This window comes from Pseudomonas sp. A6 (genome assembly GCF_052367875.1).
Lineage (GTDB): Bacteria > Pseudomonadota > Gammaproteobacteria > Pseudomonadales > Pseudomonadaceae > Pseudomonas > Pseudomonas citronellolis.
Window position 1 is genome coordinate 7,081,623 of sequence record NZ_CP198970.1, and the last position, 56,119, is coordinate 7,137,741.

At 66.6% G+C, this 56,119-nt stretch carries 44 protein-coding genes, 2 tRNA genes and 3 rRNA genes (1 of these 49 running past the window's edge); 16 read left to right on the plus strand and 33 right to left on the minus strand.

What is annotated here, in order from left to right:
• The 5 genes from phoR to ACTWJ5_RS31185 all read left to right on the plus strand — a co-directional run.
• A protein-coding gene (gene phoR / locus ACTWJ5_RS31165) for a phosphate regulon sensor histidine kinase PhoR (RefSeq protein ID WP_256513420.1) crosses the window boundary here: on the plus strand, positions 1-147 show its final stretch. 1,149 nt of this gene lie to the left of the window's left edge; only the last 147 of its 1,296 coding nucleotides appear in the window; its start codon lies beyond the left edge, outside the window; it ends in the stop codon at positions 145-147.
• 70 nt (positions 148-217) lie between these two features.
• Entirely contained in the window at positions 218-1,558 is a 1,341-nt protein-coding gene (locus ACTWJ5_RS31170; protein WP_253391951.1) for a hemolysin family protein, read from the plus strand.
• A gap of 654 nt (positions 1,559-2,212) precedes the next feature.
• Positions 2,213-3,526: a C4-dicarboxylate transporter DctA gene (locus ACTWJ5_RS31175; protein ID WP_444437177.1), complete on the plus strand. Its 1,314-nt coding sequence runs from the start codon at positions 2,213-2,215 to the stop codon at positions 3,524-3,526.
• A 65-nt stretch (positions 3,527-3,591) separates the two neighbouring features.
• A complete protein-coding gene (locus ACTWJ5_RS31180; protein ID WP_074983292.1) occupies positions 3,592-4,293 on the plus strand; it encodes a FadR/GntR family transcriptional regulator in 702 nt (233 codons plus the stop codon).
• Positions 4,290-4,994 carry a GntR family transcriptional regulator gene (locus ACTWJ5_RS31185; RefSeq protein ID WP_256513425.1) on the plus strand — a complete coding sequence of 235 codons (705 nt, stop codon included), beginning with the start codon at positions 4,290-4,292 and terminating at the stop codon, positions 4,992-4,994. Before ACTWJ5_RS31180 ends, ACTWJ5_RS31185 begins: the two co-directional genes overlap by 4 nt.
• On the opposite strand, the gene ACTWJ5_RS31190 is transcribed toward ACTWJ5_RS31185, so the two are convergent.
• The 4 genes from ACTWJ5_RS31190 to ACTWJ5_RS31205 all read right to left on the minus strand — a co-directional run bounded on the left by ACTWJ5_RS31190 (position 4,984) and on the right by ACTWJ5_RS31205 (position 9,478).
• The gene (locus ACTWJ5_RS31190; RefSeq protein WP_074983298.1) at positions 4,984-5,880 is read right to left on the minus strand and encodes a peptidoglycan DD-metalloendopeptidase family protein; all 897 of its coding nucleotides are present in this window, start codon (positions 5,878-5,880) and stop codon (positions 4,984-4,986) included. The genes ACTWJ5_RS31185 and ACTWJ5_RS31190 overlap by 11 nt on opposite strands.
• 92 nt (positions 5,881-5,972) lie before the next feature.
• The gene (locus tag ACTWJ5_RS31195) at positions 5,973-6,878 is read right to left on the minus strand and encodes a response regulator (protein ID WP_249918379.1); all 906 of its coding nucleotides are present in this window, start codon (positions 6,876-6,878) and stop codon (positions 5,973-5,975) included.
• An 89-nt stretch (positions 6,879-6,967) separates the two neighbouring features.
• On the minus strand, positions 6,968-8,278 hold the full coding sequence (locus ACTWJ5_RS31200; RefSeq protein WP_043314989.1) for an MFS transporter: 1,311 nt from the start codon (positions 8,276-8,278) through the stop codon (positions 6,968-6,970).
• A gap of 24 nt (positions 8,279-8,302) precedes the next feature.
• Positions 8,303-9,478, minus strand: coding sequence for a M20 aminoacylase family protein (locus tag ACTWJ5_RS31205; protein ID WP_444437178.1), 1,176 nt, complete (start codon positions 9,476-9,478; stop codon positions 8,303-8,305).
• A gap of 156 nt (positions 9,479-9,634) precedes the next feature.
• Between ACTWJ5_RS31205 and ACTWJ5_RS31210 the strand changes: the two genes are divergently transcribed.
• The gene (locus tag ACTWJ5_RS31210) at positions 9,635-10,585 is read left to right on the plus strand and encodes a LysR family transcriptional regulator (RefSeq protein WP_444437179.1); all 951 of its coding nucleotides are present in this window, start codon (positions 9,635-9,637) and stop codon (positions 10,583-10,585) included.
• Positions 10,586-10,887: 302 nt separating this feature from the next.
• Here ACTWJ5_RS31210 and phoU read toward each other — a convergent pair whose 3' ends face one another.
• The 10 genes from phoU to ACTWJ5_RS31260 form a co-directional block, all read right to left on the minus strand.
• Positions 10,888-11,616, minus strand: a complete 729-nt coding sequence (gene phoU / locus ACTWJ5_RS31215; RefSeq protein ID WP_009614205.1) for a phosphate signaling complex protein PhoU — start codon at positions 11,614-11,616, stop codon at positions 10,888-10,890.
• A 74-nt stretch (positions 11,617-11,690) separates the two neighbouring features.
• Entirely contained in the window at positions 11,691-12,527 is an 837-nt protein-coding gene (gene pstB, locus ACTWJ5_RS31220) for a phosphate ABC transporter ATP-binding protein PstB (RefSeq protein ID WP_009614208.1), read from the minus strand.
• Positions 12,528-12,582: 55 nt separating this feature from the next.
• The gene (gene pstA / locus ACTWJ5_RS31225) at positions 12,583-14,259 is read right to left on the minus strand and encodes a phosphate ABC transporter permease PstA (RefSeq protein WP_444437180.1); all 1,677 of its coding nucleotides are present in this window, start codon (positions 14,257-14,259) and stop codon (positions 12,583-12,585) included.
• 26 nt (positions 14,260-14,285) lie between these two features.
• Complete coding sequence (locus ACTWJ5_RS31230; protein ID WP_444439692.1) at positions 14,286-16,262, minus strand: ABC transporter permease subunit; 1,977 nt, start codon at positions 16,260-16,262, stop codon at positions 14,286-14,288.
• A gap of 439 nt (positions 16,263-16,701) precedes the next feature.
• Positions 16,702-17,673, minus strand: a complete 972-nt coding sequence (locus tag ACTWJ5_RS31235; RefSeq protein ID WP_444437181.1) for a phosphate ABC transporter substrate-binding protein PstS — start codon at positions 17,671-17,673, stop codon at positions 16,702-16,704.
• Between the two features lie 578 nt (positions 17,674-18,251).
• Positions 18,252-18,367, minus strand: a 5S ribosomal RNA gene (gene rrf, locus ACTWJ5_RS31240).
• A 134-nt stretch (positions 18,368-18,501) separates the two neighbouring features.
• Positions 18,502-21,392: ribosomal RNA gene (locus ACTWJ5_RS31245) — 23S ribosomal RNA — on the minus strand.
• Between the two features lie 234 nt (positions 21,393-21,626).
• A tRNA-Ala gene (locus ACTWJ5_RS31250) sits at positions 21,627-21,702 on the minus strand.
• 14 nt (positions 21,703-21,716) lie between these two features.
• Positions 21,717-21,793: transfer RNA gene (locus ACTWJ5_RS31255), tRNA-Ile, on the minus strand.
• A gap of 78 nt (positions 21,794-21,871) precedes the next feature.
• Positions 21,872-23,408 (minus strand): 16S ribosomal RNA (locus ACTWJ5_RS31260).
• Together the 16S, 23S and 5S rRNA genes with 2 tRNA genes alongside form the textbook arrangement of a ribosomal RNA operon.
• A 136-nt stretch (positions 23,409-23,544) precedes the next feature.
• Here ACTWJ5_RS31260 and ACTWJ5_RS31265 point away from each other — a divergent pair.
• Positions 23,545-23,817: a hypothetical protein gene (locus ACTWJ5_RS31265; RefSeq protein WP_444437182.1), complete on the plus strand. Its 273-nt coding sequence runs from the start codon at positions 23,545-23,547 to the stop codon at positions 23,815-23,817.
• Positions 23,818-23,963: 146 nt separating this feature from the next.
• On the opposite strand, the gene ACTWJ5_RS31270 is transcribed toward ACTWJ5_RS31265, so the two are convergent.
• The gene (locus tag ACTWJ5_RS31270; RefSeq protein ID WP_253412457.1) at positions 23,964-25,274 is read right to left on the minus strand and encodes an MFS transporter; all 1,311 of its coding nucleotides are present in this window, start codon (positions 25,272-25,274) and stop codon (positions 23,964-23,966) included.
• 263 nt (positions 25,275-25,537) lie between these two features.
• On the opposite strand from ACTWJ5_RS31270, the gene ACTWJ5_RS31275 reads away from it, so the two are divergent.
• A complete protein-coding gene (locus tag ACTWJ5_RS31275) occupies positions 25,538-25,942 on the plus strand; it encodes an acyl-CoA thioesterase (RefSeq protein WP_009614218.1) in 405 nt (134 codons plus the stop codon).
• 172 nt (positions 25,943-26,114) lie between these two features.
• Here ACTWJ5_RS31275 and betA read toward each other — a convergent pair whose 3' ends face one another.
• The 3 genes from betA to betI form a co-directional block, all read right to left on the minus strand.
• Positions 26,115-27,800, minus strand: coding sequence for a choline dehydrogenase (gene betA, locus ACTWJ5_RS31280; RefSeq protein ID WP_253392455.1), 1,686 nt, complete (start codon positions 27,798-27,800; stop codon positions 26,115-26,117).
• A gap of 117 nt (positions 27,801-27,917) precedes the next feature.
• Positions 27,918-29,390 (minus strand): betaine-aldehyde dehydrogenase, encoded by a 1,473-nt coding sequence (gene betB / locus ACTWJ5_RS31285; protein WP_444437183.1) that lies wholly within the window; start codon positions 29,388-29,390, stop codon positions 27,918-27,920.
• A 46-nt stretch (positions 29,391-29,436) separates the two neighbouring features.
• Positions 29,437-30,030: a transcriptional regulator BetI gene (betI, locus tag ACTWJ5_RS31290; RefSeq protein WP_043270284.1), complete on the minus strand. Its 594-nt coding sequence runs from the start codon at positions 30,028-30,030 to the stop codon at positions 29,437-29,439.
• 362 nt (positions 30,031-30,392) lie between these two features.
• On the opposite strand from betI, the gene ACTWJ5_RS31295 reads away from it, so the two are divergent.
• The 3 genes from ACTWJ5_RS31295 (at position 30,393) to ACTWJ5_RS31305 (ending at position 32,890) form a co-directional block, all read left to right on the plus strand.
• Positions 30,393-31,931: a BCCT family transporter gene (locus ACTWJ5_RS31295; RefSeq protein ID WP_074986090.1), complete on the plus strand. Its 1,539-nt coding sequence runs from the start codon at positions 30,393-30,395 to the stop codon at positions 31,929-31,931.
• Between the two features lie 229 nt (positions 31,932-32,160).
• The gene (locus tag ACTWJ5_RS31300) at positions 32,161-32,721 is read left to right on the plus strand and encodes an HdeD family acid-resistance protein (RefSeq protein WP_074986091.1); all 561 of its coding nucleotides are present in this window, start codon (positions 32,161-32,163) and stop codon (positions 32,719-32,721) included.
• Complete coding sequence (locus tag ACTWJ5_RS31305; protein ID WP_444437184.1) at positions 32,714-32,890, plus strand: hypothetical protein; 177 nt, start codon at positions 32,714-32,716, stop codon at positions 32,888-32,890. The genes ACTWJ5_RS31300 and ACTWJ5_RS31305 overlap by 8 nt, the downstream gene beginning before the upstream one ends.
• A gap of 75 nt (positions 32,891-32,965) precedes the next feature.
• Here the strand turns inward: ACTWJ5_RS31305 and pdxR are convergent, their stop codons facing one another.
• Positions 32,966-34,432 carry a MocR-like pyridoxine biosynthesis transcription factor PdxR gene (gene pdxR / locus ACTWJ5_RS31310; protein WP_444437185.1) on the minus strand — a complete coding sequence of 489 codons (1,467 nt, stop codon included), beginning with the start codon at positions 34,430-34,432 and terminating at the stop codon, positions 32,966-32,968.
• Positions 34,433-34,537: 105 nt separating this feature from the next.
• On the opposite strand from pdxR, the gene ACTWJ5_RS31315 reads away from it, so the two are divergent.
• The 3 genes from ACTWJ5_RS31315 (at position 34,538) to ACTWJ5_RS31325 (ending at position 36,679) form a co-directional block, all read left to right on the plus strand.
• Positions 34,538-34,987, plus strand: coding sequence for a GNAT family N-acetyltransferase (locus ACTWJ5_RS31315; protein WP_444437186.1), 450 nt, complete (start codon positions 34,538-34,540; stop codon positions 34,985-34,987).
• Positions 34,988-35,000: 13 nt separating this feature from the next.
• Positions 35,001-35,684: a GNAT family N-acetyltransferase gene (locus ACTWJ5_RS31320; RefSeq protein WP_444437187.1), complete on the plus strand. Its 684-nt coding sequence runs from the start codon at positions 35,001-35,003 to the stop codon at positions 35,682-35,684.
• 83 nt (positions 35,685-35,767) lie between these two features.
• Positions 35,768-36,679 (plus strand): D-hexose-6-phosphate mutarotase, encoded by a 912-nt coding sequence (locus ACTWJ5_RS31325; protein WP_444437188.1) that lies wholly within the window; start codon positions 35,768-35,770, stop codon positions 36,677-36,679.
• A gap of 406 nt (positions 36,680-37,085) precedes the next feature.
• On the opposite strand, the gene ACTWJ5_RS31330 is transcribed toward ACTWJ5_RS31325, so the two are convergent.
• The 4 genes from ACTWJ5_RS31330 to purE form a co-directional block, all read right to left on the minus strand.
• Positions 37,086-37,628, minus strand: a complete 543-nt coding sequence (locus tag ACTWJ5_RS31330; RefSeq protein ID WP_074986096.1) for a DUF3299 domain-containing protein — start codon at positions 37,626-37,628, stop codon at positions 37,086-37,088.
• Positions 37,629-37,784: 156 nt separating this feature from the next.
• Positions 37,785-38,030: a GlsB/YeaQ/YmgE family stress response membrane protein gene (locus ACTWJ5_RS31335; RefSeq protein WP_074986098.1), complete on the minus strand. Its 246-nt coding sequence runs from the start codon at positions 38,028-38,030 to the stop codon at positions 37,785-37,787.
• A 112-nt stretch (positions 38,031-38,142) separates the two neighbouring features.
• Positions 38,143-39,228 carry a 5-(carboxyamino)imidazole ribonucleotide synthase gene (locus tag ACTWJ5_RS31340; protein ID WP_444437189.1) on the minus strand — a complete coding sequence of 362 codons (1,086 nt, stop codon included), beginning with the start codon at positions 39,226-39,228 and terminating at the stop codon, positions 38,143-38,145.
• A gap of 8 nt (positions 39,229-39,236) precedes the next feature.
• Entirely contained in the window at positions 39,237-39,728 is a 492-nt protein-coding gene (gene purE / locus ACTWJ5_RS31345; protein ID WP_009614245.1) for a 5-(carboxyamino)imidazole ribonucleotide mutase, read from the minus strand.
• Positions 39,729-40,038: 310 nt separating this feature from the next.
• Between purE and adhP the strand changes: the two genes are divergently transcribed.
• Positions 40,039-41,073: an alcohol dehydrogenase AdhP gene (gene adhP / locus ACTWJ5_RS31350; RefSeq protein ID WP_009614247.1), complete on the plus strand. Its 1,035-nt coding sequence runs from the start codon at positions 40,039-40,041 to the stop codon at positions 41,071-41,073.
• Between the two features lie 316 nt (positions 41,074-41,389).
• On the opposite strand, the gene ACTWJ5_RS31355 is transcribed toward adhP, so the two are convergent.
• From ACTWJ5_RS31355 to ACTWJ5_RS31370, 4 genes are all read right to left on the minus strand, one after another.
• Positions 41,390-43,807 (minus strand): TonB-dependent siderophore receptor, encoded by a 2,418-nt coding sequence (locus tag ACTWJ5_RS31355; protein ID WP_444437190.1) that lies wholly within the window; start codon positions 43,805-43,807, stop codon positions 41,390-41,392.
• A 114-nt stretch (positions 43,808-43,921) separates the two neighbouring features.
• Positions 43,922-44,917 carry a FecR family protein gene (locus ACTWJ5_RS31360; protein WP_253392472.1) on the minus strand — a complete coding sequence of 332 codons (996 nt, stop codon included), beginning with the start codon at positions 44,915-44,917 and terminating at the stop codon, positions 43,922-43,924.
• Complete coding sequence (locus ACTWJ5_RS31365) at positions 44,907-45,500, minus strand: RNA polymerase sigma factor (protein WP_074986107.1); 594 nt, start codon at positions 45,498-45,500, stop codon at positions 44,907-44,909. The genes ACTWJ5_RS31360 and ACTWJ5_RS31365 overlap by 11 nt, the downstream gene beginning before the upstream one ends.
• A gap of 122 nt (positions 45,501-45,622) precedes the next feature.
• The gene (locus ACTWJ5_RS31370; protein WP_064584908.1) at positions 45,623-46,537 is read right to left on the minus strand and encodes a LysR substrate-binding domain-containing protein; all 915 of its coding nucleotides are present in this window, start codon (positions 46,535-46,537) and stop codon (positions 45,623-45,625) included.
• Positions 46,538-46,759: 222 nt separating this feature from the next.
• Between ACTWJ5_RS31370 and ACTWJ5_RS31375 the strand changes: the two genes are divergently transcribed.
• Positions 46,760-48,184: an aspartate ammonia-lyase gene (locus ACTWJ5_RS31375; protein WP_256513452.1), complete on the plus strand. Its 1,425-nt coding sequence runs from the start codon at positions 46,760-46,762 to the stop codon at positions 48,182-48,184.
• A gap of 481 nt (positions 48,185-48,665) precedes the next feature.
• On the opposite strand, the gene ACTWJ5_RS31380 is transcribed toward ACTWJ5_RS31375, so the two are convergent.
• The 6 genes from ACTWJ5_RS31380 to dgcA form a co-directional block, all read right to left on the minus strand.
• The gene (locus tag ACTWJ5_RS31380; protein ID WP_253412438.1) at positions 48,666-48,965 is read right to left on the minus strand and encodes a cell division protein ZapA; all 300 of its coding nucleotides are present in this window, start codon (positions 48,963-48,965) and stop codon (positions 48,666-48,668) included.
• Positions 48,962-49,192 carry a hypothetical protein gene (locus ACTWJ5_RS31385; protein WP_009614252.1) on the minus strand — a complete coding sequence of 77 codons (231 nt, stop codon included), beginning with the start codon at positions 49,190-49,192 and terminating at the stop codon, positions 48,962-48,964. Before ACTWJ5_RS31385 ends, ACTWJ5_RS31380 begins: the two co-directional genes overlap by 4 nt.
• 261 nt (positions 49,193-49,453) lie before the next feature.
• Entirely contained in the window at positions 49,454-50,227 is a 774-nt protein-coding gene (gene etfB / locus ACTWJ5_RS31390; protein ID WP_444437191.1) for an electron transfer flavoprotein subunit beta, read from the minus strand.
• A gap of 159 nt (positions 50,228-50,386) precedes the next feature.
• The gene (etfA, locus tag ACTWJ5_RS31395) at positions 50,387-51,619 is read right to left on the minus strand and encodes an electron transfer flavoprotein subunit alpha (RefSeq protein ID WP_444437192.1); all 1,233 of its coding nucleotides are present in this window, start codon (positions 51,617-51,619) and stop codon (positions 50,387-50,389) included.
• A 307-nt stretch (positions 51,620-51,926) separates the two neighbouring features.
• Positions 51,927-53,894 (minus strand): dimethylglycine demethylation protein DgcB, encoded by a 1,968-nt coding sequence (gene dgcB, locus ACTWJ5_RS31400; RefSeq protein ID WP_249918361.1) that lies wholly within the window; start codon positions 53,892-53,894, stop codon positions 51,927-51,929.
• 107 nt (positions 53,895-54,001) lie between these two features.
• On the minus strand, positions 54,002-56,062 hold the full coding sequence (dgcA, locus tag ACTWJ5_RS31405; RefSeq protein ID WP_116425774.1) for a dimethylglycine demethylation protein DgcA: 2,061 nt from the start codon (positions 56,060-56,062) through the stop codon (positions 54,002-54,004).
• Positions 56,063-56,119 lie beyond the last annotated feature (57 nt).

Here is a 56,119-nt window from a genome sequence, read left to right on the forward strand (position 1 = left end):
CGCAACGCCAACACCGGCGGCACCGGCCTGGGCCTGGCCATCGTCAAGCACGTGCTGATCCGCCACCGCGCCACCCTGGACATCAGCAGCGTGCTGGGCAAGGGCAGCAGCTTCGTCTGCCACTTCCCGCGGCAGCAGGTCGCCTGAACCAACGTCGTCTTGCCACGGCCGCACGCTGCCGCCATGCTTACTCGCTCATTCATCAGCCAACAGAACCATGGACCCTTCCCCCAGTAGCGAATTGCTGACCTATTTCGCCGATTTCGGCCTCGTACTCTTCGCCCTCCTCCTCGTCCTGCTCAACGGCTTCTTCGTTGCCGCCGAGTTCGCCATGGTCAAGCTGCGCGCCACCCGCGTGGAGACCATCGCCAAGCAGCACGGCTGGCGCGGCAGCATCCTGCGCAAGGTGCACAACCAGCTCGACGCCTACCTCTCCGCCTGCCAGTTGGGCATCACCCTGGCCTCCCTGGGCCTGGGCTGGGTCGGCGAGCCGGCCTTCGCCGAGCTGCTGGAGCCGCTGCTGGCCGCGGTGGGCGTGCACTCCGAGGAAGTCATCCGCGGCGTGTCCTTCTTCAGCGCCTTCTTCATCATCTCCTACCTGCACATCGTGGTCGGCGAGCTGGCGCCCAAGAGCTGGGCGATCCGCAAGCCGGAGCTGCTGTCGCTGTGGACCGCGGTGCCGCTGTACCTGTTCTACTGGGCGATGTACCCGGCCATCTGGCTGCTCAACGCCAGCGCCAACGCCATCCTCAAGATCGCCGGCCAGGGCGAGCCGGGGCCGCACCACGAGCACCACTACAGCCGCGAGGAGCTCAAGCTGATCCTGCACTCCAGCCGCGGCCAGGACCCCAGCGACCAGGGCATGCGCGTGCTGGCCTCGGCGGTGGAGCTGGGCGAGCTGGAAGTGGTGGACTGGGCCAACTCCCGCGAAGACCTGGTCTACCTGGAGCGCCACGCGCCGCTGGCCGACGTGCTGGCGACCATCCGCCGGCACAAGTACAGCCGCTACCCGGTGTTCGACGCCGAGAAGGGCGAGTTCACCGGCCTGCTGCACATCAAGGACCTGCTGCTGGAACTGGCGACCACCGACAGCCAGCCGGAAACCATCGACCTGGACGAGCTGGCCCACCCGCTGGAACTGGTGACCAAGCACATGCCGCTGTCGCGCCTGCTGGAGCAGTTCCGCCAGGGCGGCGCGCACTTCGCCCTGGTGGAGGAGGCCGACCACAAGGTGATCGGCTACCTGACCATGGAAGACGTGCTGGAAGTGCTGGTCGGCGACATCCAGGACGAGCACCGCAAGACCGAGCGCGGCATCCTCGCCTACCAGCCGGGCAAGCTGCTGGTGCGCGGCGACACCCCGCTGTTCAAGGTGGAGCGCCTGCTGGGCATCGACCTCGACCACATCGAGGCGGACACCCTCGCCGGCCTGGTCTACGAGACCTTGAAGCGCGTGCCGGAAGAGGAAGAAGTGCTGGAAGCCGAAGGCCTGCGCATCATCGTGAAGAAGATGAAGGGCCCGAAGATCGTCCTGGCCAAGGTGGTCAAGCTGGATTGACGCGGCTGCAAGCTGCGCCGAGGCGCTTTTCGTAGGAGCGAGCTTGCTCGCGAACCGCATGGCACCGCGTTTGTTCGCGAGCAAGCTCGCTCCTACACCGCCTCCCGGTCTGACCAGTCATGTAGGGCGGATAACGCCTGCGGCGTTATCCGCCAATCGCGGACGGAGTCCGCTCCTACGGTCCCTGGAAAGCACGGTGTAGGAACAACCGTCTTGTCCACTGCACCGGGGCGCTTTTCGTAGGATGGGTTGAGCTTGCGAAACCCATGCGGTCATTGGTGATGGGTATCGCTTCGCTCAACCCATCCTACGGGTGTTGTGTTTGCCGGAAGATGTAGGAGCGGACTCCGTCCGCGATTGGGATACCCAACGCACCGGCCTGACCAGTTGCGTTCCACCCACAGGCCCTCCCCCATCGCCCGCTAAAAAATCCCCACCCCCAGCACCTCATTGGAAGCACCGCCCTAGAGCCTCCAATCCCCACTCCGCCGCCACTCCCCAAAACCACTCGTCGTCCCATCCCCGCATTCGCTCTTGCCAGCGGAGCCACATGGGCATAAGTTGCACTGGTCTGACCGGTAATACCAGAACAATAACTGCGCGCCTCAGCCCTCCCCCGTGGATGCGGACGGGCGCAGACAACGGAGACCCCCAATGCTCATCCACCGCTGTTCCCGCTCGATCTTCCTGCAAGTGGTGCTCGGCCTGGCCCTCGGCGTGCTGTTCGGTGTCGGCCTTCCGGAGCTTTCGTCCCAGCTCAAGCCCCTGGGCGACGGCTTCATCAAGCTGATCAAGATGCTCATCGCGCTCATCGTGTTCTTCGTGGTGGTCAACGGCATCTCCGGCGCCGGCGACCTGAAGAAGGTCGGGCGCATCGGCCTGAAGTCGGTGGTCTACTTCGAGATCCTCACCACCCTCGCCCTCCTCCTCGGCCTGCTGGTGGCCTACGGCAGCGGCCTGGGCAGCGGCGCCAACATCGACCTGAACGGCCTCTCCGCCGGCGATGCCGCGACCTACACCGCGCACACCAAGGACATCCACGGGCCGGTGGACTTCATCATGGGGCTGATCCCCTCCTCGGTGTTCAGCGCCTTCGCCAACAACGACATCCTCCAGGTGCTGGTGTTCGCCGTGCTGTTCGGCAGCGCCCTGAACCTGGTGGGCGAACAGGCCAGCGGCGTGGCGCGGCTGATCAACGAGTTCAGCCACGTGGTCTTCCGCATCATGGGCATGATCGTGCGCCTGGCGCCGCTGGGCGTGTTCGGCGCCGTGGCCTTCACCACCAGCCGCTACGGCCTGGAGTCGCTGAGCCACCTGGGCGCGCTGGTGCTGGTGTTCTACCTCACCTGCATCCTCTTCGTGTGCCTGGTACTGGGCACCGTGCTGCGCCTGAGCGGCGTGCGCCTGCGGCCGTTCCTGCGCTACTTCCGCGAGGAACTGCTGATCGTCCTCGGCACCGCTTCTTCCGACGCCGTACTGCCGCAGGTGATGCGCAAGCTGGAAAACATGGGCATCCGCAGCTCCACCGTGGGCCTGGTGATCCCCACCGGCTACTCCTTCAACCTCGACGGCTTCTCCATCTACCTGACCCTGGCGGTGGTGTTCATCGCCCACGCCACCGGCACACCGCTGGCCATCAGCGACCTGCTGACCATCCTGCTGGTGTCGCTGGTGACCTCCAAGGGCGCCCACGGCATCCCCGGCTCGGCCCTGGTGATCCTCGCCGCCACCCTCGCCGCGGTGCCGGCCATCCCCGCCGCGGGCCTGGTGCTGGTGCTCTCGGTGGACTGGTTCATGGGCATCGGCCGGGCGCTGACCAACCTGATCGGCAACTGCATCGCCACCGTGGTCATCGCCCGCTGGGAAAACGACATCGACCTGCAACGCACACGTTCGGTACTCAACGGCGAACCCGGGGCGAACAAGACCCTGGTCGCCACGCCCGGCAAGGGCGAACTGCGCGGCTGATGACAGCCGCCGCGCGCGCCGCTCCAATAGGCGCGGCGCGCGCCTTAACTGCCTCAGGAGCAACCATGTTTTCCTCATCCAAACTGGTCAATTCAGTGGTTCAGAAACTGCTCGAGACCATAGAGCAAGGGCGCTGGGCGGCCGGCCAGATGCTGCCGGGCCAGCGCGAACTGGCCGAGCAGCTGGAGATCAGCCGGCCCAGCCTGCGCGAGGCCATCACCGTGCTGGAAACCCTCGGCGTGGTGCGCTCGCTGCCCGGCAAGGGCGTGATGGTGCTGGAGCGTGACGATAACGCCCTGCGCGAGATCCGCGCCCCGGCCACGGCCACCCTGGAAGACGTGCTGCAACTGCGCTACGCCCTGGAACCCTTCATCGCCGGGCTGGTGGCGCAGAGCATCGACGGCGATTCCCTCGGCCGCCTGCGCCTGCTGCTGCTGGACATGCGCGAAGCGGTGGAGGATGGCCGCGCCGCCGCCGTGGTCGAGGCCTACAACGGCTTCCACCGCAAGCTGGTGGCGCTGACCTCCAATCCGATCTTCCTCAGCGTCTCGCAGCAGATCGCCGGCGCCCTGGAGCAGAGCGACCACCTCATCCAGCGCAACGCCGCCCATGCCGAAGAACTGCTGGCCGAGCACGAGGCCATCGTCCGCGCCATCCGCCAGCACGACAGCGAAGGCGCCAGCCAGGCCATGCGCCAGCACATCCTCAACGAAGGCCTGCGCCTGAACCTGGCGCTGCGTGTGCCGGAAGCGGGGACGGGACGATGAACGCCGGCGACACCGGCCCGCGCCGCCGGGGCCAGGCCCAGCGGATCTACGAGGACCTGCACGCCGCCATCCTCGCGCGGCGCCTGCGGCCGGCCGCGCCGCTCAGCCAGGAAACCCTCGGGCGGATCTTCCACGCAGGCCCCAGCAGCGTGCGCCGCGCCCTGCAGCGCCTGGCCCGGGAAGGCGCGGTGGAACTGGCGCCACGGCGCATCGCCAGCGTCGCCCGCCCCGACCCGCAACGCCTGCGCCAACTGCTGGAGACCCGCCTGCTGCTGGAAAGCGACCTGCTCCGGCGCCTGGCCGGAAGGCTGGACGGGCAAAACCTGGCGGAACTGCGGGAAATGCTCGGCGCCCAGCGCCGCTGCCTGGCGGCGGGCGACGCGCTGGGCGCGCAGGAATGGGCCCAGGACCTGCACCTGCGCCTGGCCCAGCTGTCAGCCAACCCCCTGTTGCCCGACCTGCTGGGCCCGCTGCTGGAGCGCCTGGCCGTGAGCATCGCCCTGGGCCGCGGCCAGGCCCACACCGCGGACAGTTGCCGGCAACAGGCCGAGATGCTCGAAGCCCTGGGTGAGGGCGATGCGGAACGCGCCTGCGCCTGCCTGGAAAGTTACCTGCGCGGCGTGGGCGAACGCCTGCGCTTCGCCCCGCCGCCGACCACCGACCTGCGCGCGGCCTTCGCCGGGAAGCTGGCTATTCCTTGACCACCGCGAAGTTCGGCAGGGTGCCCACCGGCTGGGCGAAGTCGTAGGGGATGGATTCCAGCGCCAGGCCGACGTTGCGCTGCACCACGAAGTGCAGGTGCGGGCCGCTGCTGTTGCCGGTGTTGCCCGAGCGCGCCAGAGGCGTGCCGACGCCGACGCGCTGGCCCTCGCTGACCAGCACCGAGCCGCGCATCAGGTGCAGGTAGACGCCCATGGTGCCGTCGTCGTGGAGGATGCGCACGAAGTTGCCCGAGGGGTTGTTACCGCGCCCGCTCTGAGCGTTCTCCACCTTCACCACGGTGCCACCGCGTGCGGCCACGATGGGCGTGCCCTCGGGCATGGCGATGTCCAGCGCGTAGCGGCTCTTGGGGGTGAAGTGGCTGTACTTGCCGTTGGCGCCCTGGGTCAGGCGGAAGGGTCCGCCACGCCAGGGCAGCGGATAGTCGTAGGCCACCGGTTGCAGGCGCGGGTCGCCCAGGGCGTAGCGCAGCTTGGGCTTGTACTGCATCGGCCGCGACGCATCGCGCGGGCTCAGCGTGGCCAGGCGGATGGCGCTGCGCGGCGCCAGCACCCAGCGGATCGGCCGCTCCGGCACGCCCACGGCGTTCTGCGCGGCGCTCACGCTCAGCTCCACTTCCACCGGGGCGTAGAGGTCGTTGCGCACCTGCAGGGTCTCGAAGCCGTCGTGCCTGAGCGTCTGCAGCTTCACCTGCTGCTCCAGGTGCTCGACCATGCGGTCGCGGAAGACGAACACCTGCGCACCCGCCACGGCCTTGTCCGTGTAGGTGACCACGCCATTGGCGTCGACGTACTTGTAGATGGTCACGGCCGCAGCCGGCCCCGCAGCCATCCATAGACTGCAGAGGAAGAAAAAGCGCCCTAGCATGTCGACTCTGGTTATAGGTATTCGACGCCAGCAAGACTAGCAGCCGCGGCCGGCAGCGGCGAGCCGCCGGCCGTCGGGCTGTGAAGCAGGCCTCAGGCGCCGGGGACGTAGTGCTTCTGGGTGCTGCCGCGGGCGATCAGGCGCGACAGGTAGTCGAGCTTCTGCGGGTCGCGGTCGACGAAGCGCAGCAACAGCAGCAGCCACTCGCTGTCGGGCTTGGGTTCCAGCGCCGCCACCGAGTGCAGGTAGCCGTTCAGGCGTGCCACCTCGTTGTCTTCCTCCAGGTCGAGCACCGCGGTTTCCAGCACCTGCGGCAGCACCTGGCCGCGCTTCACCACCAACTGCGCCTCCTTCAGGCTGAGCCCGCGGATCACGCAGGGCAGGCTGGCATTGGGCAGGCGCAACTGCCCCTGGCCCTTGCCCTGGGCGCCACTGCGCGCAGGCGCGGGGGCCGGCGCGGCAGCGGGAGCAGGACGGGCGGGCGCCGGGGCCGCGGCTGGAGCGGCCCCGGCGCGCACCACCTCGGCCTTGCCGCCGGTGAGGGCGGCGAGGGAGTCGTTCGGCGGGCCGCTGGCCAGGCTGCGCTGCGGCGCCGAGGCCAGCAGCGCATCGAGCTTGCCGGCGCGGCTCAGGGCCTTGCGCACCTTGCTCACCAGTTGGTCATTGGAGAAGGGCTTGCCGATGTAGTCCGACACCCCGGCCTGGATGGCCTGGACCACGTTCTCCTTGTCGCCGCGGCTGGTCACCATGATGAAGGGAACGTCCTTCAGCGGCGCCTGGGCGCGGCACCAGCCGAGCAGTTCGATGCCGGACATCTCCGGCATCTCCCAGTCGCAGAGGATCAGGTCGACCGCGTGGCGGGCGAGGTGCTGCTGGGCCTTGCGGCCGTTCACCGCCTCCTCGATGCGCAACCCCGGAAAATGGTCGCGCAATCCCTTCTTCACCAGGTCGCGGATGAAAGGTGCATCATCCACCACCAGAACACTGACCTTGCTCATCGTCGACTCCCTGGAACGCCAAGGCGAAGGATAGCCTCGGGCACTGGCAGGATGCCATGCCGACGTGACCGGTCGGACACATCCGTCAATCAATCCAGCGTTCGCCCTACGGTTTCCGGAGCCATCCGCAACCCGGCCAGGCATAGCAGGATGGCGCCCACCAGGTACCAGGCCGGCGCGTTCGGGCTGCCGGTGAGGTCGATCAGCCCGGCGGCGAAGAACTGCGCGAAACCGCCGAACAGCGCGACGCCGACGCAGTAGGTGACCGACAGGCCGGTGGCGCGGATCGCCGCCGGGAACAGCTCTGGCAGGATCGCCAGGGACGCCACCATGCCGTACGTCAGCGGGATGTTGAGCAACCCCACGATCAGCAACAGCAGGCCGATGCTGGGCCATTGGTTGAGCAGCAGGAACGCCGGGTAGGTCGCCAGCAGCAGGATCGGCAGCGGCCAGAAGATCGAGCGGCGCCGGCCGATGCGGTCGCTCAGGCGCCCGGCGTGGGGCGCCAGCAGCAGCGACGGCAGGCTGCTCACCACCGCGGCCCAGGTGGCGACGCCCAGCGGCATGCCCAGCACGCTGATGGCGTGGTTGGCCAGGTAGAACTGGGTGATGTAGACCGGCACCGAAACGCCGATCACCAGCAGCACGCCGGTGACCAGCTGCCGCGGATGCCGGCACAGCAGCGCCAGGCCGCCTTCCCGCGCTTGCCGGCTGTCGCCCTGGGCGGCGGCCGGCAGGGTTTCCTCCAGGCGGTGGCGGATGTATTCGCTGACCGGGATGGCCAGGATGCCCACCGCGAAGACCGCCCGCCAGCCCCAGCTGTCCATGGCCTCGGGGCTCAGCAGGTTGCTCAGCGTCAACACCACCAGCGCGCCCATGATGGTGCCCAGGCTCTGGCTGAACACCTGCCAGCTGCAGTAGTAGGCCCGTGAGCCCGAGCCGGCGTATTCCATCAGGATGGTGGTGGCGGTGCCCACCTGCCCGCCGACGGCGAAGCCCTGCAGCAGGCGCGCGACTATGATCACCAGCGGCCCGACCAGCCCGGCCTGGGCATAGGTCGGCGCCACGGTGAACAGCAGCGCGCCCAGGGCCATCAGCCACAGCGTCAGGCGCATGGCCGCCTTGCGCCCGGCGCGGTCGGCGTACAGGCCGATCAGCAGGCCGCCGAGCGGGCGCATGATGAAGCCGGTGCCGAACACCGCGAAGGACAGCATCAGCGAAGTCAGCGGGTTTTCCCCGAAGGGGAAGAACAGCCGCGCCATCAGCGTGGCGAGCAGGCTGTAGACGAGGAAGTCGTAGAACTCCAGGGCGTTGCCCAGGCACACCGCGGCAATGGCGCGGGTGCGCCCGGCACGGGAAGGTTCGGCACTCGCAGCGAAGGATGTCGTTCTTGTTGTCATGCTGGGATTCCCCGCGGGAAGGATTCAGGCCAGGAAGCGCTGCGCCAGGCGGACCCAGAAGGTCGCGCCCAGCGGCAGGATGCGGTCGTTGAAGTCGTACCCGGGGTTGTGCACCGCGCAGCCGCCCTCGCCGTCGCCATTGCCGATCATCAGGTAGCAGCCGGGCGCCTGCTCCAGCCAGAAGGCGAAGTCCTCGCTGGCGTGGATGGGCCGCGGCTCGGGCTCCAGGCCCTCGTCGCCGAGCCAGTCGAGGACCAGCTCGCGGACCAGCCCCGCGCAGCCGGGGTCGTTGACCAGCACCGGGTAGCCGTCCGCCGCCACCAGGACTTCGGCGCGGGCGCCGAAGCTGGCGGCCAGCTGCTGCGCCAGTTCATGGATGCGCCGCAGCAGCAGCTCGCGTACCTGCGGGCTCAGCGCGCGCACGCTCAGGCGCAGTTCGGCGCTGTCGGGGATGACGTTGCTGGCGTCGCCGGCGAGGAAGGCGCCCACGGTCAGCACCGCCGCCTCGGACGGCGGCACGTTGCGCGACACCAGGCTCTGCAGGGCGCTGACCAGCGCGGCGCCGGCGAGGATCGGGTCCACCGTCTGCTCGGGCATGGCGCCGTGGCCGCCGCGGCCGTGGATGAGGATGGTCACGTCATCGGCCGAGGCCATGCACGGCCCAGGCATGACCATGAAGCGCCCCTCGGCCAGGCCGGGCAGGTTGTGCATGGCGAACAGGGCGTCGCAGGGGAAGCGTTGCAGCAGGCCCTCGTCGAGCATGCGCTTGGCCCCGGAGCCGCCATGGCCTTCCTCGGCGGGCTGGAAGAACAGGTGCAGGGTACCGCGCCAGCTGCGCTCGCGGGCCAGCTCGCAGGCCGCGGCCAGGAGCATGGCGGTGTGCCCGTCGTGGCCGCAGGCGTGCATCTTGCCGGGCACCCGGCTGCTCCAGGGCAACCCGCTCTGCTCATGGATCGGCAGCGCGTCCAGCTCGGCGCGCAGGCCCAGCACCGGGCCGGGGCCGTTGCGCAGCGTGGCGATCACCCCGGTACCGGCCATCTCGGCGATCTCGTAGCCCCAGGCGCGCAGCCGTTCGATGACCCGCTCGCGGGTGGAGTACTCTTCGAAGCCCAGCTCGGGTTCGGCGTGGATGGCCCGGCGCAGTTCGACCATTTCCGGGACGATGGCGGCTATGCCCGGCGCTATGCAGGCTCTGTTCATCGGCTCGCTCCTGTTTTTCTTGTGGGATTGGACTGGATCGATGCCCGTGACCGGCCGGTATGCTGGGCGTGGATTACCCTAGCGTCGGCGCCGCATGCGCATAAGCCAAAAAAATGTTGTCGTGACGATCTCCGGTGTTCGGAGGGGAGGCGAGCCTTGAAACTGCATCAGTTGCAGGCCCTGGTAGCGGTGGCCGACGGCGGCGGCATCCGCGCCGCGGCCCGTGGCCTGGGCCTCAGCCAGGCCGCGGTGACCCGCGCCCTGCGCGAGCTGGAGGAAGAACAGGGCCTGCCATTGCTGATGCGCCACGCCGGCGGCGCCCGGCTGACCACCGCCGGGCAGGTGCTGCTACCTCGCGCCCGACAGATCGCCACCCAGCTCGACAGCGCCCGCCAGGAACTGGCCGCCCTGCGCGGCGAAGGCGCGGCGACGCTGTGCGTCGGCGTCACCCCCTGGTTCGGCCAGACCTTGCTGGGCAACGCCCTGCAGGCCTTCCGCAGGGACATGCCGCAGGTCCACCTGGAGCTGTACGAGGGGCTGCAGGCGGTGATCCTGCCGCTGCTGCGCACGGGCCGCATGCAGTTCGCCCTAGGCCCGGCGGGCATCCTCCAGGGCGCGGAATTCGTGCATCAGCCGCTGGCGCACTACCGCATGCAGGTGGTGGCCCGCAACGGCCACCTGCTAGCCGCGGCGCGCTCGCTGAGGCAGTTGCTGGAGCACGACTGGACGATGAACTTCACCGCCGACCGCTACGCCGAGACCACCCATGAACTGTTCGGCCAGCATGGCCTGCAGATCGCCCGCGAACGCATCGTCTGCGCCCATTCCGCGGGCATGCTCAGCAGCCTGATCGTCGACGCCGGCCTGCTCGGCTACGCGCCGCAGCCGATGATGCTCTGCGAACCGCTGCGCAGCGGCGCACGGGCCCTGGCGCTGGAGGAACCATTGCCGGACGGGGACATCAGCATCATCCGCCTGCGCGACCAGGGGCTGGACGCGACCTCCCGGCACTTCATCCATTGCCTGCAGCAGGCGCTGAAAGACAACAGCCGCGCCCGCGATCCCGCGGGCCGACAGTTGGCGGAGATGGTGAGGTTGAATTTCTGAGGCGGCCAAGACCGCGGCGCTCCTACGCTATCCCCATACCTGTAGGAGCGGGCCCTGCCCGCGAATCGCGCGCAGGGCGCGCTCCTACAAGGGCCTACCACGATGGCGTTGGCGTTTCGGCGAGCACGGCTTTTTCGTAGGAGCGAGCTTGCTCGCGAATGAGCCCCGTTGCGGAGTCTGTTCGCGAGCAAGCTCGCTCCTACGAAGAGCACCCCGGCGCTGCCGGCAAGGCAGTTGCTCCGCGAGGTGATCCACCCATCCAGCGATGAGCACCTCGGCGCTGCCATGGGCCCAGGTGCGGCTCAGCTATCGGACTTGCCCTGCACCTCTTCCTTCATGCGCGTCAGGCCGATGTGGCGGACGTCGGTGCCGCGCACCAGGTAGATCACCAGTTCGGCGATGTTGCGCGCGTGGTCGCCGATGCGTTCCAGCGAGCGCAGGGCCCAGATGACGTTGAGCACCCGGGAGATCGCCCGCGGGTCTTCCATCATGTAGGTCACCAGCTCGCGCAGGGCGGTCTTGTACTCGCGGTCGACGGTCTTGTCGTACTGCGCCACCGACAGCGCCAGGTCGGCGTCGAAACGGGCGAAGGCGTCCAGCGCCTCCTGCACCATCTTGCGCACCTGGCCGCCGATGTGGCGCACCTCGACGTAGCCGCGCGGCGACTCGCCTTCCTCGCACAGCTGGATGGCGCGGCGGGCGATCTTCGAGGCTTCGTCGCCGATGCGCTCGAGGTCGATCACCGACTTGGAGATGCTGATGATCAGGCGCAGGTCGGAGGCCGCCGGCTGGCGGCGAGCGAGGATGCGCAGGCATTCCTCGTCGATGTTGCGCTCCATCTGGTTGATCTGGTCGTCGATCTCGCGCACCTGCTGGGCCAGGCCCGAGTCGGCGTCGATCAGCGCGGTGACCGCGTCGTTGACCTGTTTCTCCACCAGCCCGCCCATGGCCAGGAGGTGGCTGCGCACGTCTTCCAGCTCGGCGTTGAACTGCTGGGAGATGTGATGGCTGAGACTTTCTTTGTTGATCATGTGGTTTCGCTCCGCGAAAGCTGCAGGCTACGCGCCGAAGGTTGCAGATTTATGATGCGACCGCCGCCCGGCCCTTAGCCGTAGCGCCCGGTGATGTAGTCCTCGGTCTGCTTCTTCGCCGGGTTGGTGAAGAGCGTGTCGGTGTCGCCGAACTCGATCAGCTTGCCCATGTACATGAACGCCGTGTAATCGGAGACCCGCGCGGCCTGCTGCATGTTGTGGGTGACTATCACGATGGTGAACTTGGATTTCAGTTCGTAGATCAGCTCCTCGATCTTCAGCGTGGAGATCGGGTCCAGCGCCGAGCAGGGCTCGTCGAGCAGCAGCACTTCCGGCTCCACCGCGATGGTCCGGGCGATCACCAGGCGCTGCTGCTGGCCGCCGGACAGGCCCAGGGCCGACTCGTGCAGGCGGTCCTTCACCTCCTCCCACAGCGCGGCGCCCTTGAGCGCCCATTCCACCGCCTCGTCGAGGGTGCGCTTCTTGTTCACGCCCTGGATGCGCAGGCCGTAGACCACGTTCTCGTAGATGGTCTTGGGGAAGGGATTGGGCTTCTGGAACACCATGCCAACGCGGCGGCGCAGCTCGGCCACGTCCACGCCGCGGGCGAAGATGTCGTGGCCGTCGAGGCGGATCTCGCCTTCCACGCGGCAGTCGTCGACCAGGTCGTTCATGCGGTTGAAGCAGCGCAGCAGGGTCGACTTGCCGCAGCCGGACGGGCCGATGAAGGCGGTCACGCGCTGTTTGGGGATCTGCATGGCGACGTCGAACAGCGCCTGCTTCTGGCCGTAGAACAGGTTCAGGCCGGGCACTTCCAGGGCCACGGTTTCCTTGTCCAGGCGCATGCCCTCGCGGATCGGCCGGCCGAGGGCGGCGAGGTCGATGCCATGGCGATGGGGTTCTTGTTGCATCTCGTCTCTCCCGTTGGAGGCTCGGGCCGCCGCCTGCGCAGGCAGCGGCCGCGGATCAGTTTTCCAGCGCCTTGTACTTCTCGCGCAGGCGGTTGCGGATGGCGATGGCGGAGAAGTTCAGCAGGGCGATCACCAGCACCAACAGCAGCGCGGTGGCGTACACCAGCGGCCGCGCGGCCTCGACGTTGGGGCTCTGGAAGCCGACGTCGTAGATGTGGAAGCCCAGGTGCATGATCTTCTGGTCCAGGTGCACGTAGGGGTAGTTGCCGTCCACCGGCAGCGACGGCGCCAGTTTCACCACGCCCACCAGCATCAGCGGTGCCACTTCGCCGGCGGCGCGCGCCACGGCGAGGATCAGGCCGGTCATCATGGCCGGGCTGGCCATGGGCAGGACGATCTTCCACAGCGTCTCGGCCTTGGTCGCGCCCAGGGCCAGGGAGCCCTCGCGGATCGCCCGCGGGATGCGCGACAGGCCTTCCTCGGTGGCCACGATCACCACCGGCACGGCGAGGATCGCCAGGGTCAGCGAGGCCCAGAACAGCCCCGGGGTGCCGAAGGTCGGCGCCGGCAGCGCCTCGGGGAAGAACAGCCGGTCGATCGAGCCGCCCAGCACGTAGACGAAGAAGCCCAGGCCGAACACGCCGTAGACGATGGCCGGCACCCCGGCGAGGTTGTTCACGGCGATGCGGATCACCCGCGTCAGCAGGCCCTGGCGCGCGTACTCGCGCAGGTAGACCGCAGCGATGACGCCGAACGGGGTGACGATCACCGCCATCACCAGGGTCATCATCACGGTGCCGAAGATCGCCGGGAAGATGCCGCCCTCGGTGTTGGCCTCGCGCGGGTCCTCGCTGAGGAACTCCCAGAGTTTCTTGAAGTAGAACGACAGCTTGGCGCCGAAGCCCATGGCGTTGGGCTGGTAGGCGTGGACCAGCTTGCCGAGGCTGATCTCGGTCTCGCGGCCGCCGGCCTCGCGCATCACCACGCTGTCGCGGTTGAACTGCTGGCGCAGCTCGCCCAGCCGGTCTTCGTACTCGCGGTAGCGTCCCTGCAGCTCGGCGCGGGCGGCGGCGAGGTCGGCCTGGGCGGTGGCATCCAGCTCGCCGTGCAGTTGCAGGCGGCGCTCCTTCAGGCGCAGGCGCTCCAGCTCGTGGTTGATGCTGCCGATGTCCTTCTTCTCCAACTGGTAGAGTTGGTCGTACAAGCCCTCCACCCGTTGCAGGCGCTGCTGCAGCTCGGGCATGGCGTCGGCGCCCTGGGCCACCACCTGGCCGTCCTGCTTCACGCTGACCAGGTAGCCGTAGAAGTTGCCCCACTCGCGGCGCTCCAGGGTCACCAGCTCCTGCGGCCAGCGCCGCTCGGCGAGCCAGTCGCCGATCACCCAGGAGAAGTCGCTGCCGTAGAGGTCGCGGTTGCCCAGCTTGAGCAGCTCGCGGGTCATGAATTCGGGGCCTTCGGCCGGTACCGGCAGGCCGGCGCCGCGCAGGCGTTCGCGCGGCACTTCCTCGACCTGCACTTCTTCGCCGATCAGCACCTTCGCCTCCTGCCCGGGCACGCTGTAGCGCGCCTCCAGCACGTCGGCCGGCCAGAAATGGCCGAGGCCGCGCACGGCGATGACGGCCAGCAGGCCGAGGGTCATGATCACCGCGATGGAAACCGCGCCGGCGTTCATCCACACCCAGGGAGAACCGCTGGCGAACCAGGCTTTCACCGTTTCCTGCTTCTGTTTCACTTGGAAAGTGCCTCTTCAGACGCCGGTCAGAGCGACGCGTATTTCTTCCGCAGCCGCTGACGGATCAGCTCGGCCAGGGTGTTCATCACGAAGGTGAAGGTCAGCAGCACCAGCGCCGAAAGGAACAGCACGCGGTAGTGGGTGCCGCCCACCTCCGACTCGGGCATTTCCACCGCCACATTCGCCGCCAGGGTGCGCATGCCCTGGAAGATGTTCATGTCCATCACCGGGGTGTTGCCGGTGGCCATCAGCACGATCATGGTCTCGCCCACGGCGCGGCCCATGCCGATCATCAGCGCCGAGAAAATGCCCGGGCTGGCGGTGAGGATCACCACGCGGGTCAGCGTCTGCCAGGGCGTGGCGCCCAGGGCCAGAGAGCCGTAGGTGAGGCTGCGGGGCACGCTGAAGATGGCATCCTCGGCGATGGAGAAGATGTTCGGGATCACCGCGAAGCCCATGGCCAGGCCGACGATCAGGGCGTTGCGCTGGTCGTAGGTGATGCCTAGGTCATGGCTTATCCACAGGCGCATGTCGCCGCCGAAGAAGGCGGTTTCCAGGTGCGGGCTGAGCCACAGGGCGAAGGCGCCGACGCCGAGCACCACGGGAATGAGGATGGCCGCTTCCCAGCCGTCCGGCAGCGCCAGGCGGATGCGCTCGGGCAGGCGGCTCCAGAGCAGGCCGGCGAGCAGGATGCCCAGCGGGGTGAGCAGCAGCAGGCTGAAGATGCCCGGCAGGTGGCCTTCGACGTAGGGCGCGAGGAACAGGCCGGCGAAGAAGCCGAGGATCACCGTCGGCAACGCTTCCATCAGCTCGATCACCGGCTTGACCTTGCGGCGCATCGCCGGGGCCATGAAGTAGGCGGTGTAGACGGCCGCGGCGATGGCCAGCGGTGCAGCCAGGATCATCGCGTAGAAGGCTGCCTTGAGGGTGCCGAAGGTCAGCGGCGCCAGGCTCAGCTTGGGCTCGAAGTCTGTGGTGGCGGCGGTGGACTGCCAGACGTACTGCGGCTTGTCGTAGCTTTCGTACCAGACCTTGCCCCAGAGCGCGTTCCATGAGACCTCCGGGTGCGGATTGCTCAGGTCGAAGCCGTGCAGCTGGCCGCCCTGCTCCAGCAGCAGGCGGTTGGCCCGCGGCGACAGGGCGAGCACGCCGCTGGCCGGCGCCACCTGCTGCTCCAGCAGGGTACGGTGCGCGGTGCTGTGGAACACGCCCAGTTCACCGGCGCTGTCCAGGGCGACGAAGCCCTTGCGGCGTTGCTCGGGGACGATGGCGGTGATCGGCTTGCTGCCCAACTGGAAGTCGCGCACGTGCGCCAGGCGCGGTTCGCCGTCGGTGTCACGGGCCATGAACCACTGGCTGATGCCGCCGGCGGAATTGCCGATCATCAGCGAGATGCCGCCCAGCAGCTGGGCGCTGGCGGTGACCTCGCGGTTGGCATGGTCGAGCAGCTTGTAGCGGCCATTGAGCTGGCGGGTGCGCAGGTCGAAGACGTCGGCCTGAGCGCGGCCGTTGATGACGTACAGCCACTGCTTGCGCGGGTCCAGGTAGATCGCCTTCACCGGGTCGGCGATCTGCGGCAGGTTCACGGCCTCCTGCTCCAGGGTGGTCTCGCCGGTGAGCATGTTTTCCTGGCTGGTCAAGCTCAGCAGCAGCATCTGGCTGCCGCTGGAGCCGGCCAGCAGCAGGCCGTCGTCGTCCGAGGCCAGGGCCACGTGTTCCAGCGCGCGGCCCTGCGGGTCGAGGCTGATGGGCGCCTCGCCGTAGGGATAGTCGATCTGCGGGGTGATGGTCTTGCGGTTGTCCGGGTAGGTGACCTGGTAGGCGTGGCGGAACACCAGCGCCTGGCCGTTGGACAGGCCGAGCGCCACCATCGGGTGCCCGGGCTGGTCCTCGGCGATGGAGACCACCTGGCTGCCGGCCGGCAACTTGAGCGCCTGGCGGCTGAGTTCGGCGCCGCTGTCCAGGTCGAAGAACAGCACCTGGCCGTCAGCGGCCACGCGCATGGCCACCTGGTTCTGCTCCTCGATGCTCAGCAGCAGGGGTGCCTGCACTTCCTTCAGCCATGCCGGGGCCAGGGGCGCGCGGGCATCCAGCTCAGCGCCGCGGAACAGTGGCAGCACCACATAGGCCAGGTAGAAGAAGATGAGGGTGATGGCCACCAGCACGGACAGGCCGCCGACCAGCACGTACCAGCGCGTCAGGCGGTCCTTGAGGGCGCGCATGCGGCGTTTGCGACGCAGGGTCGGGGTGTTGAAATCGATCCGCTCGGGGGTGGAATTGCTCATCGACGAAGTGGCCAGGTCATTCATGGGGCGACACGCTTGCGGCAGTCTATGACAGAAACATGACACAGAGATGACGAGACGAAGCCCGTCGGCAGTTGCCTGCCAACGGGCCGGATCACCTACCGCTCAGCCCATGGACGGCTGGCGGGGGCGCTACCTAGAGTCCCAGTTCCTTGACCGCCTTCGCCGCGACCTTGGCCGGCAGCGGGATGTAGCCGTCCTTGACCACGACTTCCTGGCCTGTCTTGGACAGCACCATCTTCAGGAATTGGGCTTCCAGCGGGTCCAGCGGCTTGTTCGGCGCCTTGTTCACGTAGACGTAGAGGAAGCGCGCCAGCGGGTAGGTGCCGTTCAGGGCGTTCTGCTCGTTGTCCTCGACGTAGGGGTCGCCCTGCTTCTTGGCCAGGGCCACGGTCTTCACGCTGGCGGTCTTGTAGCCGATGCCGGAGTAGCCGATGCCGTTGAGCGACTGGCTGATCGACTGCACCACCGAGGCGGAGCCCGGCTGCTCGTTGACGTTGGGCTTGAAGTCACCCTTGCACAGGGCCTCTTCCTTGAAATAGCCGTAGGTACCGGACACCGAGTTGCGGCCGAACAGCTGCACCGGCTTGTTGGCCCAGTCGCCGCCCAGGCCCAGGTCGCTCCAGGTCTTCACGTCCTGCTTGGCGCCGCACAGGCGGGTGGCCGAGAAGATGGCGTCGACCTGCTGCATGGTCAGGCCCTTGATGGGGTTGTCCTTGTGCACGAAGACGGCCAGGGCGTCGACCGCGACGGGCACGGCAGTGGGCTTGTAGCCGTACTTCTGCTCGAAGGCCTGCAGTTCGACGTCCTTCATCTTGCGGCTCATCGGGCCGAGGTTGGCGGTGCCCTCGGTGAGCGCCGGCGGAGCGGTGGAGGAGCCCGCGGCCTGGATCTGCACGTTCACGCTCGGGTACAGGCGCTTGTACTCCTCGGCCCACAGCGTCATGAGGTTGGCCAGGGTATCCGAGCCCACGCTGGAGAGATTGCCAGAGACGCCGCTGGTCTTCTGGTAGTCCGGCAGCGCCGGGTCGATCGCGGCGAAAGCGCTGGCAGCGCCCACGCCAGCGGCGGCGAAGGTCAGCACCGCCATCAAACGCTTGATTTTCATGCCTTGCTCCTTGGGGAAAGGCCGACTGGCTGGAATTCGGCGCCGCTCTCATGGGGCGCGAGCAGACTCTATGAAAGCAATGTGACAGCCAGATGAAAACCGACGGGCTCGAAGAAGAAATGTGACGGTATTTATTACGGAATATTTCATTCGCAACAAGCGCCGAAGAAACGCCCCGTAGGATGGTGTTGAGCGCAGCGAAACCCATCGCCATGGCCGCATGGGTTTCGCCGGGGTCCGAACCCGCCTGTAGGAGCGAGCTTGCTCGCGAACAAACCCCTTCGAGGAGTCTGTTCGCGAGCAAGCTCGCTCCTACGAAGAGCACTACAGTCTGTAGACAATTACTCCTACGGGCGCAGGAGACACACCCTCGTAGGATGGCGTTGAGCGCAGCGATACCCATCACCATGGCCCCGCCCCACTGTAGGAGCGGGCCCTGCCCGCGATATCGCGCGCAGGGCGCGCTCCTACAAGGGGAATGCAATGGCGCGGGTATCTGCTCCCATCGCCCCGGCTTTTCCGCGCCCCAAAAGCAAAACCCCCGACCAGCCAGGCTGATCAGGGGTTTTGGGATAGGTGCTTGACGATGACCTACTCTCACATGGGGAAACCCCACACTACCATCGGCGATGCGTCGTTTCACTGCTGAGTTCGGGATGGGATCAGGTGGTTCCAACGCTCTATGGTCGTCAAGCAATTCTTTCGGATGCTCGTGGCTTGCGCTCACGCTCATCCAGATTCGGGTATGTGACAGGTCTTCTTTGCGGTTCTCACGAACTTTCGGTTCGTCGACTTCACCGTCTAACACACAAATTGTTTGGGTGTTATATGGTCAAGCCTCACGGGCAATTAGTATCGGTTAGCTCAACGCCTCACAGCGCTTACACACCCGACCTATCAACGTCGTAGTCTTCGACGGCCCTTCAGGGGAATCAAGTTCCCAGTGAGATCTCATCTTGAGGCTAGTTTCCCGCTTAGATGCTTTCAGCGGTTATCTATTCCGAACATAGCTACCCGGCAGTGCCACTGGCGTGACAACCGGAACACCAGAGGTTCGTCCACTCCGGTCCTCTCGTACTAGGAGCAGCCCCTCTCAAATCTCAAACGTCCACGGCAGATAGGGACCGAACTGTCTCACGACGTTCTAAACCCAGCTCGCGTACCACTTTAAATGGCGAACAGCCATACCCTTGGGACCGGCTTCAGCCCCAGGATGTGATGAGCCGACATCGAGGTGCCAAACACCGCCGTCGATATGAACTCTTGGGCGGTATCAGCCTGTTATCCCCGGAGTACCTTTTATCCGTTGAGCGATGGCCCTTCCATACAGAACCACCGGATCACTAAGACCTACTTTCGTACCTGCTCGACGTGTCTGTCTCGCAGTCAAGCGCGCTTTTGCCTTTATACTCTACGACCGATTTCCGACCGGTCTGAGCGCACCTTCGTACTCCTCCGTTACTCTTTAGGAGGAGACCGCCCCAGTCAAACTGCCCACCATACACTGTCCTCGATCCGGATAACGGATCAGAGTTAGAACCTCAAGCATGCCAGGGTGGTATTTCAAGGTTGGCTCCACGCGAACTGGCGTCCACGCTTCAAAGCCTCCCACCTATCCTACACAAGCAGGCTCAAAGTCCAGTGCAAAGCTACAGTAAAGGTTCACGGGGTCTTTCCGTCTAGCCGCGGATACACTGCATCTTCACAGCGATTTCAATTTCACTGAGTCTCGGGTGGAGACAGCGCCGCCATCGTTACGCCATTCGTGCAGGTCGGAACTTACCCGACAAGGAATTTCGCTACCTTAGGACCGTTATAGTTACGGCCGCCGTTTACCGGGGCTTCGATCAAGAGCTTCGCTTTCGCTAACCCCATCAATTAACCTTCCGGCACCGGGCAGGCGTCACACCCTATACGTCCACTTTCGTGTTTGCAGAGTGCTGTGTTTTTAATAAACAGTCGCAGCGGCCTGGTATCTTCGACCGGCGTGGGCTTACGCAGTAAATACTTCACCCTCACCGGCGCACCTTCTCCCGAAGTTACGGTGCCATTTTGCCTAGTTCCTTCACCCGAGTTCTCTCAAGCGCCTTGGTATTCTCTACCCGACCACCTGTGTCGGTTTCGGGTACGGTTCCTAGTTACCTGAAGCTTAGAAGCTTTTCCTGGAAGCATGGCATCAACCACTTCGCTCTCTAAAAGAAAGCTCGTCATCAGCTCTCGGCCTTGAACACCCGGATTTGCCTAAGTGTCCAGCCTACAACCTTAAACTTGGACAACCAACGCCAAGCTGGCCTAGCCTTCTCCGTCCCTCCATCGCAGTAACTAGAAGTACAGGAATATTAACCTGTTTCCCATCGACTACGCATTTCTGCCTCGCCTTAGGGGCCGACTAACCCTGCGTCGATTAACGTTGCGCAGGAACCCTTGGTCTTTCGGCGTGGGAGTTTTTCACTCCCATTGTCGTTACTCATGTCAGCATTCGCACTTCTGATACCTCCAGCAAGCTTCTCAACTCACCTTCACAGGCTTACAGAACGCTCCTCTACCGCGCATCTTGCGACGCACCCGTAGCTTCGGTGTGTGGTTTGAGCCCCGTTACATCTTCCGCGCAGGCCGACTCGACTAGTGAGCTATTACGCTTTCTTTAAAGGGTGGCTGCTTCTAAGCCAACCTCCTAGCTGTCTAAGCCTTCCCACATCGTTTACCACTTAACCACAACTTTGGGACCTTAGCTGACGGTCTGGGTTGTTTCCCTTTTCACGACGGACGTTAGCACCCGCCGTGTGTCTCCCACGCTGACACTTCCAGGTATTCGGAGTTTGCATCGGTTTGGTAAGTCGGGATGACCCCCTAGCCGAAACAGTGCTCTACCCCCTGGAGTGATACGTGAGGCGCTACCTAAATAGCTTTCGAGGAGAACCAGCTATCTCCGAGCTTGATTAGCCTTTCACTCCGATCCACAAGTCATCCCCTACCTTTTCAACGGGAGTGGGTTCGGTCCTCCAGTCAGTGTTACCTAACCTTCAACCTGCTCATGGATAGATCGCCCGGTTTCGGGTCTATACCCAGCGACTAAACGCCCTATTAAGACTCGCTTTCGCTACGCCTCCCCTATTCGGTTAAGCTCGCCACTGAATATAAGTCGCTGACCCATTATACAAAAGGTACGCAGTCACCCAACAAAGTGGGCTCCCACTGCTTGTACGCATACGGTTTCAGGTTCTATTTCACTCCCCTCTCCGGGGTTCTTTTCGCCTTTCCCTCACGGTACTGGTTCACTATCGGTCAGTCAGTAGTATTTAGCCTTGGAGGATGGTCCCCCCATGTTCAGACAACGTTTCACGTGCGCCGTCCTACTCGATTTCACTTCCTGGAACCTTTCACATACGGGGCTATCACCCACTATGGCCGCACTTTCCAGAGCGTTCTGTTAGATTCCAAGAAGCTTAAGGGCTAGTCCCCGTTCGCTCGCCACTACTAAGGGAATCTCGGTTGATTTCTGTTCCTCAGGGTACTTAGATGTTTCAGTTCCCCTGGTTCGCCTCACACACCTATGGATTCAGTGTGTGATAACCAGCTTATGCTGGCTGGGTTCCCCCATTCAGAGATCTCCGGATCACAGGTCGTTTGCCACCTCCCCGAAGCTTATCGCAGGCTACCACGTCTTTCATCGCCTCTGACTGCCAAGGCATCCACCGTATGCGCTTCTTCACTTGACCATATAACCCCAAGCAATCTGGTCATACGTCTCGAACGTGAAGACGACATTCGCCGAAAATTCGCGCTTGAACTCGCAAATTTTACCTTGACTTGAATGATCACCAGTGAAAGAGATCATTCAGTCTACTTCTATCACATACCCAAATTTTTAAAGAACGGTTCCGGTACAAAGACCAGACAGCAAGGTTCGTTTCTTCGAACATTCCTGTCTGAGCTTTACGACGATTCGGAGATGGTGGAGCCAAGGAGGATCGAACTCCTGACCTCCTGCGTGCAAAGCAGGCGCTCTCCCAGCTGAGCTATGGCCCCAAATCACTACGATTTGGTGGGTCTGGGCAGATTCGAACTGCCGACCTCACCCTTATCAGGGGTGCGCTCTAACCGACTGAGCTACAGACCCATAAAGGGTTGCCTAATCGTCTAACCAGTGAATCAAGCAATTCGTGTGGGAGCTTATGAGAAAGCTGAGATCTTCGATTAAGGAGGTGATCCAGCCGCAGGTTCCCCTACGGCTACCTTGTTACGACTTCACCCCAGTCATGAATCACTCCGTGGTAACCGTCCCCCTTGCGGTTAGACTAGCTACTTCTGGAGCAACCCACTCCCATGGTGTGACGGGCGGTGTGTACAAGGCCCGGGAACGTATTCACCGTGACATTCTGATTCACGATTACTAGCGATTCCGACTTCACGCAGTCGAGTTGCAGACTGCGATCCGGACTACGATCGGTTTTCTGGGATTAGCTCCACCTCGCGGCTTGGCAACCCTCTGTACCGACCATTGTAGCACGTGTGTAGCCCTGGCCGTAAGGGCCATGATGACTTGACGTCATCCCCACCTTCCTCCGGTTTGTCACCGGCAGTCTCCTTAGAGTGCCCACCATAACGTGCTGGTAACTAAGGACAAGGGTTGCGCTCGTTACGGGACTTAACCCAACATCTCACGACACGAGCTGACGACAGCCATGCAGCACCTGTGTTCCGATTCCCGAAGGCACTCCCGCATCTCTGCAGGATTCCGGACATGTCAAGGCCAGGTAAGGTTCTTCGCGTTGCTTCGAATTAAACCACATGCTCCACCGCTTGTGCGGGCCCCCGTCAATTCATTTGAGTTTTAACCTTGCGGCCGTACTCCCCAGGCGGTCGACTTATCGCGTTAGCTGCGCCACTAAGATCTCAAGGATCCCAACGGCTAGTCGACATCGTTTACGGCGTGGACTACCAGGGTATCTAATCCTGTTTGCTCCCCACGCTTTCGCACCTCAGTGTCAGTATCAGTCCAGGTGGTCGCCTTCGCCACTGGTGTTCCTTCCTATATCTACGCATTTCACCGCTACACAGGAAATTCCACCACCCTCTACCGTACTCTAGTCAGGCAGTTATGGATGCAGTTCCCAGGTTGAGCCCGGGGATTTCACATCCATCTTACCAAACCACCTACGCGCGCTTTACGCCCAGTAATTCCGATTAACGCTTGCACCCTTCGTATTACCGCGGCTGCTGGCACGAAGTTAGCCGGTGCTTATTCTGTTGGTAACGTCAAAACAGCAAGGTATTAACTTACTGCCCTTCCTCCCAACTTAAAGTGCTTTACAATCCGAAGACCTTCTTCACACACGCGGCATGGCTGGATCAGGCTTTCGCCCATTGTCCAATATTCCCCACTGCTGCCTCCCGTAGGAGTCTGGACCGTGTCTCAGTTCCAGTGTGACTGATCATCCTCTCAGACCAGTTACGGATCGTCGCCTAGGTGAGCCATTACCCCACCTACTAGCTAATCCGACCTAGGCTCATCTGATAGCGTGAGGTCCGAAGATCCCCCACTTTCTCCCGTAGGACGTATGCGGTATTAGCGCTCCTTTCGGAACGTTGTCCCCCACTACCAGGCAGATTCCTAGGCATTACTCACCCGTCCGCCGCTGAATCCAGAAGCAAGCTCCCTTCATCCGCTCGACTTGCATGTGTTAGGCCTGCCGCCAGCGTTCAATCTGAGCCATGATCAAACTCTTCAGTTCAATACTGATCGGGTTTTGAGAAAACCCTAAACTTGGCTCAGCAATCGCAAAAAACTCTCGAATTCACGAGTGTTACTTGTGATGCTGATAATCTTGCGATCACCAGTCTTAACTCACAAGCACCCACACGAATTGCTTGATTCAACTTGTTAAAGAGCAGTTGGTTGATTCTTTCGCCTCAACCGAGGCCGCGCATTCTACGCTAACCTCTTATTTCGTCAAGCGTTATTTTCAGAATTTTTCGTTCCTACTCAACCGCTTGCGCTTTCGATCGGCCGGAGCTTCTCGTCAGCGGGAGACGCATTCTACAGCGATCAAACTCGCTGTCAAGCACCTCGGCAATCTTCCTTTTGGCTCGCTGCCGGAGCAGCTGTCGAACCCAAAGGCGGCAAGTGAATCACCTGCCTGACCACCACTCTCAATTTCGAACCTGCTTAAGTGCTTGATTTTCAAGCTCTTTCAGCGCTTCGTCGCTGGGAGTGGTGCGCATTATAGGGACTTCAGAATGCCCGTCAACGACTTTTTGAAACTTTTCTGAAAAAGCTGTCCGAGCGATCAATTTGCAACCAGTGAGGCCTCGCCAGCCAGGCGCTCCTGGCGCAGCAGGAAGCAACCGGTGAGGAAGCCGACCAGGCACAACGCGGCCACATAGTAGGCAGGGCCCATGGGGTCTTCCTTCATCAGCAGCGCCACGACCATTGGAGTGAGACCTCCGAAGATGGCGTAGGACAGGTTGTAGGAGAAGGACAGGCCGCTGAAGCGCACCACCGGCGGGAAGGCCTTGACCATGACGTAGGGCACGGCGCCGACGATGCCCACGCACAGGCCGGCCAGCGCATATAAAGGGAAGAGCCAGTCCGGGTGGGTCTTCAGGCTGCTGTAGAAGAACCATGAGGTCGCGCCCAGCAGCAGGCTGCCGCCGATGAAGGTACGCCCGCCACCGATGCGGTCGACGATGCGCCCGGCGAGGATGCAGCCCGCGGTGAGGAAGATGATCGCCAGACTGTTGGCCTTGAGCGCGGTGGCCGCCGGGACGCCGTAGACCGACTGCAGCACGGAGGGCGTCATGAGGATGACCACGACGATGGCCGCCGACAGCAGCCAGGTGAGCAGCATGGAGATGGCCACCGCCGGACGGTGCTCGCGCACCACCACGCCCAGGGGCACCTCGTCGGCCAGTTGCTTGCGTTGCTGCAGCTCGGCGAACACCGGGGTCTCGTGCAGCCAGCGGCGCAGGTAGACGGAGAACAGGCCGAAGATGCCGCCGAGCAGGAAGGGGATGCGCCAGGCATAGGCCAGCACTTCGTCGGCGTTGTAGAAGCTGTTGATCGCCGTGGCCATCAGCGAGCCGATGAGGATGCCGGCGGTCAACCCTGCGGTCAGGGTGCCACAGGCGAAGCCGACGTTGCGCGCCGGCACGTGTTCGGAAACGAACACCCAGGCCCCGGGCACCTCGCCGCCGATGGCAGCGCCCTGCACCACGCGCAGCAGCAACAGGGCCAGCGGCGCCCAGATGCCGATCTGTTCGTAGGTCGGCAGCACACCCATGAGCAGCGTGGGCACCGACATCAGGAAGATACTCAGGGTGAACATCTTCTTGCGCCCGAGCAGATCGCCGAAGTGAGCCATGACGATGCCGCCCAGCGGCCGCGCCAGGTAGCCGGCGGCGAACAGGCCGAAGGTCTGCAGCTGGCGCAGCCACTCGGGCATGTCGGCGGGGAAGAACAGCTTGCCCACCACCGTGGCGAAGAACACGAAGATGATGAAGTCGTAGAACTCCAGGGCGCCGCCCAGGGCGGAAAGGGACAGGGTCTTGTAGTCGCTGCGGGTCAGCGGACGGGCAGCGGTGGTATTCGCAGAAGGCATCGCAAGGCTTCTCGGCAGGTTGGCGGCGCTGACAGGGAGCGCCGAAGGCGAACCATGGTAAATGGGAGCGCGTCAGCGCAACATTGTCATCAGGCATTCTGCGGTCGCTGCCGCAGGCCGGCCTCTATATAATGCCGATGCGACATGCGCGGGGTCGGTCAGAAAGCTGTCCCAAGTTTCTGTAGGAAACCACTTTTACAGGACTCTTGGGAGAGCTTTTCCTTTCCTTGAATCGAGACCGTCGGGGCACGAGGCCCTTACCTATGATCGAGCTTGAACAAGAAGACCCCATTCCGCAGGGCGACCTGGCGCTGCAGATCACCGCGCTGCCGCGCGAGACCAATGGTTTCGGCGATATCTTCGGTGGCTGGCTGGTGTCGCAGATGGACCTCGCCGGCACCGCCATGGCCAGCCGCATCGCCGGCGGCCGCGTAGCCACGGTAGCGATCGACCGCATGGCCTTCCTGGTGCCGGTGGCGGTGGGCGCGCAGCTGTCCTTCTATACCCAGACGCTGGAGGTCGGGCGCAGCTCGATCCGCATGCTGGTGGAAGTGTGGAGCGACGATCCGCTGTCCAGCGAGTGGCGCAAGGTCACCGAGGCGGTGTTCGTGTTCGTGGCCATCGATGGCAGCGGGCGGACGCGGCCGGTGCCGCCGCGGCGGGGGTGAGGGTTATCCTCGTTCGGAGTGGTGAATAGTTCCGCTCCATCCTGATATCGCGTTTCCCTCTCCCTGAAGGGAGAGGGGGCCGTTCGGCGCATCCGGGGAAATTCAGTGTCAGCCGGCGACGCCCAAAGATTCAGGCGCTATCCACTCTGATAGCGCCCTTCCCTTCTCTAGCTCAAGCCCGCGTCGGCTTGCCGCGTACCGGCGCGCCGTTGGCCTTGTAGTAGTCCGCGGTGCTGCGCGGCAGCGGCTGGCGGCCGCGGATGCGGTCGGCGATCTTCTCGGCGATCATGATGGTGGTGGCATTGAGGTTGCCGGTGATGATCAGCGGCATGATCGACGCATCCACCACGCGCAGCCCCTGCATGCCGTGCACGCGGCCCTGGGCGTCGACCACTGCCATGTCGTCCTCGCCCATCTTGCACGAGCAGGAGGGGTGGAAGGCGGTTTCCGCGTGCTCGCGGACGAAGGCGTCCAGCTCGGCGTCGCTCTTCTTGTCCAGCCCCGGGCTCAGTTCGCGGCCGCGGTAGGCGTCCAGCGCCGGCTGCGCCATGATCTCGCGGGTGATGCGGATGGCGTCGCGGAACTCCTGCCAGTCCTGCTCGCTGGACATGTAGTTGAAGAGGATGCTCGGGTGCTTGCGCGGGTCGCGCGAGGTCAGCTGGATGCGCCCGCGGCTGGGCGAGCGCATGGAGCCGACGTGGGCCTGGAAGCCGTGCTCCTTCACCGCGTTGCTGCCGTTGTAATTGATCGCCACCGGCAGGAAGTGGTACTGGATGTTCGGCCATTCGAACTCGTCGCGGGTGCGGATGAAGCCGCCGGCCTCGAACTGGTTGCTGGCGCCCAGGCCGGTGCCGAGGAACATCCATTCCGCGCCGATCTGCGGCTGGTTCCACCACTGCAATGCCGGGTACAGCGACACCGGTTGCTTGCAGGCGTATTGCAGGTACATCTCCAGGTGGTCCTGGAGGTTCTGGCCGACGCCCGGCAGGTCGTGCACCACTTCGATGCCCAGGTCGCGCAGCACGGTCGCCGGGCCGACGCCGGAGCGTTGCAGCAGCTGCGGCGAGGCGATGGCGCCAGAGCACACCAGCACTTCGCGACGCGCGCGCGCCTCTTTCGGCGCATTGTCGTCCCCCAGCAGGTAGCTGACGCCGATTGCGCGCTTGCCGCTGAACAGGATGCGGTCGCTCAGGGCGTGGGTGACGATGGTCAGGTTGGCGCGCTCGCGGGCCTGGTCCAGGTAGCCGCGGGCGGTGCTGGCGCGGCGGCCCTGGGGGGTCACGGTGCGGTCCATCGGGCCGAAGCCTTCCTGCTGGTAGCCGTTGAGGTCTTCGGTACGCGGGTAGCCGGCCTGCACGCCGGCCTCGACCATGGCGTGGAACAGCGGGTTGTTGCCAGCCTTGGGCGTGGTCACGCTGACCGGGCCGTCGCCGCCATGGTAGTCGTTGGGGCCGATGTCGCGGGTCTCGGCCTTGCGGAAGTACGGCAGGCAATCGAGGTAGGTCCAGTCTTCCAGGCCCTTCTCTTTCGCCCAGCCGTCGAAGTCCATGGCGTTGCCGCGGATGTAGCACATGCCATTGATCAGCGAGGAGCCGCCCAGGCCCTTGCCGCGCCCGCACTCCATGCGGCGGTTGTTCATGTGCGGCTCGGGGTCGGTGAGGTAGGCCCAGTTGTAGCGGCGGCCCTGCAACGGGTAGGCCAGCGCGGCGGGCATCTGGGTGCGGAAGTCGGCGCGGTAGTCCGGGCCGCCGGCTTCGAGCAGCAGCACGCTGACGTCCGCGTCCTCGGTCAGGCGGGTGGCGAGGACGTTACCGGCGGAACCGGCGCCGATGATGATGTAGTCGTATTCCTGGGTCATGCAGGCCTACCTCTTTTTCTGGGCACGACACCGCCCGCGACGCATGGCGCGCCGGTGTCTGAAGGTCGGAAGGCCGGTCGTCGTGGCGACCGGCCGCTCAGGGCTCGATCGCGGTGGTCAGAACACCGAGGCGTAGTCGCCCAGCTCTACCTGCACGGATTTGATCCGAGTGTAATGAGCCAGGGTGGTCAGGCCGTTCTCGCGACCGACGCCGGATTGCTTGTAGCCGCCCACCGGCATTTCCGCCGGCGACTCGCCCCAGGTGTTGATCCAGCAGATGCCCGCCTCCAGGCGGTGGATCACCCGGTGGGCGCGGGCCAGGTCCTGGGTGACGACGCCGGCGGCCAGGCCGTATTCGGTGTCGTTGGCGCGGCGGATGACTTCGTCTTCGCTGTCGTAGACGAGGATGCTCATCACCGGGCCGAAGATTTCCTCACGGACGATGGTCATGTCGTCACGGCAGTCGGTGAACACAGTCGGCGCGACGTAGGCGCCATTGCCGAACTCACCCTCGGTGACGCGCTCTCCGCCGCACAGCAGGCGGGCCTTCTGCTCCTTGCCGGCCTGGATGTAGCCGAGCACGCTCTCCATGTGCGGGAAGCTGACCAGCGGGCCGAAGTTGGTGTTCTCGTCCTGCGGGCTGCCCAGGCGGATGCGCCTGACGCGCTCCAGCACCTTCTCCTCGAAGCGCGCCTGCAGGCTGCGCGGGACGAACACGCGGGTGCCGTTGGTGCAGACTTGGCCGGAACTGAAGAAGTTGGCCATGACGGCGATGTCGGCGGCGCGGTCGAGGTTGGCGTCGTCGAAGATGATCAGCGGCGACTTGCCGCCCAGCTCCATGGTGACTTCCTTGAGCGAGGAGCTGGAGGCGCTGGCCATGACCTTCTTGCCGGTGGAGGTGCCGCCGGTGAAGGAGATCTTCTCGATCAGCGGGTGCTCGGTCAGCCACTGGCCGACCTCGCGGCCGCTGCCGGTGAGCACGTTGAACACGCCGTCGGGCAGGCCGGCCTCGGTGTAGATTTCGGCCAGCTTGAGCACGCTCAGCGGGGTGACCTCGCTGGGCTTGAAGATCATCGCGTTGCCCGCGGCCAGGGCCGGGGCGGATTTCCACAGGGCGATCTGGATCGGGTAGTTCCAGGCGCCGATGCCGGCGACCACGCCCAGCGGCTCGCGGCGGGTGTAGACGAAGCTGCTCTCGCGCAACGGGATCTGCTCGCCTTCGATGGCCGGGACCAGGCCGGCGTAATACTCGAGCACGTCGGCGCCGGTGACGATGTCGACGTTGCGCGTCTCGGCCAGCGGCTTGCCGGTGTCCAGGGTTTCCAGCTCGGCCAGCTCGTCGTTGCGCTGGCGGAGGATGTCCACGGCGCGGCGCAGGATGCGCGAGCGCTGCATGGCGGTCATCGCCGCCCAGACCTTCTGGCCTTCGACGGCGCTGGCGACGGCGCGCTCGACGTCTTCCTTCGAAGCCCGCTGCACCAGGGCGAGGACCTCCCCGTTGGCCGGGTTGACGGTCTCGAAGGTGGCGCCACTGGTGGCCTCCACGTAGCGGCCGCCAATGTAGAGCTTCTGAACGTCGAATCGAGCCATGGGTCGGTTGTCCTCTCTTATGGTCTGTGCACGAAGGCCGCGCCCGCTATCCGGTGCGCTTGGCCAGTTGTTGGTCGAGATAGTCGTAGGCGATAGCCAGCGCCTGCTCGGTGTCGAAGGCATCGCCCGACAGCGCGCCGCGCAGCCACAGGCCGTCGATCAGCGCGGCCAGGCCACGGGCGGCGCGGCGCGCCTGGTCCAGCGGCAGCTCGCGGCGGAACTGGCAGCACAGGTTGGAATACAGCCTGTGGTCGTTGATCCGCTGCAGCCGGCGCAGGGACGGCTGGTGCATGCTGCTAGCCCAGAACGCCAGCCAGGTCTTCATGGCCGGGCCGTTGACCTGGCTGTTGTCGAAGTTGCCGGCGACGATCGCCCGCAGGTGGGCGCGCGGATCGTCGGTTCGCAGGCTAGCGCGACGCTCGCGCACGGCCTTGCTCAAAGCCGACATCAGATGCCGCATCGTCGCCTCCAGGAGGCCATTCTTGTCCTGGAAGTAGTGGCTGATGATGCCGTTGGAGACCCCCGCCAGGCGGGCGATCAGGGCGATGCTGGCGTCGCTCATGCCAACCTGGTCCACGGCCTCGAGGGTGGCGTGGATCAGTTGCGAACGGCGAATCGGCTGCATACCGACCTTGGGCATATTGATATATCTCCTCACGCGGGACGTGGCTGTGCCGTCCGGCGTCACTGTGGGCCAGTCTATTTTGTTTTTATTGAACGTTCAATCAACTAAGAATAAGCTGCGCTCCGTGAACCTCCCCGAGCCTTTGCGTGCAAGCGGGCCCGAGCCGTTCATCACCGCGATGCGTCCAAACCGGCAAGGATCGCAGAATCCTGCCCGGAAGTGTCGCGGCGGCAATGCTGTGTCTGTGGTTCGCGGCCCGTCGCCGTGCCTCGCGCACTGTCGCCGGCCGCCATGCGTTCACTGCCATGGGGTCCCCCTGAAAAATGAGTTCTGCTTCGCCAAGAAAAACAAACGAGCAGGCCCGTCTGAACCCGATCGTGTTCTTCGGCTCCACCGCCCTGATCCTGGTTCTGACCGCCATCCTGATCTTCTTCCCGGACAGCGCCGGCGCCGCCCTGGCCCGCACCCAGGCCTGGCTGTCGCACAGCTTCGGCTGGTACTACATGCTGGCCATCGGGGCCTACCTGTTCTTCGTCGTGTGGGTCGCCTTCTCGCGCTACGGCACGCTGAAGCTCGGCGCCGACCATGAGAAGCCCGATTTCAGCTACGGCGCCTGGGCCGGCATGCTGTTCTCCTCGGGGATCGGCATCTCGCTGCTGTACTTCGCCGCGTCCGAGCCGATCGACCACCTCTACCACCCGCCCGAAGGCGTCGCCGGCAGCCCGCAGGCGGCGCGCCAGGCGCTGCAGCTGACCTTCCTGCACTGGGGCCTGCACGGCTGGGCGATCTATGCCCTGGTCGGCCTGGCCGTGGGTTACTTCGCCTACCGCCACCGCCAGCCGCTGGCCCTGCGTTCGGCGCTGCTGCCGATCCTCGGCGAGCGCTGGGTGAAGGGCGCCGGCGGCCACGCAGTGGACATCTTCGGCATCTTCGTCACCCTGCTGGGCCTGGTCACCAACCTGGGGATCGGCGCGCTGCAGGTGTCCTCCGGCCTGGAATACCTGACCGGCATGGAGCACTCGAAGACCACGCTGCTGATCGTACTGCTGGTGATGAGCCTGGTGGCCACCCTGGCGGCGGTCTCCGGCATCGAGAAGGGCATCCGCCGGCTGTCCAACCTGAACATCGTGCTGTTCAGCTCGCTGCTGGTGTTCGTGCTGGTCTGCGGCTCGACCCTGGAGCTGCTCAACGGCTTCGTGCAGAACCTGGGCGACTATCTCAACGGGCTGATCCTCAAGACCTTCGACCTCTACGTCTACACCGGCGGCAGCGCCGCCAAGAGCGAGGAATGGCTGGGCCTATGGACCCTGTTCTACTGGGCCTGGTGGATTTCCTGGGCGCCCTTCGTCGGCATGTTCGTGGCGCGCATCTCCCGCGGGCGCACGGTGCGCGAGCTGGTCTGCGGCGTGCTGCTGATCCCGCTGGGCTTCACCCTGGCCTGGCTCTCGGTGTTCGGCAACAGCGCGCTGGACCTGGTGATGAACCACGGCGCCGCCGACCTCGGCAAAGCCGCCCTGGAGCAGCCGTCGATGTCGATCTACCTGCTGCTGGAGCACTACCCCTTCGCCAAGGTGGTGATCGGCGTGTCGATCTTCGTCGGCTTCGTGCTGTTCCTCACCCCGGCGGACTCCGGCTCGGTGATGCTGGCCAACCTGTCCCGCGAGGGCGGCGACCTGGACGAGGACGCGCCGAACTGGCTGCGCATCCTCTGGTCGGCGATCGTCACCCTGGTGACCATCGGCCTGCTGTTCGCCGGCAACTTCACCGCCATGCAGACGGTGGTGGTGCTGGCCGGGCTGCCCTTCTCGGCGGTGCTGGTCCTGTTCATGTTCGGCCTGCACAAGGCCATGCGCGCCGACTACGAGCGCCTGCACGGCAAGCGCCCGGAGACCGGCGGCGAGCTGGCGGCCGGCTGATCCAAGGCTCCCCGGTGGCGTCCCGCCCGACGCCACCTGCCTGCCCATGGCAGGCCCTTTCGCCCGGCCCTCGCGCCGGGCTTTCTTTTAGCTCCGGCTCTTCGTAGGAGCGAGCTTGCTCGCGAATCCTCTCGGCACGCGGCCCGTTCGCAAGCAAGCTCGCTCCTACGAAAAGCGTCCTCTGGCGCGGGGCTGCTATGGTTTCTGGCGAACCCCGCTGGAGAAACCCATGAACGATCATCCCCTGTGGCAAGCCCTGGGCCGGCACTGGAAATGGATCGCCCTGCGCGGCGTGGCCGCGGTGCTGTTCGGCGTGCTGGCCATCGCCTGGCCGGGCATCGCCCTCACCGTGCTGGTCATCGTCTGGGGCGCCTACGCCTTCGTCGACGGCGTGTTCACCCTGATCGCCGCGGCCAGCATGCGCGAGTCGCAACGGCCGATCTGGCCGCTGTGGCTGGTCGGCGCGCTGGGCGTGCTGGCTGGGCTGGTGGCGCTCTTCTGGCCGGCGCTGACGGCGCTGGGCCTGCTGATGCTGATCGCCGGCTGGGCGCTGGCCACCGGCGTGCTGCAGATCATCGCCGCCTTCCGCCTGCGCAGGAGCCTGGCCAACGAATGGTGGCTGGGGCTGTCGGGCGCGCTGTCGGTGCTGTTCGGCGTGCTGATGATCGCCAACCCCGGCGCCGGCGCGGTGGCGGTGGTCTGGGTGATCGGCGCCTACGCGCTGTTCTTCGGCGTGCTGCTGATCCTGCTCGCGCTGCGCCTGCGCAAGACCTCGACCTTCGATGCCTGAAGCGCGCGACTGGTGCCTGTGGCGCCTGGACGACAACGGCAACCGCTTCGTCGTGCGCCGCGGCCTGAGCCGCGACGAAGCCGAGGCCCTGGCCCTGGAGTACCAGGGCCGCGGGCACAGGCAGACCTACTGGGCCGAGCGCGAGGAAAAGCCCCGAGGCTCTTCGTAGGAGCGAGCTTGCTCGCGAACGGTGCCGCAACGGGGGCGGGGGTTCGCGAGCAAGGACTAGGCGTCCCCCTCGCTCCTACGAAAGCGGGAGGTGCCAGGCCTTGCGCAGGGCCTTCAGGGCTTCGGCTATGCGCGCCTCGGGCACGGCGGCGAAGCCCATGACCAGGCCGGCGCGCTCGTCTTCAGGCTCCGTCGACTCGGGCAGCCAGTAGTCGCTCAGCGCGTTGATCTCCACCCCGGCCTGCAACGCGCGCTCCACCAGCCAGCGCTCGCGCTCGCGGCTTTCCACCCGCACGCACAGGTGCAGCCCCGCCTCCACCGGCGGCATGGGCGCGCAGCCGGGCACCTCCGGCCAGTCGCGCAGCAGGGCGTCGCGCCGCGCCCGGGCGGCCCGGCGCATGCGCCGCACGTGGCGCTGGAAGTGGCCTTCGGCGATGAAGTCGGCCATCACCCGCTGGGTGCCGACCTCCGAATGCCGCACGTCGAGGGCGCGGCGGCGGGCGAAGGCCTCGGCCAGGGCCGGCGGCACCACCAGGTAGCCCAGGCGCAGCGCGGGGAAGGCGATCTTGCAGAAGGTGCCGACGTAGAGCACGTGTTGCTGGCGGTCGAGCGCCGCCAGCGGCATCAGCGGGGTGCCGGCGTAGCGGTACTCGCCGTCGTAGTCGTCCTCGACTATCCAGCCGCCGCTGCGCTCGGCCCACTCCAGCAGGGCCAGGCGCCGCGCCAGCGACAGGGTGACGCCGGTGGGGTACTGGTGCGAGGGGGTGAGGTAGACCAGCCGGCAGTCCGGCAGCTCGCGCAGTTGCTCGGTGCGCAGGCCCTCCCCGTCCACCGCCACCCCGTGCAGGTGCGCGCCGGCGGTGGCGAAGGCATGGCCGGCGGCGCGGTAGCCGGGGTTCTCGATGGCCACGTGGTCGCCCTCGGCGAGCAGTACCTGGGCGCACAGGGCGATGGCCTGCTGCGCACCGCTGGTGACGATTATCTGCCCCGCCTCGCAGTGCAGGCCGCGCGCGCTGCGCAGGTAGGCGGCGATCAGCTCGCGCAGGCGCCATTCGCCGGCGGCGTCGCCATAGCCCAGGCAGTCCGCCGGCGGCTCGCGCCAGAAACGCGCCTGCAACCTCGCCCAGGTCTCGAAGGGAAACAGGTCGAAGGCCGGCACGCCGACGCGGAAGGCCCGCGGCGCGCCTTGCGGCGGCCTGGGCAGGTGGTGCCGTTGCAGGCGCTCCAGAGCCGCCACCTCGGGCACCTTGCCGGGTTGCGGGGTGGGCGCGCTGCGCGGCTGCACACGTTCGGCGACGTAGGTGCCATCGCCGGTGCGACCTTCGATGTAGCCCTCGGCGTAGAGCTGCTCGTAGGCGCGCACCACGGTGTTGCGCGACACACCCAGGGCGGCGGCCAGGTCACGGCTGGCCGGCAGCCGCGAGCGCGCGGCGAGGCGGCCGTCGAGGATGCGTTCGCGCAGCGCCTGGAACAGCTGCTGGCCCAGCCCCCTGGCAGGGTCCAGGCGGATGCCGGACGGGTCGAAAGGCAGCGGGGCGTTCATGGCGGGCTCCGGAAATGGCTCCTCGAATTGGACCATGAATGGCTCTTTAGCGGAACCAATTCCCGCTCTAGTCTGGAGCCAGACCCCAAGGACAAAGGCCACCCCATGACCGCACCGCTCGAAATCCGCCTCGTCGGCGCCGACGACCACGCCGCCTGGCTGCCGCTCTGGCAGGGCTACCAGCGCTTCTACAAGACCGTGATCGACGACGCCACCAGCGCCGTCACCTGGCAGCGCTTCCTCGACCCCGCCGAGCCCATGCACGCCGCCCTCGCCTGGCGCGACGGCGAGGCCATCGGCATGGTCCACTACATCTTCCACCGCTCCTGCTGGACCCAGGGCGACTACGTCTACCTGCAGGACCTCTACGTCCATGAAGGCCTGCGCGGCGGCGGCGTCGGCCGCGAGCTGATCGAGCACGTCTACGTCGCGGCCCGTGAGGCCGGTGCCTCGCGGGTGCACTGGCTGACCCACGAGACCAATACCGACGCCATGCACCTGTACGACCGGATCGCCGACCGCTCCGGCTTCGTGCAGTACCGCAAGATCCTCTGACCGGAGCGCGACCATGACCGACACCCAACCCGCCCTGCACTGGCAAGCGGTGCCCGCCCCGGCCCGGGAAACCCTTAACGGCCGCTACCTTGACCTGGAGCCGCTGGACGCCGCGCGCCACGGCGGCGACCTGTGGGAAGCCCTGCAAGGCCCGGAATCCGACCCCGTGCTGTGGGACTACCTGCCTTACGGCCCCTTCCCCGAGCGCGCCGCTTTCGATGCCTGGACCGCCGGCAACGCCGCCAGCGCCGACCCGCAGTTCTACGCCGTGCGCGAGCGCAACAGCGGCCGCGTCACCGGCTTGCTGAGCTTCCTGCGCATCACGCCCAAGGACGGCGTGATCGAGATCGGCCACATCGCCTTCGGCCGCGTCATGCAGCGCAGCCCGGCCTCCACCGAGGCGGTGTACCTGCTGGCCCGGCGCACCTTCGAACTGGGCTACCGGCGCCTGGAATGGAAGTGCAACGCGCTGAACGCCCGCTCCATGCGCGCCGCCGAGCGCCTGGGCTTCACCTACGAGGGCACCTTCCGCCAGCACATGGTGATCAAGGGCCGCAACCGCGACAGCGCCTGGTTCTCCATCCTCGACAGCGAGTGGCCGGTGCGCCAGGCGGCCTTCGAAGCCTGGCTCGACGCGGCCAACTTCGACGCCCAGGGGCGCCAGAAGCGCAGCCTGGAAAGCCTGCGCCAGGGCTGAAAAAAGCCTTTTCGGGGAACTGCCCGGCCGCCGGGGGATCGGTGATACTGAATCCTTTCCCCTTGCTGTGCCGGAGGCCCCCCATGAGCAGCCCATACACCACTCCCCGCGTCGAACAGACCACCATCGACGAGCTGCCCTGCTGGCGCATCCACACCGAGTTCGGCGAAGCGCTGATCGCCCAGCAGGGCGCCCAACTGCTCAGCTACCAGCCCCACGAGCAGCCGCCGCTGGTGTGGCTCAGCGAGCAGGCCTGCTACAAGCGCGGCCAGTCCCTGCGCGGCGGCGTGCCGGTGTGCTGGCCGTGGTTCGGCGACCTGGCGCGCAACCCGGTGCAGGTGCGCACCGAATACGCAGGCGACCAGCCGCCGGCCCACGGCCTGGTACGCGGCATCGACTGGCAACTGGAGGACATCGCCGACGAACAGGGCGCGCTGGCCGTGCACTGGAAGCTCGACGCCCAGCATGGCCTGCCGGGCTGGGCCCACTCCGCCGAACTGAGCCTGGTGATGCGCTTCGGCGAACGCCTGGGCCTGGAACTGACCACCCGCAACCTCGGCGACAAGCCGCTGGCCCTGAGCCAGGCGCTGCACACCTACTTCGCCGTCAGCGACGTTCGCCAGGTGAGCGTCGACGGCCTGCAGGGCTGCCGCTACATCGAGACGCTGGAGAACTGGGAGGAACGCCGCCAGGACGGCCTGGTGCGCATCCAGGGCGAGACCGACCGCATCTACCTGGACGTCGACCGGCCCCTGGTGATCCGCGATCCGCAGTGGCAGCGCGGCATCCACATCCAGGCCGGTCACTCGCGCTCGGCGGTGCTGTGGAACCCCTGGGTGGACAAGGCGCAGCGCCTGTCGCAGTTCGCCGACGATGCCTGGCAGCGGATGTTGTGCATCGAGACGGCAAGGGTCTGGGACGATGTGCTGAGCGTGGCGCCGGGGCGTAGCGAGACGATGAGTGTGGAGATCTGGAGCGAGGGGCTGGAGGGTTAGGGCCGCGCTTTTCGTAGGATGAGTTGAGCTTGCGAAACCCATGCGGTGGTGGTGATGGGTATCGCTTCGCTCAACACCATCCTACGGGGCCTTGTGCTTGCCCAAGTGAATGGGGTCTGTCGGCCAGGTTCGGTGCTTGGCCTGAAGAGCGCCCTCTCCCTAACCCTCTCCCTGAAGGGAGAGGGGACCGTTGGGCAGACGCTGATGCTTTGGAGTCAGCCGGCTAGCACAGAGATTGCCGGCTGAAACCATTCCTTCTCTCGGCACGGACAAGCCCCCTCTCCCTTCGGAGCGGGGCGCGCAGCCAGGGCTGGGGAGAGGGAACGGAGTCAATCCGAAACACCAATACTTCCGGGAAACACCGTTCGCGAGCAAGCTCGCTCCTACGAAGAGCGAAGAGCCAGGCCTACAGATCACTATCCTGCACAGCCCGCACCTTGGCCTCGTCCATCGCATAGGCCGCATCCGCCATGTCGTTGCTGACCTTCTCCACCTTCAGCTTGCCGGTCACCCACAGCGGGCTGTAGATGTCGTCGATCTTCATGCCCTTGGGGTAGCGCACCAGCACGATCTGGTTCGGCGGCGGCGGCGGTACGTGGATGCAGGCGCCCGGGTAGGGCACCAGGAAGAATTCGGTGACGCGGCCCTTGGCGTCGTTCTCCAGGGGCACCGGATAGCCGCCGAGGCGGATCTGCTTGCCGTCCAGCGCGGCGACCGTCTTGGTCGAGAACATCACCTGCGGCAGCTTGCCCTTCTGCTTCAAGCCGCCCTGTTTCTGGGTGAAGGTGCCGGCGGCTTCCGGGCTGTTGTGGTCGATCTCGGGCATTTCCTCCAGCGCCTTGCGGTCGCTGGGCGGCATCAGTTGCAGCCAGTCGGTTTCCGGGATGTCGGCGGCATGGGCCAGGCCGGTGAGCAGCACGAGGCTGCAGGCGAGCAGGGTACGGCGCATGAATGGGCTCTCGGGCGCCGGCAGCGGGCGCCCACGCAACGGGAAGACGGCGGATGACCTTCACCGCCCGCCCGGGCCGGGCGAGCGGGAATCGGCGCACATTCTTGGGGATCGCCGGGCAAATGACCAGCGCGAAGCGCTACCCGGCGTAGAGCCTCAGTTCTTCTTCACGAAGGCGTAGATGACCAGCAGGATCACCGCGCCGACCACCGCGCCGATGAACCCGGCGGTCTGCCCGGCCTGGTAGATGCCCAGGGCCTGGCCACCATAGGTGGCCAGCAGCGAGCCGCCGATGCCCAGCAGAATGGTCATGATCCAGCCCATGCTGTCGTCCCCCGGCTTCAGGAAACGGGCGATGAGGCCGACGATCAGGCCGATGACGATGGTTCCGATTAAACCCATGGCTTTCCCTCCTGTGGGTGGACGCGCCAACCGGCGCGTCCTTGTCTGACAGTGTAGGAAAGCCTGGCGTTCCGCGCGGCCGCCCGCCATGAGAAGCGGGCGGCCGAGCGCGTCAGCTCTTGCCGATAAGGGCTTCGACTTCGCCGATGCGCGCCTTGAGGGTGGCCAGGTCCTTGCTGCGCAGGGTGGCGTGGCCGACCTTGCGCCCGGCCTTGAAGGCCTTGCCGTAGTGGTGCAGGTGGCAGTCGGCGATGCTCAGCACCTTTTCCACCGGCGGTACTTCGCCGATGAAGTTGAGCATGGCGCTCTCGCCCACCTTGGCGGTGGAGCCCAGCGGCAGGCCGGCCACGGCGCGCAGGTGGTTCTCGAACTGGCTGCACTCGGAGCCTTCGATGGTCCAGTGCCCGGAGTTGTGCACGCGCGGGGCGATCTCGTTGGCCTTCAGGCCGCCGTCCACCTCGAAGAACTCGAAGGCCAGCACGCCGACATAGTCCAGCTTGTCCAGCACGCGGCCGACGTAGTCCTCAGCCAGCTTCTGCAGCGGGTGCTCGCTGCTGGCCACGGACAGGCGCAGGATGCCGTTCTCGTGGGTGTTGTGCACCAGCGGGTAGAAGCGCGTCTCGCCGTCGCGGGCGCGCACCGCCACCAGCGAGACTTCGCCGGTGAAGGGCACGAAGCCTTCGAGGATGCAGGGCACGCTGCCCAGTTCGGCGAAGGCGCCGGCCACGTCCTCGGGCTTGCGCAGGACCTTCTGGCCCTTGCCGTCGTAGCCCAGGGTGCGCGTCTTGAGCACCGCCGGCAGGCCGATGCTGGCCGCGGCGGCGTCGAGGTCGGCCTGGGACTGGATGTCGGCGAAGGCCGGGGTGGGAATGCCCAGGTCCTTGAACATCGACTTCTCGAACCAGCGGTCGCGGGCGATGCGCAGCGCCTCGGCACTGGGGTACACCGGGACGAACTGCGAGAGGAAGGCCACGGTCTCGGCCGGCACGCTCTCGAACTCGAAGGTCACCAGGTCCACTTCGTCGGCCAGCTGGCGCAGGTGGTCCTGGTCGCTGTAGTCCGCGCGGATGTGCTCGCCCAGAGCCTGGGCGCAGGCGTCCGGCGCCGGGTCGAGGAAGGCGAAATCCATGCCCAGCGGGGTGCCCGCCAGGGACAGCATGCGGCCCAGCTGGCCGCCACCGATGACACCGATCTTCATGGTTCTGCTCAGGCCTCGCGGGGGTCGGGGTTGTCCAGCACCGAGGTGGTCTGCTCGGTGCGGAAGCGCTTGAGCGCGTCGTGGTATTGCGGGTGCTTGCCGCCGAGGATGCTCGCCGCCAGCAGCGCGGCATTGATGGCGCCGGCCTTGCCGATGGCCAGGGTGGCGACCGGCACGCCGCCGGGCATCTGCACGATGGACAGCAGCGAGTCGACGCCCGAGAGCATGGACGACTGCACCGGCACGCCGAGCACCGGCAGGTGCGTCTTGGCCGCGCACATGCCCGGCAGGTGGGCGGCGCCGCCGGCGCCGGCGATGATCACCTCGATGCCGCGGCCTTCGGCCTCTTCGGCGTACTGGAACAGCAGGTCCGGGGTGCGGTGGGCGGAAACCACCTTCACTTCATGGGGGATGCCCAGCTTGTCCAGCATGTCCGCGGTGTGACTAAGGGTGCTCCAGTCGGACTTGGAGCCCATGATCACGCCAACCAGTACGCTCATCGTCGTGCCTCTTGGTGGTGCGCGTGCCGCGCGTCAAAAACCAACAAGCCACGCATTCCGGTCCCGGGCGTGGCTTGTACATGGACGAACCGACGAGCGGGGCCGGTTCGGAGGCGGCGCAGTATACCGCAAGGCCGCGCCGTTCGTGGAGTCCGTGCGCGGGCCGTTGGGCGGGTGCTACCAAGGGATGAGGCGCGCGGTCCTTGCTCCAGCTCAATATCGCCTAGGCTCAAGGGCTCAGACTGATGCAACCCGCGGCGCAGACCGGTTTTCGCCCGCCCCCCGTTCGTTTGCACAAGGAGAGCTTGCCATGTCCTCGACCCTGCCCCAGACCATGAAAGCGGCAGTGGTGCACGCCTTCGGCGCGCCGCTGCGCCTGGAAGAAGTGAAGGTGCCGCTGCCCGGCCCCGGCCAGATACTGGTGAAGATCGAGGCCTCCGGCGTCTGCCACACCGACCTGCACGCCGCCGAGGGCGACTGGCCGGTGAAGCCGAGCCTGCCGTTCATTCCCGGCCACGAGGGCGTCGGCTACGTCGCCGCGGTGGGCGCCGGGGTGACCCGGGTGAAGGAAGGCGACCGCGTCGGCGTGCCCTGGCTGTACACCGCCTGCGGCTGCTGCGAGCACTGCCTGACCGGCTGGGAAACCCTCTGCACGCAGCAGCAGAACACCGGTTACTCGGTGAACGGCGGCTACGCCGAATACGTGCTGGCCGACCCGAACTTCGTCGGCCACCTACCCAAGGGCATTGGCTTCACCGAAATCGCCCCGATCCTCTGCGCGGGCGTTACCGTGTACAAGGGCCTGAAGGAAACCAAGGCACGCCCCGGCCAGTGGGTGGCCATCTCCGGCATCGGCGGCCTGGGTCACGTCGCGGTGCAGTACGCCAAGGCCATGGGCCTGCACGTGGTGGCGGTGGACGTGGACGACGCCAAGCTGGAGCTGGCACGCAAGCTCGGCGCCAGCCTGACCATCAACGCGAAGAAGGAAAACCCGGTGGAGGTGGTCCAGCGCGACATCGGCGGCGCCCACGGCGTGCTGGTGACGGCGGTGTCCAACAGCGCCTTCGGCCAGGGCATCGGCATGGCCCGCCGCGGCGGCACCATCTCCCTGGTCGGCCTGCCGCCGGGCGACTTCCCCACGCCGATCTTCGACGTGGTGCTCAAGGGCCTGCACATCACCGGCTCCATCGTCGGCACCCGCGCGGACCTGCAGGAGGCGCTGGACTTCGCTGGCGAGGGGTTGGTGAAGGCGACGGTGAGCGCCGGGAAGCTGGAGGATATCAACGGGATTTTCGACAAGATGCGGGCAGGGGAAATCGAGGGGCGGATTGTGGTGGAGATGTAGGCGCCTAGCTCTTGCTCACGAAAGGTGTTTCCCGACGGCTCTAGTGCGTTGGGTTAACTCCGCCCCCTCTCCCCAGCCCTCTCCCTGAAGGGAGAGGGGGCTTGTCCGTGCCGAGAGAAGATATGGTTTCAGCCGGAAACCGACGGAGTTGCCGGCTGACTCCAGAACACCCAGCCCTGCCCAACGGTCCCCTCTCCCTTCAGGGCGGGGCGCGCAGCCGAGGATTAGGGAGAGGGGGCTCTTCAGGTCAAACACCGAGCCCAACCGGCAGAACCCCGTTCGCGAGCAAGCCCGCTCCTACGAAAAGACCCTCCCGTCAAAACTCCACGGTGGTGGAAACCTCGAACTGCCGCGGCTCGCCCACCGCGACGTAGAGGTTGTTCGCCGCCGACGGGTAGTACTCGCGGTTGAAGACGTTCTTCACATTGAACTGGAAGCCAACGTTGTGCCCGCCCAGCTGGGTGTCGTAGCTGGCGAAGGCATCGGCCACCGTGTAGGACGGCAGCTCGAAGGAATTCGCCGGATCGCCCGCGCGCTTGCCCACGTAGCGGGCGCCGCTGCCCAGGCGCAGCCTGTCGCCGCCGAAGAGGCTGCCGGCGTCGTACACCGCCGATAGCGAGGCGGTCTGCTTGGCCACGTTCTGCAGGCGGTTGCCTTCCAGCTCCGGGTCCTCGGTGACTTCCGCGTCCAGCCAGGCGTAGCTGCCCAGCAGGCTCCAGCGTTCGCTGAGCTGGCCGGCCAGGTCCAGTTCGGCGCCGTAGCTGCGCACCTTGCCGGCGGTGCGCACCACGGTGTCGCCGTTGGCGTCGAGCTGGTTGACCATGACGTTGCGCTTGCGGATGTCGAAGAACGCCAGGTTGCCGCTGATGCGCCCGGGAATATCCATTTTCGCGCCGATCTCCCAGGAACTGGCTTCCTCCGGCTGAATCGCCGAGTCGATCACCTGGCCGGTGGACAGCGGCGCGATGGTCGAGTTGGGCTTGAACGAGCGGGTGTAGCTGCCGTACAACGAGAACTGGTCGTCGAAGCGGTAGACCACGCCGGCGCGCGGCACCCACTTCTGCCCGTTCAGGTCGGTGTTGGCCTTGAACGGCCGGCCGCGGCCGGCGTACTGGTCGAACATCTGGTAGCGCCCGCCGGCGACCAGGATCCAATGCTCGTCCAGGTGCCAGGAATCCTGCAGGAACAGCGAGTCGCTGCGCAGCTTGTCGGTCTGGTCGCTGTCGCCGGGGCTGACGTCGGTGGCCGGCGACACCTGGCCGTAGGCCGGGTCGTTGTAGTCCAGGGTGTTGGTCCTGCTGCTGCGGATCAGGTCGGCGCGGTAGATCTTGCGCTTCTCGCTGTCCATGCCCAGCACCAGCTCGTGGCGGAAGCCGCCCAGCTGCACGTCGCCCAGCAGCGAGGCGGTGGCGAAGCTGTCGCTGCTCACCGCGCCGTGGGTGCCGTCGACGCGGCGGGTGACGGTGCCCCTGGCGCTGTTCACCGCGGTCACCCGCGCCTGGTTGTCGTCATAGGTCTCGCGGGTCCAGCCGTAGGCCAGGTGCGCCTTCCACTGCTCGTCGAGCTGGTGCTCGATGTCCAGGCGGGTCAGGTCGGAGCGGCCTTCGGTGATGTTGAAGGGCTCGTCCAGGCGGCGGGTGCGCGGCAGGTCCAGGGGCTTGTTGGTCCGGGGGTCGATGGCGGTGCCGCGGTCGAAGGGCGTCTTGAACTCGCGGTGCTCGTAGCCGAGTGTGACGGTGGTGGCCTCGCCGAACCAGGCCAGCGAGGGCGCCACCAGGGTTTCGCGCTGCTGGCCGAAGTCGCGCCAGTAGTTCTCGTCCTGGTGGTCGACGATCAGCCGGTAGGCCAGCGGCGTGTCGCCGATGCCGCCGGTCGTGTCGATCTGCGCGCCGCTGCCCTGCTTGCCGTGGGCGTAGGTGGAGCCGCGCAGGGTCACGGCGTTGTATTGCTCGAGCTGCGGCTTCTTGCTCACCACGTTGACCACCCCGCCCGGGTCCTGGATGCCGTAGAGCAGCGAGGCCGGGCCCTTGAGCACTTCGACGTGGTCGGCCGTGGCGGTGAGGTTGCGGCCCAGCACCGAGGGCAGGCCGTCGCGCATGATGGAGCCGTCGCGGTTGTCGCCGAAGCCGCGCTTCATCACCGCGTCCTGGGTGCCGCCGAGGGTGTTGGCCTGGGTCACGCCGCTGATGTTGTTCAGCGCGTCGTCGAGGTTGCGCGGCTTCTGGTCGCGGATCGCCTGGGCCGGCACCGTGACGATGCTCTGCGGGGTTTCCATCAGCGCGGTGCCGGCGCGGTTGATCGAGCTGAACGGCGCCGGCTGGTAGCTCTGTTCGGCATTGGCCAGCGCCGAGACGGTGGTGGCGTCCAGGCTCAGGGCGTCGGCGGGGATGCGTTCGAGGGTGACGCTGCGCCCGTCCAGCGGGCGGAAGCGCAGGCCGGAGCCGGCCAGCAGGCGCTCCAGGGCCTCGGCGGCGCTGTACTGGCCGCGCAGCGCCGGCGCCTGCAGGGCGTAGGGCGCCTCCTCGGTGTAGACCACGCTGAGCCCGGTGACGCGGCTGAATTCGCTCAGCGCCTGGGGCAGCGGCTGTGCCGCCAGGGCGAAGGCGTAGCGCGACTGCAGGCTGGCGGCGGCCGGTTCGGCGGCCTGCACCGGCAGGTTCGCGACGCCGGCCAGGGCGCCGAGCAGGGCGAGGGTCAGGGGCTTGAGGGTGGAACGGGGACGCTGCGCTTTCATGGGCTTCTCGGGACTCGAAGGACGGATTGCAACTGCGAATACATCGCATTCATATCCACTACACGGAGCAGCCCCTCAGGTACCTCAGTGCCCGGCGGAAAAATTTTTCGCGGCTCAGCGGATCAGCACGAAACGCCCCAACAGATGCTGCTGGCGGAAGCCCACCACGGCCTGCAGCGAATCCAGCGCCGCCTGCGGGTCGTGGCTGGGGAAGCTGCCGCTGACGCGGCGCTGCGCCAGCTCGTCGTCGAGCAGCAGGATGCGCCCGGCGTACCAGGGCGCCAGGCGCTCCAGCACCTCGCCCAGCGGCGCGCGGTAGAAGGTCAGCCAGCCCTGGCGCCAGGCCAGCGCGGCGCGGCCGTCGGCGGCCTCGGGGGCGCCCAGGGTGGCGCCGAAGCTCACCCGCTCGCCGGCGCCCAACACCACTTCCGGCGCGCCCACGGCCCGGCTGGCGCGCACCGCCACGCGGCCCTCGGCCACGGTGACGCGGGCCTGGTCGCCCAGCCGGCGGACTTCGAATTCGGTGCCCAGCACCTGCGCCTCGCCCTCGCCCACCCGCACCACGAAGGGCTTGGCCAGGTGTTGCACGGCGAAGGAGGCGGCGCCGCGCAGCAGTTCGACGCGGCGCTGCTCGCCGTCCAGGGACACGGCCACGGCGCTGTCGGCGTCGAGCGTCAGGGTGGAGCCGTCGGCCAGCTTCACCTCGCGGACTTCGCCCGGCGCGCTGACGTAGTCGGCGGCCAGGTCGGCGTACCAGTGCCCCGGCTGCCACCAGCCGCCGGCCCAGAGCATCAGCAGCAGGCAGGCGGCGCTGGCCAGCGGGTAGAGCCAGCGCCGCGGGTTGCCCTGCCGGCGGCCACGCGGCGGGCGCTGCATGGCGTCGAGGTAGCCCCGCAGGGTGTCGCCCTCCTCCGCCGCCAGGCGCCGCGCCGGGCCCTCACTGGCGCGCCACAGCGCCTCGGCCTCGGCGTAGGCCTCGGCATGTTCCGCGGCCTCGTCCAGCCAGCGCCGCAGCGCCCCGGCATCCGCCTCGCCGCCGTGCACGCGCGCCAGCCACAGGCGCGCCTGGCGCCGGGCGTCGGCCGGGAGGGTCGGGGTGTCAGGCGTCATGGCGTGGGGCTCCGCTGCGGGCGGCCGGTTCGGCGGGCTCCAGGCTCGCCTTGCAGGCATCGAGGGCGCGCATCATATGTTTTTCCACGGCGCTGCGGGTAACCCCCATGGCCTCGGCGATCTCGCCGTAGGTGCGGCCGTGCACGCGGCTGAGCAGGAACACGTGGCGGGTGCGCTCGGGCAGCGCGCGCAGGGCCTGTTCGACGCGCTCCAGCTCGGCACCGGCCTGCACGGCCTGTTCCGGCGAGGGCTGCGCGGCGTCCTCGTCGGGTAGCAGCACGCTCAAGGTGCGGCCGCGGGAATCCTCGCCGCGCAGGTGGTCGATGGCCAGGTTGCGCGCGCTGCGCAGCAGGTAGCTGCCCATCTCCTCCACCGGCGCCTGGGGGCGTTTCCAGAAGCGCAGGAAGAGTTCCTGGACCAGGTCCGCCGCGGTCGCCCGGCAGCCCACGCGGCGGCGCAGCAGGGCCTCCATGCGCGGGCGCTGGCTGAGGAACACGCGCAGGAAGTCCTCGCGCCCCGCGCTTTCGCCGGGCGCCGTCGGTTCGGCCGCGGGCGGCCGGACGGGGGACTCGTGGTCGGACATGGACTGCGGGCTCGCCAGCGGTCCGCGCCGGGGCCGGCGCGAGGGGAAGCCCCCTGGCAAAGGCGCAAATGATAATGCTTATCAAATGAGCCTGGTAGCCCCGGCCATCCGCCGGGGCCGGCTCAGGCGCTCTCGCCCAGACCCAGGCCGCCCTCCAGCTTGCGCCAGAGCAGGCGGATCTGCGCCTTGCGCACCAGGGCGCAGCGGTACAGGCGGATTTCCTGCGGCACCACCCAGTGCGGGCCGCCGCACACCGCCAGCTCGCCGCGGGCCAGTTCGGCCTCCATGCTCAGGCGCGGCACCCAGGCCACGCCCATGCCCTGCAGCGCCATGCTCTTCAGGCTGTCGGCCATGGCCGTCTCGTAGACCGTGGTGTAGCGCAGGTTGCGCTGGCGCAGCAGCAGGTTGACGCCGCGGCCGAGGAAGGCGCCGGCGCTGTAGGCCAGCAGCGGCACGCTCTGGCCGCTGTCGAGGTCGTACAGCGGCAGGCCGGCGGAATTCACCGCGCATACCGGGAGCATCTCGGTGCGGCCCAGGTGCAGCGAGGGGAACACTTCCGGGTCCATCTGCAGCGCCGCGTCCGGGTCGTAGAAGGCCAGCATCAGGTCGCAGCCGCCCTCGCGCAGCAGGTGCACGGCCTCGCCGACGTTGGTCGCCACCAGGCGGCTGGCGATGTTCAGGCCCTCGGCGCGCAGCCGGGCGATCCATGCCGGGAAGAAGCCCAGGGCCAGGGAGTGCGCGGCGGCGAACTGCAGCACCTCGCCCTGCCCGCCCTCCAGGTGGTGCAGGTGGCGCACCACCTGGCCGAGCTGCTCGACCACCGCGCGCGCGGTGACCAGGAACAGCTGGCCGGCCTCGGTCAGCTCGATGGGCGTGCGCTGGCGGTTCACCAGGGTCAGCCCGAGGGCGTCCTCCAGGCTGCGGATGCGCCGGCTGAAGGCCGGCTGGGTGACGAAGCGCTTTTCCGCGGCCTGGGAGAAGCTGCGGGTGGTGGCCAGGGTGCTGAAGTCCTCCAGCCATTTGGTTTCCAGGTTCACGTCGTCTCCTCCCGGCGCGGCGGGATGGTCTTGATCGATCGGTCAGTGGATGAACGGGCGCGCATAGCACGGCCACACGCTCGCCGTCATCAGGTCGTCACAGAATACATTATGCCGTTTGTGCATGAGACAGCTTCCAACAGCATTGGCCGACGATCGGCGAAATCCCTAGTCTAGTGGGCATCGCGGCGCTGGCCGTGTTCTCCTGAGAAAAATCTCATCATGTCCCCTGTTGCATCGTTCCGCATCGAGAAAGACCTCCTCGGCACCCTCGAAGTACCTTCTGACGCCTACTACGGCATCCAGACCCTGCGCGCTGTGAACAACTTCCGCCTTTCCGGTGTGCCGCTGTCGCACTACCCGAAGCTGGTCGTCGCCCTGGCGATGGTCAAGCAGGCCGCGGCCGATGCGAACCACAAGCTGGGCCACCTGCCCGGCGAGAAACACGCCGCCATCAGCGAAGCCTGCGCTCGCCTGATCCGCGGTGACTTCCACGACCAGTTCGTGGTGGACATGATCCAGGGTGGCGCCGGTACCTCCACCAACATGAACGCCAACGAGGTGATCGCCAACATCGCCCTGGAAGCGATGGGCCACGCCAAGGGCGAGTACAAGTACCTGCACCCGAACAACGACGTGAACATGGCGCAGTCGACCAACGACGCCTACCCGACCGCCATCCGCCTAGGCCTGCTGCTGGGCCACGACACCCTGCTGGCCAGCCTCGACAGCCTGATCCAGGCCTTCGCCGCCAAGGGCGAGGAGTTCGCCAACGTACTGAAGATGGGCCGCACCCAGCTGCAGGACGCGGTGCCCATGACCCTCGGCCAGGAATTCCACGCCTTCGCCACCACCCTGGGCGAAGACCTCGACCGCCTGCGCCGCCTGGCCCCGGAACTGCTGACCGAAGTGAACCTCGGCGGCACCGCCATCGGCACCGGCATCAACGCCGACCCCGGCTACCAGCACCTGGCCGTGCAACGCCTGGCGGCCATCAGTGGCCAGCCGGTGGTCCCGGCCGCCGACCTGATCGAGGCCACCTCGGACATGGGCGCCTTCGTGCTGTTCTCCGGCATGCTCAAGCGCACCGCGGTCAAGCTGTCGAAGATCTGCAACGACCTGCGCCTGCTCTCCAGCGGCCCGCGCACCGGCATCAACGAGATCAACCTGCCGCCGCGCCAGCCGGGCAGCTCGATCATGCCGGGCAAGGTCAACCCGGTGATCCCGGAGGCGGTGAACATGTGCGCCTTCGAGATCATGGGCAACGACCTGGCGCTGACCATCGCCGCCGAGGGCGGCCAGCTGCAGCTGAACGTGATGGAGCCGCTGATCGCCTACAAGATCTTCGACTCGATCCGCCTGCTGCAACGCGCCATGGACATGCTGCGCGAGCACTGCATCACCGGCATCACCGCCAACGTCGAGCGCTGCCACCAGTTGGTGGAGCACAGCATCGGCCTGGTCACCGCGCTGAACCCGTACATCGGCTACGAGAACGCCACCCGCATCGCCAAGGTGGCGCTGGAAACCGGCCGCGGCGTGCTGGAACTGGTGCGCGAGGAGAAGCTGCTGGACGAGGCCACCCTGGCCGACATCCTGCGCCCGGAAAACATGATCGCCCCGCGCCTGATCCCGCTGCGCGCCTGATGCACCGCCCGGCGCGGGCCGGGCACGACTCACCGGTCGAGGGGCAGTACCCGCCTCTCACCCTTCAGGGATGGGCTATCCCCCGTCCCTTCTTTTATGCCCGGCGCGATGGGCTTGCCCGCAGCGCCACGTCTCACCGGTCGAGAGGATATTCAGCCCTCTCTCCATTCATAGGGACGCCACGGATTGTGGTGTCCCTTTTTTTTCGGCTGGGGTTTGGGGGGTGGCTGCTGCTTTTCGTAGGAGCGAGCTTGCTCGCGAACGGGGCTGGCCGGTGAGAAAGAGCACCCTCTCCCTAACCCTCTCCCTGAAGGGAGAGGGGACCGTTCGGAGTGCTTGGATGCTTTGGAGTCAGCCGGCAAGCACCAAGCTTTCCGGCGAAAGCCTAACTCACCAGTGGCACGGCCTGGCTCCCTCCCCCTTCAGGGAGAGGGCGGGGGGAGAGGGGCTCTATTCCCGAGCACCAAGGCCCAGCAAGAAATCAATCCTGCGCCTGCAAATGCGCACGAATACGCCGATTGAGCGCCGCAAGACGCTCGACCGTACGCTCGTCACCCTCTTCAGCCTCCCCCCGCGGCGCCAACTGACGGGCGCACAGGTTCAGGGCACTGAGCAGCAACAACTCATTACTGGTGACATAGGGGAATTTCTGCTTGGCGGCGGCGATCTCCGCCTGCAACAGGGCGGCGGCCTCCTGCAGGGCGCGCTCCTCGCCGGCCGGCGCCTTGACGCTGTAGTCGCGGCCGAGGATGCGCAGGACGCGCACGCCGTCGTTGCTCATGCGCTGGCGCGGCTGTCGCTGACGCGGCGGACCAGGGCCTGCAGGCGCACGGCAGTGGCGTTGTGCTTCTCTTCCTGCTCCATCAGCTGCAGTTGCAGGGCGTCGTTGTCTTCGCTGGCCTTGCCGAGGCTGTCGCGCAGTTGGGCGTTGTCGTCGGCCAGTTGCTTGTTCTGCTGCAGCAGCTCAGCCACCAGTTGTTCGAGCTGTTCGATAGTGCTGTCGAGCATGGGAGTCTCCGAGGCCGTGGTAAAGGTCGCGGAGGATAAAGAAAAGTCGCCTGTGCGGCCAGGGAAATACACGCTTTCCTGACGGAAAGTATGCTGTCAATTCAATAGCTTAGAAGCAAAATTTCGTGCCATTTCAGCAGGTTGATCGCGCGACGAACCTCCGTAGGATGGGTTGAGCGAAGCGATACCCATCAGACCACGGCGATGGGTATCGCAAGCTCAACCCATCCTACGAAGAGCGCATCGACGCAGCCGGCAAGTTCAGCGAATCACCCCTTCCTCGCGCAGCAGCTTGAAGATGGCTTCGGCGCCCGCCTCCGGGGCCAGGTCCTTGAGCACCTGGCCGGTGCCGCCGGAAGCCTTGGCGGTGGCGGCCTTCATGCGTTCGGCGCCGGTCTTGGCCTTGATCACCTTGAGCCGCTTGGGCCGCGGGCGCGCCGGTTGCAGGCTGCTGGCGGCGAGCAGGTCGTCCTCGACGACCTCCACCTCGTGGGCCTCGATGAAGCCGCGCCGGGCCGGGCCGAAGGCGCTCTGGCGCGCCACCGGGGCGGCATTGTCGACGCTGGCGACGAAGGGCAGGCGCACCTTCAGCCGGCGCCGCTGGCCACGCGGCAGGGCCTGCAGCACCTGGGCGCTGCCGCCCTCGACCTTCTCCACCTCGGCCAGGCCCACCACCAGCGGCCAGCCCAGGCGTTCGGCGAGCAGGAACGGCAGCATGCCGGAGCCTTCGCCGGTCTCGGCCTGGCTGCCGGTGAGCACCAGTTGCGCGCCGGCGCCGCCGAGGTAGTCGACCAGCGCCGGCAAGGCGTCGGCGCCGGCTGGTTGTTCCAGCACCGCCAGCTCGTCCAGGCCCATGCCCAGGTAGCTGCGCAGCGCCTCTTCCTGCGGGTTGCCGGCATGCAGCACCTGCAGGCGCTTGCCGGCCAGGCGCAGGCCCAGTTCGACGGCGCGGGCATCCTGCTCGGCGCGGCGGGCGCGGCCGGAGGCGGGGTGGGCGCCGGTGGAGACCAGGGTGACGATGTTCAGGTCGGTCATGATGGAATCTCGACGCGGTGTTTATTGGGTTCCCGCGTGCGCGGGAATGACGGGGATAACCCCCTCGTCATGAGCTTGGGAAGCTCATAGCAAGCCCTTTGCTGCGAGCCTTTTCCCAGCATCGTCACCCCCGCGAACGCGGGGGCCCAGGGACTGCCTTCAAGCCGCATCCCGCGCCCCTCCCTGCCGGTACTCCTCGGCCAGGCGGATCAGCGCCTGGAGAATCGCCGTGGAGTCGCCGATCACCGAAAGATCGGCGCGTTTGATCATGTCGCAGCCGGGGTCCATGTTCACCGCCACCACCTTGTCGCAGGCGCCGATGCCCTGCAGGTGCTGGATGGCGCCGGAGATGCCCACCGCCAGGTAGACCCGCGCGGTGACCCAGGTGCCGGTGGCGCCGACCTGGCGGTTGCGCGGCATGTGGCCGTCGTCCACCGCCACCCGCGAGGCGCCTTCGGTGGCGCCCAGGGCCGCGGCGGCGCGGTGGAACAGGTCCCAGTCGCGCACGCCGTTGCCGCCGGAGAGGATGAACTCGGCCTCGGCCATGGGAATCTGCGCCGGGTCCACGGCCACCGGGCCGAGGTCCTCGATGCGCGGCAGGTTGCGCGCCACGCCGCCGTCCAGGGCGACCGGGCGGGCCTCGTGGCGCGTCTCGCTGACCGGCTCGGCGCACTCGGCGGCGGCCAGGATCAGGCGCGCCAGCGGCCGTTGCAGGTCCTGCTGGCCGGCGCCGGCGCGGCCGATACAGCGCTCGCCCTCGGCCTGCCAGACGCGGGTGGCCGGGCGTTCGCCAAGGCTGGCGGCCAGGCGCCGGCCCAGTTCGCCGCCACCGGTGCGGCTATCGGGTAGCAGCCAGTGGCGCGGCACGAACTGGCCGTCCACGGCGCGCAGCGCCAGCACCCGCTGTTCCGGGGCGTAGCCTTCGTATTCGTCGCCCTCGACCAGCAGCAGGCGGTCGACGCCGGCGGTGTCGAAGGCGCTTTCCTTGTGTTCGCCGAAGACGATGGCCAGCACCGCGCCGCCCTCGCCGGCGAGCTTGCGGGCCAGGCCCAGCAGGTCGCGGTCGTGGCTGGAGAGGCGGCCGCCGACCATGTCCGGCACCACGGCGATATAGAACGCCGGCTGCTCGATGACCTGCAGCGGCAGCTGCACCACTTCCGGCGCGCTGGAGCGCTTGCCGGCGGTGCCCTGCTGGCCGCCGGAGCGGTCGATGCGCTTGACGCCGTTGGGACCGATGAAACCAACGGCGTGGGGGTTCCTGCGGATCAGGCCGTTGGGGCCCATCCAGCGTACCTCGCCGCCCTGGGCGGACTGCATGGCCGCGTGCAGCGGGTGCAGGCGGTTGCGGGCGATCCACTCGGCGCGTGGGTCGCGGCGGATGATGTCGCTCATGGCAGAACCTCCGGCAGGCCTGGGCTTTTCGTAGGAGCGAGCTTGCTCGCGAACCTTTTGGCATTGAGGCTCGGGCCGCCCTCTCCCCCCGCCCTGGCTGCGCGCCCCGCTCCGAAGGGAGAGGGAGCTATCCGTGCTGCCCTGTAAGAAACGGTGCGTGTGGTCAATCCAGTGCAGCGGGTGAGCCGGCTAAAGCCATGGTTCGCCGTGGCACGAACGATCCCCTCTCCCTTCAGGGAGAGGGCTAGGGAGAGGGCCTGCGGACTCACAGTCAACACAGGACCCAAAGGGAGGAATACCGCTCTCATCAATGCACCCCCACCACTTCTTCCCGCTTAACCGCCGCCGGCTTTTTTGCCGGCGCCTCCGCACTCTCGATCAGCACCTCCGCCACCAGCTCGGCGATGTCCTTGATCTCCGGCCGCGGCGCCACCACGCCTTCGAGCATCGCGGTGCACTGCGGGCAACCCACGGCCACCAGCTCGGCGCCGGTCTCCTTGATGTCGACCATGCGCATGTCCGGAATCCGCTGCTTGCCGGGGATATCGGTGATGGGCGCGCCACCGCCGCCGCCGCAGCAGCGCGAGCGGAAGCCGGAGCGTTGCATCTCCTTGACCTCGATGCCGATGGCCTTGAGCACGTTGCGTGGGGCCTCGTACTCGCCGTTGTAGCGGCCCAGGTAGCAGGGGTCGTGGTAGGTCACGCTGTCGGCCTTGCTCTGGCCCAGCTGCAGCGCGCCGCTCTTCACCAGTTCGTCGATGAAGGTGGTGTGGTGCAGCACTTCGTAGCTGCCGCCCAGGGCGCCGTACTCGTTCTTCAGCACATGGAAGCTGTGCGGGTCGCAGCTGACGATGCGCTTGAAGCGGTACTGCGCCAGGGTGGCGATGTTGCGTTTGGCCAGGCTCTGGAAGGTCGCCTCGTCGCCCAGGCGGCGGGCCACGTCGCCGCTGTCGCGTTCTTCCAGGCCGAGCACGGCGAAGTCCACTTTCGCCGCCTTGAGGATCTTCACGAAGGCGCGCAGGGTGCGCTGGTTGCGCATGTCGAAGGCGCCGTCGCCGACCCAGAACAGCACGTCGGCCTGCTTCTGCTCGCTCATCAGCGGCAGGTTCAGGTCGGCCGCCCAGTTCAGCCGGCCGCCGGGGGCGAAGCCGCCGGGGTTGTCGGTGGCGATCAGGTTCTCCAGCACCTCGGCGCCCTTGTTCGGGGTGGCGCCCTTTTCCAGGGTGAGGTGGCGGCGCATGTCGACGATGGCGTCGACGTGCTCGATCATCATCGGGCATTCCTCGACGCAGGCCCGGCAGGTGGTGCACGACCACAGCGTCTCGGCGTCCACCAGGGCCTTGCCTTCCAGCGCGACTATGGGCAGGTGCGGGCCACCGCTGTGCTCGCCGAGTGGTTTGCCCGGGTAAGGCGAGCCGGCGAACTTGGCGTCATTGCCGCCGGCCAGGCCGATGACCATGTCCTGGATCAGCTTCTTCGGGTTCAGCGGCTGGCCAGCGGCGAAGGCCGGGCACATGGCCTCGCACTTGCCGCACTGTACGCAGGCGTCGAAGCCCAGCAGCTGGTTCCAGGTGAAGTCGGTGGGTTTCTCCACGCCCAGCGGGGCCATGGGGTCGCTCAGGTCGAGGGCTTTCAGGCCGGTGGAGCGGCCGCCAGCGAAGCGCTCGGAGCGGCGGTGCCAGGCCAGGTGCAGGGCGCCGGCGAAGGCGTGCTTCATCGGCCCGCCCCAGGTCATGCCGAAGAACAGCTCGGACACGCCCCAGGCCACGCCGATGGCGAGGATGGCCGCGAGGAACCAGCCACCGAAACCTTCCGGGAGGATGCCGGCCACGGGCAGCGTGGCGATGAAGAAGCTCGCCGAAAACATCAGCAGGCTCTTCGGCAGGCGCATCCACGGGCCCTTCGACAGCCGCGACGGCGGGTCGAGGCGGCGCTTGGCGACGAACAGCGCGCCGCCGAACATCAGCGCCGTGGCCGCCAGCAGGGCGAAGCCGAGGATCCGGCTGTGCAGGCCGAAGCCGTGCACGACGATGGCCAGCAGCGCCGCCAGGACGAAGCCGCCGGCGGTGGCCACGTGGGTCTTGGACATGTACTTGTCGCGCTCGACCACGTGGTGCAGGTCCACCAGGTAGCGCCGCGGCATGGCCAGCAGGCCGCCGAGCCAGTCGACCTGCGCGGGCCGCCCGCGGCGCCACATGGCGAAGCGCTTCACGGCGCCGAATGCGGCCAGTGCCAGGGCGGCAAAGAGCAGGAGGGGAAGAATCGTATTAAGCATGGGTCACCAGCCTTTTCGCTGAAGGCTGGAGGCTGGAAGCTGGACGAAAAAGCAGGCACGGTCGCTCTTTCGTTCAGCCTTCCGCCTCCAGCCTCCCACGGCTCTATTCAGAAATCCTTGCACAGCCGCAGCGCGTCGTAGATCGCCGCGTGGGTGTTGCGCTGGGCCACGCAGTCGCCGATGCGGAACAGCAGGTAGCCCTCGCCCGGCTCGCTGAGGCACGGCTGCGGCTTGATCGCGAACAGCGCCTCGACGTCGATCTGGCCCTTGTTGCGCGAGCCCTGCTTGAGCGCGTAGTACAAGCTCTCGTCCGGGCGCACGCCGTTCTCCACCACCACCTGGTCGACCACCCGCTCCTCTTTCGCGCCGGTGTATTCGTTCTCCAGCACCGCCACCAGCTTGTCGCCCTCGCGGTAGACCTTCTCCAGCATCAGGTCGCCGGTCATGATCACTTCCTTGGGGTACATGCTGCGGTAGTAGGTGGGGAAGGTGGTGCCGCCGATGGCCACGCCGGGCTTGATGTCGTCGGTGACGATCTCCACCAGCGCGCCCTTGTCGGCGAGGAAGTCGGCCACCGACATGCCGCTGAACTCGCAGATGGTGTCGTAGACCAGCACGTTCTTGCCGGGGGCGACCTTGCCGTCGAGGATGTCCCAGCTGCTCACCACCAGGCCCTCGGCGGCGCCCCAGTGTTCGTTCTGCTCGAGGAACGGGTGGCCGCCGTTGGCCAGCACCACCACGTCCGGGCGCAGGTCGAGGATGGTGTCGGCATCGGCGCCGGTGCCCAGGCGCAGGTCTATCCCCAGGCGCGCCAGCTCCAGCTGGTACCAGCGGGTGATGCCGGCGATCTGGTCGCGCTGCGGCGCCTTCGAGGCGGTGGTGATCTGCCCGCCGAGCTGGTCCTTCTTCTCGAACAGGGTCACGTCGTGGCCGCGCTCGGCCGCCACCCGCGCGGCCTCCATCCCGGCCGGGCCGCCACCGACGACGACGACCTTGCGCTTCACGCCGGTGGTCTTCTCGATGATGTGCGGCACACCCATGTATTCGCGGCTGGTCGCGGCGTTCTGGATGCACAGCACGTCCAGGCCCTGGTACTGGCGGTCGATGCAGTAGTTGGCGCCGACGCACTGCTTGATCTGGTCCACCTGGCCCATCTTGATCTTGGCGATCAGGTGCGGGTCGGCGATGTGCGCGCGGGTCATGCCGACCATGTCCACGTAGCCGCCTTCGAGGATGCGCGTGGCCTGGTTCGGGTCCTTGATGTTCTGCGCGTGCAGCACCGGCACGTTGACCACTTCCTTGATGCCCGCCGCCAGGTGCAGGAAGGGCTCCGGCGGGTAGGTCATGTTGGGGATGACGTTGGCCAGGGTGTTGTGGGTGTCGCAGCCGGAGCCGACCACGCCGATGAAGTCGAGCATGCCGGTGTCGCTGTAGTACTTGGCGATCTGCTTCATGTCCTCGTGGGACAGGCCGTCGGGGTGGAACTCGTCGCCGCAGATGCGCATGCCGACGCAGAAGTCGTCGCCGACCTCGGCACGCACGGCCTTGAGCACCTCCAGGCCGAACTTCATGCGGCCCTCGAAGGTGCCGCCCCATTCGTCGGTGCGCTTGTTGACGCGCGGGCTCCAGAACTGGTCGATCATGTGCTGGTGCACGGCGGACAGCTCGACGCCGTCCAGGCCGCCTTCCTTCGCCCGGCGCGCAGCCTGCGCGTAGTTGCCGATCACCCGCCAGATCTCTTCCGGCTCGATGGTTTTGCAGGTGGCGCGGTGCACCGGCTCGCGGATGCCCGAAGGCGACATCAGCGTCGGCCAGTTGAAGCCGTCCCAGCGCGAGCGGCGGCCCATGTGGGTAATCTGGATCATGATCTTGGCGCCATGCTTGTGCATGGCGTCGGCCAGGTTCTGGAAGTGCGGGATGATGCGGTCGGTGGACAGGTTCACCGAGCTCCACCACTCCTGCGGGCTATCGATGGCGACCACCGAGGAACCGCCGCAGATGGCCAGGCCGATGCCGCCCTTGGCCTTTTCCTCGTAGTACTTCACGTAGCGCTCGGTGGTCATGCCGCCGTCGGTGGCGTAGACCTCGGCGTGGGCGGTGGAGAGCACGCGGTTGCGGATGGTCAGCTTGCCGATCTGGATCGGCTGGAACATTGCCTCGAAAGCCATTGCGGCATCCTCACGGGATCAGAGGTTTCTTGTTGTCTGGCGGCAGCCGTGCAGGCT

What these genes read in the sequence shown, in the direction of transcription:
- ACTWJ5_RS31340 (WP_444437189.1), bottom strand. Translation starts at nt 39,228, where the DNA reads ATGAAGATCGGTGTCATCGGTGGCGGCCAGCTGGGCCGCATGCTGTCC.
- phoU (WP_009614205.1), bottom strand. Translation starts at nt 11,616, where the DNA reads ATGATCAACAAAGAAAGTCTCAGCCATCACATCTCCCAGCAGTTCAAC.
- ACTWJ5_RS31200 (WP_043314989.1), bottom strand. Translation starts at nt 8,278, where the DNA reads ATGACAACAAGAACGACATCCTTCGCTGCGAGTGCCGAACCTTCCCGT.
- ACTWJ5_RS31180 (WP_074983292.1), top strand. Translation starts at nt 3,592, where the DNA reads ATGTTTTCCTCATCCAAACTGGTCAATTCAGTGGTTCAGAAACTGCTC.
- ACTWJ5_RS31170 (WP_253391951.1), top strand. Translation starts at nt 218, where the DNA reads ATGGACCCTTCCCCCAGTAGCGAATTGCTGACCTATTTCGCCGATTTC.
- ACTWJ5_RS31330 (WP_074986096.1), bottom strand. Translation starts at nt 37,628, where the DNA reads ATGCGCCGTACCCTGCTCGCCTGCAGCCTCGTGCTGCTCACCGGCCTG.
- ACTWJ5_RS31365 (WP_074986107.1), bottom strand. Translation starts at nt 45,500, where the DNA reads ATGTCCGACCACGAGTCCCCCGTCCGGCCGCCCGCGGCCGAACCGACG.
- dgcA (WP_116425774.1), bottom strand. Translation starts at nt 56,062, where the DNA reads ATGGCTTTCGAGGCAATGTTCCAGCCGATCCAGATCGGCAAGCTGACC.
- ACTWJ5_RS31235 (WP_444437181.1), bottom strand. Translation starts at nt 17,673, where the DNA reads ATGAAAATCAAGCGTTTGATGGCGGTGCTGACCTTCGCCGCCGCTGGC.
- etfA (WP_444437192.1), bottom strand. Translation starts at nt 51,619, where the DNA reads ATGAGCGACATCATCCGCCGCGACCCACGCGCCGAGTGGATCGCCCGC.
- ACTWJ5_RS31190 (WP_074983298.1), bottom strand. Translation starts at nt 5,880, where the DNA reads ATGCTAGGGCGCTTTTTCTTCCTCTGCAGTCTATGGATGGCTGCGGGG.
- ACTWJ5_RS31270 (WP_253412457.1), bottom strand. Translation starts at nt 25,274, where the DNA reads ATGCCTTCTGCGAATACCACCGCTGCCCGTCCGCTGACCCGCAGCGAC.
- purE (WP_009614245.1), bottom strand. Translation starts at nt 39,728, where the DNA reads ATGAGCGTACTGGTTGGCGTGATCATGGGCTCCAAGTCCGACTGGAGC.
- ACTWJ5_RS31205 (WP_444437178.1), bottom strand. Translation starts at nt 9,478, where the DNA reads ATGAACAGAGCCTGCATAGCGCCGGGCATAGCCGCCATCGTCCCGGAA.
- ACTWJ5_RS31275 (WP_009614218.1), top strand. Translation starts at nt 25,538, where the DNA reads ATGATCGAGCTTGAACAAGAAGACCCCATTCCGCAGGGCGACCTGGCG.
- adhP (WP_009614247.1), top strand. Translation starts at nt 40,039, where the DNA reads ATGTCCTCGACCCTGCCCCAGACCATGAAAGCGGCAGTGGTGCACGCC.
- ACTWJ5_RS31175 (WP_444437177.1), top strand. Translation starts at nt 2,213, where the DNA reads ATGCTCATCCACCGCTGTTCCCGCTCGATCTTCCTGCAAGTGGTGCTC.
- pstB (WP_009614208.1), bottom strand. Translation starts at nt 12,527, where the DNA reads ATGCAACAAGAACCCCATCGCCATGGCATCGACCTCGCCGCCCTCGGC.
- betB (WP_444437183.1), bottom strand. Translation starts at nt 29,390, where the DNA reads ATGGCTCGATTCGACGTTCAGAAGCTCTACATTGGCGGCCGCTACGTG.
- ACTWJ5_RS31380 (WP_253412438.1), bottom strand. Translation starts at nt 48,965, where the DNA reads ATGAGCAACGACGGCGTGCGCGTCCTGCGCATCCTCGGCCGCGACTAC.
- ACTWJ5_RS31355 (WP_444437190.1), bottom strand. Translation starts at nt 43,807, where the DNA reads ATGAAAGCGCAGCGTCCCCGTTCCACCCTCAAGCCCCTGACCCTCGCC.
- ACTWJ5_RS31305 (WP_444437184.1), top strand. Translation starts at nt 32,714, where the DNA reads ATGCCTGAAGCGCGCGACTGGTGCCTGTGGCGCCTGGACGACAACGGC.
- ACTWJ5_RS31335 (WP_074986098.1), bottom strand. Translation starts at nt 38,030, where the DNA reads ATGGGTTTAATCGGAACCATCGTCATCGGCCTGATCGTCGGCCTCATC.
- dgcB (WP_249918361.1), bottom strand. Translation starts at nt 53,894, where the DNA reads ATGCTTAATACGATTCTTCCCCTCCTGCTCTTTGCCGCCCTGGCACTG.
- betI (WP_043270284.1), bottom strand. Translation starts at nt 30,030, where the DNA reads ATGCCCAAGGTCGGTATGCAGCCGATTCGCCGTTCGCAACTGATCCAC.
- etfB (WP_444437191.1), bottom strand. Translation starts at nt 50,227, where the DNA reads ATGACCGACCTGAACATCGTCACCCTGGTCTCCACCGGCGCCCACCCC.
- ACTWJ5_RS31195 (WP_249918379.1), bottom strand. Translation starts at nt 6,878, where the DNA reads ATGAGCAAGGTCAGTGTTCTGGTGGTGGATGATGCACCTTTCATCCGC.
- pdxR (WP_444437185.1), bottom strand. Translation starts at nt 34,432, where the DNA reads ATGAACGCCCCGCTGCCTTTCGACCCGTCCGGCATCCGCCTGGACCCT.
- betA (WP_253392455.1), bottom strand. Translation starts at nt 27,800, where the DNA reads ATGACCCAGGAATACGACTACATCATCATCGGCGCCGGTTCCGCCGGT.
- ACTWJ5_RS31360 (WP_253392472.1), bottom strand. Translation starts at nt 44,917, where the DNA reads ATGACGCCTGACACCCCGACCCTCCCGGCCGACGCCCGGCGCCAGGCG.
- ACTWJ5_RS31300 (WP_074986091.1), top strand. Translation starts at nt 32,161, where the DNA reads ATGAACGATCATCCCCTGTGGCAAGCCCTGGGCCGGCACTGGAAATGG.
- ACTWJ5_RS31375 (WP_256513452.1), top strand. Translation starts at nt 46,760, where the DNA reads ATGTCCCCTGTTGCATCGTTCCGCATCGAGAAAGACCTCCTCGGCACC.
- ACTWJ5_RS31230 (WP_444439692.1), bottom strand. Translation starts at nt 16,262, where the DNA reads ATGCGCGTGGCCGCTGACGGCCAGGTGCTGTTCTTCGACCTGGACAGC.
- ACTWJ5_RS31385 (WP_009614252.1), bottom strand. Translation starts at nt 49,192, where the DNA reads ATGCTCGACAGCACTATCGAACAGCTCGAACAACTGGTGGCTGAGCTG.
- ACTWJ5_RS31185 (WP_256513425.1), top strand. Translation starts at nt 4,290, where the DNA reads ATGAACGCCGGCGACACCGGCCCGCGCCGCCGGGGCCAGGCCCAGCGG.
- ACTWJ5_RS31320 (WP_444437187.1), top strand. Translation starts at nt 35,001, where the DNA reads ATGACCGACACCCAACCCGCCCTGCACTGGCAAGCGGTGCCCGCCCCG.
- ACTWJ5_RS31315 (WP_444437186.1), top strand. Translation starts at nt 34,538, where the DNA reads ATGACCGCACCGCTCGAAATCCGCCTCGTCGGCGCCGACGACCACGCC.
- ACTWJ5_RS31325 (WP_444437188.1), top strand. Translation starts at nt 35,768, where the DNA reads ATGAGCAGCCCATACACCACTCCCCGCGTCGAACAGACCACCATCGAC.